Genomic DNA, 57,671 nt, shown 5'->3' with positions numbered 1-57,671 from the left:
CCGCCAGCCCCGGGCTCCACGTCTCGCCGGTGGCCGTCACCGCGGCGCCCGCCTGGGTGACCCGCGCCGACCAGGCCTGGGTCACCTGCTGGCCCGCGGTGTACGACCACTGCAGGCTCCACGTGGGGACGGCGGCGGTGCCGGTGTTGGTCAGCGCGACCGTCCCGGTGAAGCCGGTGCTCCAGTCGTTGGTGGAGTAGCTCACCCGGCACGAGCCGCCGGTGGAGGTGTCGCCGGCCGCGGTCGTCACCGCCAGCGCCGCCGAGCGGGCCGAGCGGTTGCCCGCCGCGTCGCGGGCGGCGACGCTGAACTCGTAGCGGGTGGCCGGGCTCAGGCCGGTCACGGCGTAGGAGGCGGCGGTGGGGGAGCCGATCAGCGTGCCGTCCCGGTAGACGTCGTAGCCGGCCAGGCCGCTGCCGCCGGTGTCGGTCGCGGCGGACCACGACAGCGTCAGGCCGGTGGCGGTCACCGCGGCGGCGACCGGGGCGCCGGGCACGCTGGGCGCGGTGGTGTCGGCCGGGGTGCCGGCATAGGTCAGGCCGAAGCCGTACGGGAACAGCGGCGTCTTGCCGTCCCCGTCGTTGATCGGCTGCTGGCCGGCCGACTGCATCCAGGTGACCGGCAGCTTGCCGGTCGGCGCGTAGTCACCGAACAGCACGTCGGCCACGCCGGCGCCCTCGCTGCCGGGCAGCCACGCGGCGACCAGGGCGTTCCAGTTCGGCAGCTCGGCCGCGACGTCGAGCGGCCGGCCGGAGACCAGCACCACGATCACCGGCACGCCCGAGGCGCGCAGCCGCGACAGCGTGGCCAGGTCGGTGGCGTCCAGGCTCATCGACCCGGGCCGGTCCCCCTCGCCCTCGGCGTACGGGGTCTCGCCCACGACCGCGATCGCCGCCCGGTACGAGCTGTCGATGCCGGTCCCGTCGCGCTGGTAGGTCACCGTGGCGTTGCTGCCCACGGCGGTGCGGATGCCCTGCAGGATCGAGGTGCCGGGGACGGTGTTGCCGCTGGCGCCCTGCCAGGTGAGGGTCCAGCCGCCGCTCTGGTTGCCCAGGTCGTCGGCGCTCTTGCCGGCCACGAACAGTTTGCCGCCGGACTTCGCCAGCGGCAGCACGCCACCGGCGTTCTTGAGCAGCACCTGCGACTTGCGGACGGCCTCGCGGGCCAGCGCCCGGTGCGCCGCGCTGCCGATGGTGGACGCGTACGTGCGGTCGGCGTACGGGTGCTCGAAGAGGCCCAGCTCGAACTTCTTGGTCAGGATGCGCCGGTTGGCGTCGTCGATGCGGGCCATCGGGATCTGCCCGGCCTGCACCGCGGCCCGCAGGTAGCCCAGGAACAGCTGCCAGTCGACCGGCACCATGAGCATGTCCAGCCCGGCGTTGACCGCGGTGACCACCTCGGCCTGGGTGAAGCCGGGCTGGCCGTCGAGCTGGTCGATCGCCGCCCAGTCCGAGACGGTGAACCCGGTGAAGCCGAGCTCGCCCTTGAGCAGGTCGGTGATCAGGTACTTGGAGCCGTGCAGCTTGGCGCCGTTCCAGCTGCTGAACGAGATCATCACCGAGCCGACGCCCCGCCGGACCGCGGCGGTGAACGGCGGCAGGTGCACGGCCCGCAGCTCGGCCTCGCTGAGCTGGGTGTTGCCCTGGTCGGTGCCGCCGGTGGTGCCGCCGTCGCCGAGATAGTGCTTGGCCGTGGCCAGCACCGAGGCGGGGCCGTTGAGCGCCGTGCCCTGCAGTCCGTCGACCACGGTGGTCATCGCGGTGGCGATCTCCGGCTGCTCGCCGAACGACTCGTAGGTGCGCCCCCAGCGGTCGTTGCGGGCCACGCACAGGCACGGCGCGAAGGTCCAGTCCTGGCCGGCCCCGGTGACCTCCTCGGCGGTGGCCCGGCCGATCCGCTGGGCCAGGGCCGGGTCGCGGGTCGCGCCCAGCCCGATGTTGTGCGGGAAGATCGTCGACCCGGCCACGTTGTTGTTGCCGTGCACCGCGTCGATCCCGTAGATCATCGGGATGCCCAGCGGGGTGGCCAGCGCACCGCGCTGGTAGTTGTCGACCATGTCGGCCCAGGCGGCCGGGGTGTTCTGGGCGGGGCCGGAGCCGCCGCCGGACAGCACGGAACCCACCCGGTACTGGGTGAGCTGGGCCGGGCTGATGACGCCGCGCTCGGCCTGGGTCATCTGGCCGATCTTGTCGTCGAGGGTCATCCGGGCGAGCAGGTCGGTGACCCGCTGGGCCACCGGCAGCGCCGGGTCCTGGTACGGCAGGGCGGCCGCGGAGGCCGGCGGTGGGCCGAAGGCCGCGAGAACGGTCACGGTGGCCGCGGCACACACGGCCGCGCGCAGGGCAGTTCGCATGGGGTCCTGTTTCCTGGTGGTGGGGAGGTGGGCCAGGGCCATGGCCGGTGGGGTGGTCCCGGCCATGGCCCTGGGCTCAGGCGGTGGTGCAGGCCGCGCCGTTGACGGCGAAGGTGGTGGGCCGCGGGTTGGCGCCGGTGTGGGTGCCGTTCATCCCGAAGGTCACCGACGCGCCGGGTGCGACCGCCGCGTTCCAGCCGGCGTTGGTGACGGTCACCTGGGTTCCGGTCTGGGTGGCCGTGGCCGACCAGGCCTGGGTGATCCGCTGTCCGGCGGTGTAGGCGTAGGTCAGCGACCAGCCGTTCCAGGCGGTCGGGCCGGTGTTGGTGACGGTGACGTCGGCCGTGAAGCCCGAGCTCCAGTCGCTGGTGCGGTAGCTGACCCGGCAGGGCCCGGCCGGCCCGGAGCTGGGCGTGACGGACGGGCTCGCCGACGGCGTCACCGACGGGCTCGCCGACGGCGTGACGGACGGCGTCACCGAGGGCGTGACCGAGGGGGTGACCGACGGCGACGGCCCGGCGCCGGGCTCGTTGCCCCACACCCGCGTCGCGCCCTCGTACAGCGGCACGCCCGGGTTCGGTCCGGCCGCCGCCCGGTACGACGGGTCGTCGGCCGGATCCCAGGTGCCGCCCTCGACCACGCCGATCTTGAGCTGCACCTCCATCCGGTGCGCGGACTGCCCGGCCGGCGCGATGGTGTAGCCGGCGCAGTCCACCTCGACGTACCAGACGTCGCCGGCGTACTGCCGGGCCGCCGTCGGGCCGGGGCACCCCTGGGTGTACGGCGTGCTCACGGTCAGCGCCGCGTCGCCGTCACGGGTGAAGTAGTAGCGGAACTTGGCCGCGGTCAGCGCCCGGGCCGGGAACGCCGACTTGTTGTAGATGATGACCTTGACCCCGGTCGAGCGGGTCTCGTTCTGCATGACCGTGGTCTCCACCGACAGCTCCGCCAGGTCCGGCGACTCGGGCTGCGGGAAGTTCGCCGCGGGCGCGCCGCCGTACTCGCCGTACAGCCGGGCCACGGCCGAGGTGAAGCCGGCGTTGTAGTCGGTGGCGACCTCGTTCATCACGTAGTCGGCGCGGCTGTCGGTGTACGCGTCGTCCGGCGCGGACGGGCCGCCGACCAGCGCGCCGTACAGCACGTGCCGGGTCTGCTCGGGCACCTGCTGGCTGTCCCACCAGGAGCCGTGGGCCGTCCGGTGGTGCGGGTTCTTCGGCGCGTTGCTGCCGAACCCGATCACGTAGCTGGACTTGCGCGGGTTGGCGCCCAGCGCGTAGTCGATCTGCTTGACGGCGAAGTCGTGGTAGCGCGCCTTGCGGACCGCGTCGGCGAGATGGTCGCTGTGCACCAGGGCGACGAAGGCGGTGTTGGCCGCGTAGCGCAGCGCGCCCCAGGTGTCCACGACCGCCATCCCGCCGGGGGAGGTACGGACCTTCTCGCCGTTGACCCCGACGGTGAACCAGTCGAGCCAGCGGTTGGCGTCGTCGATGTACTTCTGCTTGCCGGTCAGCTGGGCCAGCAGCACGTAGCTGCCGTACTGCTTGTTGTCCCAGGAGATCGTCCACTTGTACATCTTGGTGCTGGTCTGGTTCTCGTTGCCCTGCGCGTCGTACCCCGCCTCGGCCTTGGCCAGGTAGGCCGCGTCCCCGGTGGCCCGGTGCAGCCAGATGGCGCCCCACACCAGCTCGTCGGCGTAGCCGCTCCAGGAGCGGTAGAACGACGTCGCGTCGGTGATGCACTCGTGGTAGCTCTTCCGGACCGTGTCGGCGAACGTGTAGAGCTGCTTGGCGTGGGTGAGCAGCGTGTCGGCGTACCCGGGGTCGGTGGGCCGGAAGACCATCGAGCTGGCGGCCATCGCGGCCGCGGTCTCCGCGGCCAGCTCGGTGCCGCCGCAGCTGGCGTCGATCTTGTACGCCGGCCGCGCCATCGGCAGCACCTCGGCCGGTCCCCACCACTTGTGGTCGGCGTCGCCGTTGCCGACCTGCCCGTAGAGCACGTTCGGCGCCGGGTGGGCCTTGATGAAGTAGTCGTTGGGCACCCGCAGGTTGTTCAGCAGGTGGGTGAGCTGCCCGGAGGCGGCGTAGGCGGCGCGGTTCTCCACGGCCCCCCAGGCCAGCATGGTGGTGGTGAAGGCCATCGGCAGGCCGAACTTGACGTGGTCGCCGGCGTCGAACCAGCCGCCGGTCAGGTCGAGGCCGACGTCCGCGCCGTCGCGCAGCGCGGAGTCACCGCGCCAGGAGACCCGGTTCCAGGCCGGCTTGGGCCCGGAGACCTGGGCTTCGTAGAAGAACAGCGACTTCTGCAGGGCCTCGCCGTAGCTGTAGGTGGGCGCCGCGGCGGCTCCGGAGGGCGCGGCCAGCGCGATCCCCAGCGAGCCGAGCAGCAGGACGACGAAGGACATCACGAGATATCGGCGTGAACGGGACAACGGTGGGCTCCTGTCCGCTTATGGGAGCGCTCCCATATCGCTGTCCCTCGATTTAACCGCCTGATGACGAACCTGTGAAGTCCTGATTTCCGGGTGGCTCCGTCCCGCCCCCGCGCGCCCCGGCCCCGGCGCCGCCAGCGGTCTTGAGGTAAGCGCTTGCCTGGATCGACGGATGTTGATTGGATGGCGGGCATGACGCTTGATCGCAGGACGCTGTTGCGGGCCGCCCTCGGCGGCGCGGTGGCCGGAGGGCTGGGTTTCGCGGGCGCCGGCGCGGCGGACGCCGGCCACCGGCCACCCCGCCGCACGGTCTTCGTGGCCGGCGACTCGACCGCGGCCACCTACGCGGTCGCGGACGCGCCCCGGGCCGGCTGGGGGCAGGCGCTCCCGGTCTTCCTCCGGCCCGGGATCCGCGTGGTCAACGAGGCGCTCTCCGGGGCCAGCTCGAAGAGCTTCGCCGACCTGGGCCGCCTCGACCGCATCCTGGCCGCGATCCGCCCCGGCGACGTCCTGCTGATCTCCTTCGGGCACAACGACGAGAAGGTCGAGGACCCGGCCCGCGGCACCGACCCCTGGGGCGCCTTCCAGGACTACCTGCGCCGGTACGTCGACGGCGCCCGGTCCCGGCAGGCCCGGCCCGTGCTGGTGACCCCGGTCGAGCGGCGCCGCTTCACCGCCGACGGCGTGCCGTACCAGTCGCACGGCGAGTATCCGGCGGCCATGCGCGCGCTGGCCGCCGGCACCGGGACGCCGCTCATCGACCTCACCGCCTCGTCGTTCGCGCGCTGGGGCGCGCTGGGGCCGGAGGCGACCAAGAGCCACTTCCTCTGGCTGGACGCCGGCGTGTCCCCGAACTACCCGGCCGGGGTCGCCGACAACACCCACTTCCAGGCGCACGGCGCGATCGAGGTGGCCCGGCTGGTGGTGGCGGAGGGCCGGATGCTGCCCGGCCGCGACTGCCGGGCGCTGCGCGAAACCACCATCCCGGACGACGTGCTCGTCTGGCCCGCGACCCGGCCCGCCGAGAGCTGACCGGCCGCACCGGTTGCAGCCCGCGGAAGTCCTTGATGTGATGCGTCGGTAGCAAGTGACATCGATGCGTCACCGAGAGGACATCTCGTGAAGATCGATCGTGGACACTGGTGGCGCCTGCCGGCCGTGGGACTGCTCGTCGCCGCCTCGCTGGCCGGCTGCGGGGACGACGGCGGCGACAGCTCCGGCGGGGGCACCCTCACCGTGTGGAGCCTGGAGAACCAGACCGACCGGGTGCAGGCCACCCAGGCCATCGCCGACAAGTTCACCGCGGCCAGCGGGGTCAAGGTCAAGATCGTGGCCACCGACGAGAACCAGTTCAGCAGCCTGATCACCTCGGCGGCGGCCGCGGGCAGCCTGCCCGACGTGGTCGGCGCGCTGCCGCTGGGCGCGGTGGCCCAGATGTCCACCAACGACCTGCTCGACACCGGGGCGAGCAAGGCCGTCGTGGACTCACTCGGCGCCGGCACCTTCTCGCCGCGCGCCCTGGAGCTGACCAACCAGGACGGCAAGCAGCTCGCCGTGCCCTCCGACGGCTGGGCCCAGCTGCTCTTCTACCGCAAGGACCTGTTCGACAAGGCCGGGCTGGCCGCGCCGGACACCTACGACAAGATCCGCCAGGCGGCCCAGCAGCTGAACACCAGGGACGTCGCCGGGATCAGCCTGGCCACCGTCCCCAACGACGCCTTCACCGAGCAGACCTTCGAGAACCTGGCCCTCGGCAACGGCTGCGAGCTGGTCAACGCCGACAAGACCGTGACCCTGGACTCGCCGCAGTGCGTGCAGACCTTCCAGCTGTACGGCGACCTGATCAAGAACTTCTCGGTGCCCGGCGCCCAGGACGTGGACACCACCCGGGCCACCTACTTCTCCGGCAAGGCCGCGATGGTGGTCTGGTCCTCGTTCCTGCTCGACGAGATGGCCGGGCTGCGCAAGGACGCGCTGCCCACCTGCGCGCAGTGCAAGTCGGATCCGGCGTACCTGGCCAAGAACAGCGGCATCGTCACGGCCGTCGCCGGTCCCGGCGGCCGGCCGGCGCAGTTCGGCGAGATCACCAGCTGGACCATCACCAAGGACGGCAAGAACACCGAGAACGCCAAGAAGTTCGTCTCCTACATGATGAACGAGGGCTATCCCGGCTGGCTCGGCATCGCGCCCGAGGGCAAGTTCCCGGTCCGCAAGGGCACCCAGCAGGAGGCGACCAAGTTCACCGACGCCTGGAACAAGCTCCCGGCCGGGGTGGACACCAAGAAGCCGCTCGGCGACGTCTACCCGCCGGAGGTCATCAGCGCGCTGCAGAAGAGCCCCGACACGTTCCAGCGCTGGGGGTTCCCGCAGAAGCAGGGGGCGCTGGTCGGCGCGACGCTGGGCGAGCTGCCCGTGCCGAAGGCGGTCAACGCCCTCACCGGCGGCGAGCTGGACGCCGCGGGCGCCGCCAAGCGCGCCGCCGACGACGTGAAGAACATCCAGAAGTCGCTCGAGTGATGGTCGCCACCCAGCCGCCCAGCACCGCCTCCCCGGCGGCGGAGGCCCCGCGGGGCAAGCGGCCGCTGACCCGGCGGCAGCAGGAGAACCGGGCCGGCCTGGCCTACCTGTCGCCGACCCTGGTGGTGGTGCTGGTCGTCGTGGTGCTGCCCATCCTGTGGACGGTCATGCTGGCCTTCCAGCGGATCCGGCTGATCAACCTGCGCCGGGCCGGCTTCTTCGGCGAGTACACGCTGGCCAACCTGAAGCTGGTGCTGAGCTCGCCCGGCTTCTGGTCGTCGCTGTGGACCACCCTGGCGTACACCATCGGGGCGACGTTCTTCTCGATCCTGTTCGGCCTGGTCGCGGCGCTCGCCCTGCGCGGCGCGTTCCGCGGCCGCACGCTGGTGCGCGCCTCGGTGCTACTGCCGTACGTGGCCCCGGTGGTGGCGGTGACCTTCGTCTGGGAGATCATGCTCAGCCCGCAGTTCGGCATCGCCAACAACTGGGGCACGCGCTTCCTCGGCTGGGACCGCCCGATCGCCTTCCTGAGCCAGCGCGAGTACGACGCGTCCCTGTTCGGCTGGCACTTCGACGTGCCGCTGGCCCTGCTGACGGTGATCGCCTTCGAGGCGTGGCGGTACTTCCCCTTCGCGTTCCTGTTCCTGCTGGCCCGGCTCCAGGCCGTGCCGCGCGACCTGGAGGAGGCGGCGCTGGTCGACGGGGCCGCGCCGACGCAGATCTTCCGCCACATCCTGCTGCCGCAGCTGGGCCCGGTCATCGCGCTGCTGACCGTGCTGCGCTTCATCATGACCTTCAACAAGTTCGACGACGTCTACCTGCTGACCGGCGGCGGCGCCGGCACGGAGGTGGTCAGCGTGCGCGTCTACCAGTTCCTGACCGCCCGCTTCGACATCGGCGCCGCCTCGGCGCAGGCCCTGGTGCTGGCGTTCGGGCTGGTCATCCTGCTCGTCGTGTACCTGCGGTTCATGGCGCCCCGGGTGGAAGGCGAGGAGGACTGATGGACCGTGCGGCCGTCGAGACCCGGGTGTTCGGCGTTCTGCGCTGGGTGGTCATCGCCGGGCTGGTCGGGGTGACGCTGTTCCCGTTCCTGTACATGCTGCTGCTGTCGCTGCGCCCGATCGAGGAGGTGCTGCAGAACCCGGGCCAGCTGTGGGTCGGCCCGGCGGAGTGGACCGTCTCGACGTACCGGGAGGTGCTGACCCCGGCCGGCTCCGGGGGGCAGGGCTTCCTGCGGTTCCTGGGGAACTCGGCGATGGTCTCGATCGCCGCGACCGCGCTGACCCTGCTGGTGTCGATCCCGGGCGCGTACGCGGTCAGCCGCCTGCGCTTCGTCGGCCGGCGCCAGGTGCACTTCCTGTTCCTGGCGGTCTACCTGTTCCCGTCGATCCTGCTGGCCATCCCGCTGTTCGTGCTGTTCACCCGGCTGGGCCTGCGCGGTTCGCTGGCCGGGCTGACCATCGTCTACATCGCGCAGACCGTGCCCGTGTCGATCTACATGCTGCGCAACTACCTGTCGACGATCCCGGTGAGCCTGGAGGAGGCGGCCGCGGTCGACGGCTACTCCCGGCTGCAGACGATCCGCAAGGTGATCCTGCCGCTGGCCGCGCCGGCCGTGATGGCCAACGCCCTGTACGTGTTCATGATCGCCTGGAACGAGTTCCTGTTCGCCCTGTTGTTCCTGGTCGAGGACCGCAACGACTGGACGGTGTCGCTGGGCCTGGCGCAGCTCTCCGGCGGCATCGAGGTCAGCAAGACGGTGCTGATGGCCGGCTCGGTGGTGCTGACCCTGCCCATCGTGGTGCTCTTCTTCGCCGCCGAGCGCCTGCTGACCGAGGGCCTGACCGCGGGGGCCGACAAGGGCTGAGCGGGCGTTTCGACATGCGGGCGGGTGGCGATGATCCCTAGGGTGGTGCCATGCCAGCATCGTTGAGCTCCACGAAGACCCGGTCCGCGCTGAGCACCTCGGCGCGGATCTCCCTGCAGTTGCTGGTGATCCTGGTGATGGCCGGGGTGGCCCTGTGGTTGCTGGGCAAGATGTGGTCGGTGATCTGGCCGCTGGTGGTGGCCCTGTTGCTGACCACCCTGACCTGGCCGCTGGCCCGCTTCCTGCGCCGGCACGGGTGGCGGCCGGCGCTGGCCGCGACCACTGTCACGCTGGTGTCCCTGCTGGTCGCGGCCGGCATCATCGTGCTGATCGCGGTGCCGGTGGCGGCGCAGGCCGGCGACCTGGCCGACGGTGTCGTCGACGGCATCTCCAAGGTGCGCGAGTGGGCCGCCGGCCCACCCCTGAACATCGGCGACGCCCAGGTCAACTCGGCCTTCGACGCCGGCGTGCAGCGCATCCAGAACAGCGTCGGCAGCATCCTCACCGCGACGGTGACCGGCGTCGGCACCGTGGTCAACGGCATCGTCACCACCCTGCTGGCGATCTTCCTGATGTTCTTCTTCCTCAAGGACGGGCCGCGGTTCCTGCCGTGGCTGACCCGCCAGCTGCCGGGCCGGCTCGCCGTCGACGTGCCCACGGTGGCCGCGCGCAGCTGGGACACCCTCGGCGCGTTCGTGCGCTCGCAGGCGTTCGTCGGCCTGCTGGACGCCGTCTTCATCGGCGTCGGCCTGTGGATCGTGGGGGTGCCGCTGGTGCTGCCGCTGGCCGTGCTGACCTTCGTGACCGCGTTCGTGCCGATCGTCGGCGCGCTGTTCGCCGGTTTCGTGGCGGTGCTGATCGCGCTGGTCTTCAACGGGCCGGTGGACGCGCTGATCGTGCTGGGCATCATCGTCGCGGTGCAGCAGCTCGAGGGCAACGTGTTCCAGCCCATGGTGCAGAGCCGGGGTCTGGGCCTGCACGCGGCGGTGGTGCTGCTGGCCGTCACGCTGGGCGGCAGCCTGGCCGGGATCGTCGGCAGCCTGTTGGCCGTGCCGGTCGCCGCGCTGATCGCGGTGTGCTGGAGCTACCTGCGCGAGCAGCTCAGCGAGCCGGACCCGGCGCCGGCGCCCGACCCGGACCCGCTGCCGGAGCCCGAGCCGGGAGCCGCCCCGGTGGCGCCGTGACCGCGGTCACATAAGACCTCCGCTGGCAACTTCCCGCCCGCGGGGGACCACCCGCTGTCTGTTGACCAAGATCGGGAGGCAGACGGATGGAACACGAGACAGCGGCCCGCCCACGCGGCCGGCGGCGCACCGCGGTGATCGGCGGGTTCGCGGCGGTGGTGGTCGCGGCGGTGGGTGTCACCGCGACCGCTTTCGCCGGCGCCACGTCGCTGACCGACGACTTCTCCGACGGCGACACGGCGGGCTGGTCGAAGTCGGGCGGCGCCTGGTCGGTGGCCGGCGGGGTGCTGCGCCAGGGCAACCCTGGCAGCGAGCTGGCCCGGATGTTCGCCGGCGACACCGGCTGGACCGACTACACGGTGCGGGCCCGGGTGCGGGCCGACGACCTGACCGCGAGCGGCGCTGCCGCCGGCCTGGCCGCCCGGGCCACCGGTTCGAGCCGGTTCCAGCGGCTCGTGCTGGTCCCCGGCGCGGCCCGGCTCGAAGAGGTCCGCGGCTCGGCCGTGACCACCCTGAGCACGCTGCCGCTGGCCGCCGCCGCGACCGGCTGGCACCAGGTGCGGCTGGACGTGACCGGCGCCCGCGTGCGCGGCTCGGTCGACGGCGTCGTGGTGGGCGACGTCGGCGGGCGCTCGCTCGGCGCCGGCCGGATCGGCCTGCTCACGACCCACGCGGCCGCCTCCTTCGACGACGTGTCGGTGAGCGCGTCCGCCGGCCTCCCGGCCCCGGCTCCCACCACGACCCCGCCGCCGGCGACCGCCACCGTGGCGCCGCCCACCACGGCGCCGGCGACCGCGCCGCCCTCGAAGCCGGCCACCACCCCGACCACCGCCCCGACCACCACCCCGACCACCGCCCCGGCCTCCGCGACCCCGGCCGCGACCTCGTGGCCGACGCCGGTACGGACCGAGACGCTGACCGCCACCCGCAAGGTGACCGGCTCGTTCGACGGCGGCAACGTGCGCTTCGTCGGCGGCGCCGCCCTGGGCGACGGCGGCCAGGACGAGGGTCAGGACCCGATGTTCCAGCTGGCCGACGGCGCCACCCTGGCCAACGTCATCATCGGCACGCCGGCCGCGGACGGGGTGCACTGCCTCGGCAGCTGCACGCTGCGCAACGTGTGGTGGCAGGACGTGGGCGAGGACGCCGCCACCTTCAAGGGCACCGCGGCGAGCCAGACCATGACCGTGGACGGCGGCGGCGCGATGCACGCCTCGGACAAGACCTTCCAGCACAACGGCCCCGGCACCATGGTGATCAAGAACTTCCAGGCGGCCGACATCGGCAAGCTGTACCGCTCGTGCGGCAACTGCGGCAAGCAGTTCGCCCGCCACGTGCAGGTGTCCGACGTGACCGTCACGGCGCCGCTCAAGACGCTCGTCGGCATCAACCCGAACCTCGGCGACACCGCGCGGATCAGCGACGTCACCGTGGTCGGCGGCACCGCCAAGACGGTCATCTGCGCCAGCTTCAAGGGCGTGACCAGCGGCGAGCCCACCGAGGTGAGCAAGGTCCCGGACGGGGTGAGCTGCGTGGCCACCGGCATCGTGCTCCGCTGAGCCGCGCCGCTCAGGCGAAGTCCCCGCGCAGCTCCACCCCGGCGGCCGCGGCGGCGGTCGTGGCGGTCACCCGGTAGGTGTCGTCACCCGCGTCGCGGCCGCCCTCGTTGTCGTAGCCGTACCGCACGGTGAAGACGTACGTGCCCGCGGCGAGCGGGGCGCCGCCGGCCAGCGTGAAGCGGTAGACCAGCGCCTCCCGCTCCCGGACCACCCCGGCGTCGATCGTCGCCGCGGGGACGTCGTGGGTGGCGCCCCGGTCGGTGAGCCCGGCGGTCGGCGCCACCCGGACCGTCACCTCCAGCGCGGACAGCGGCTCGCGCACCTTCACGGTGATCTCGCTGCGGCCCTCGGTGTCGTCGGTGTTCGGGTTGATCGATCCGTCCGCCCAGACCGGCTCCGGCTGCGGCCGCCCGGTCCGCGGCGCGCCGGTGCCGGGCAGCGGCGCCGCGGACCGCGTCCGGCCACCCGGCGGCCGGACCGGCGCGGTGGCCCGCGGCGGGTTCGCCTCCGTCGCGGAGCCGGTGGTGAGGCCCGTGGTGGGTTTCGCCGAGGGCTTCGGCCAGGGGGTGGCCGAGGCGGCGCCGGCGGGCGGGACGCCGGGCCCGGGGCCGTCGGCGAGCGCCCAGCGGGCCACCCCGCCCACCCCGAGGATGGTGGCCACGGCCAGCGCCGACCCGGCCAGGCGCAGCGCCTGACCGGCGGGCGGCCGCTCGGCGACCGGCGAACCGGGGCGCTGCCCGGCGATCCGGTGCAGCATGCCGGCGCGGTCGGGCCGGTGCTCGGCGGCCAGGTCGCCCAGCCGGCTCCGCAGCTCGTGCGCGGACAGCTCCGGGTAGCTCCTCATCGCGTCGCCTCCCGGCCGCCGAGCCGCGTGACCTGCGGCGAGCCGCCGACCAGCTCCGACAGCTGCCGTACGCCGCGCGCGGTCCGGCTCCGCACGGTGGCGGGGGAGATGCCCAGCGCCCGGGCCGCCTCGGCGTCGCTGAGGCCGAACGCGTACCGGAGCACCACGCAGGCCCGGCGCCGGTGCGGCAGCCGGCGCAGCGCGCCGCGCAGGTCCGTCGCGCCCGGCTCGTCCCCGCGTCCGCCCCACCACCGTCGATCGCGGTGGCGGGCCAGCGCGGCCACCGTGCCGCGGGCGTGAGCCGCCGGGTCGTCGCCGCCCAGCCGGGGCCACTCGCGGCGCAGCCGGGCGAGCGCGTCGGCGGCCAGCTCGTCGGCGGCTGCCGCGTCACCGGTCAGCAGGTACGCCAACCGGGACAGCTCGGCGTGCCGCTGCTCGAAGAAGGCGTCGAAGGCCGGGCCGTCACCGGACATCGCCACCGCCTCCCTCGGTCCCCGCGCCACCGCGGGATCCGATGACCGTAGAGGCCGGGGCGGCGGGCGGGCAATGCGATCGGGGTCTCGAAGAATTTCCCGGCCGGCGGGCAACGTTTCCGGCGGCCCGGGCCACCTAGGAAGGTCACCGGCGTCCCGAGTCAGGCGGTTGCATGATCTCCGAACCCTCGTCCCCGGCCGTTGCCCCGCACCGACCGCCCGTGCGCCGCGGCCGCCGCCGGGCGCTGGCCGGCGGCCTCGTCGCGCTGGCGGTCGTGGCCGGCGCCGGGCTGCTCGGCGGGCAGCCGTTCGCCTCGGCCGCCGCCGACGTGACCTTCGACAGCGGCGCCGGGATGAGCTTCACGGTCAGCGCCACGAACGGCAACCTCACCTCGCTGCGGCACAACGGCACCGAGCTGGCCGCGCCGGGGCAGGCCGCCGGGCAGTTCCAGTCGGGCTGGTCGTCCGCGGCCGTGACGTCCCGGACCTTCGGCGACCAGGCCCTGCTGGTCACCGTGGCCAACACCGGCATCGGCGTGACCCAGTACTACTTCGCGCGCAAGGGCGACAACACGCTCTACCTGGCCACCGCGATCACCCGGGCGCTGAACCCCGGCGAGGCCCGGTTCATCAGCCGGCTCGACGCCAAGCTGCTGACCAGCTCGCCCGCGGCCGCCCGGACGGCCGGCGCCACCGCCACCGTCGAGGGCTCCGACGTCTTCCGGTTCGCCGACGGCCGGACCGCGTCCAAGTTCTACAGCTCCCAGCGGACGATCGCGCAGCGGCCCTTCGGCGCCGCCGGCAACGGCCACGGCGTCTACCTGGTGCCGGGCACGCACGAGATGAGCTCGGGCGGCCCGTTCTTCCGCGACATCGAGGTCAACGACACCGGTACGGCCGTCAACCTCACCCACTACATGTTCAGCGGCCATCAGCAGACCGAGGCGCTGCGGCTGGGCCTGCACGGCCCGTACGCGATGGCGCTGACCGACGGCGCCGCGCCCGCCCCGCACAGCCTGGACTTCCTCTCCGCCTACATCCCCGGCCTGCTCTCCAACGCCCAGCGCGGCGGGGTGACCGGCACGGCGGGCGGGAACTGGCGCGGCCTGAGCGGCACGGTGGTGCTGTCCGGCCCGAACGGCCAGTACTGGGGCCCGTCCAAGGCCGGCAGCTTCGTCATCGGGCACATCCGCCCCGGGCCGTACACCGCGACCCTGTACGCCGGCGAGCTAGCGGTGGGGGCGACCAGGACGCTCACCGTGACCGCCGGGGCGACCACCACCCTGGCCCTGTCCGGCGACGTCCCCGCCCCCGGCCGCCTGCTCCAGCTGGGCACGATCGACGGCACCCCGGCCGGCTTCCGCAACGCCGACAAGATCGAGACGATGCACCCGTCGGACACCCGGATGGCCGCCTGGACCACCGGCCCGGTCGCCGCCTCGGCCGGCGCCGCCGCGTTCCCGATGGCCCAGTTCAAGTCGGTCAACTCCCCGCTGGGGCTCACGTTCGGGCTGACCGCCGTGCCGGCCGGCGGGGTCCGGCTGCGCGTCGCCACCACCGCGGGCTTCGCCGGCGGCCGTCCCGCGGTGTCGATCGGCGGCTACACCTCCCCGGCGTCCGCGTCGCCGGCCCCGGTCGACCTGAACTCCCGCGGCGTCACCCGCGGCACGTGGCGCGGGGTGAACACCACCTACACGTTCGCGATCCCGGCCGGCGCGCTGCGGACCGGCACCAACACGCTGTCGCTGTCGGTGCTCAGCGGCAGCAGCGGCGACGGCTTCCTCAGCCCCGATTTCATCTACGACGCCCTGTCCCTGGATCCGGCCTGAGCGACGCCGGCGGGGGTGGCGGCGCAGTCCCCAGCAGGCGGCGCAGGCCCGGCACCCGGCGCGACAGGTGCGCGGCGCCGAACGAGAGCAGGACGGCCGGCACCGCCACGATCCCGAACTTGACGAACGGCGAAGCGTCCGGCCCGGTCATCGCGGCCTGCAGCGGCACCAGGATGTACAGGTGCAGGACGTACGCCGCGTAGCTGGCCGCCGCCGCCGCGGACACCACCCGCAGCGGCCGGCGGGCCAGCTCGCGGACGGCCACCGGCAGGCCGACCGCGAGGCCGGCGCAGATGAACCCCTCGAGCGTGCAGCGCACCAGTGACTGCCAGCCCGGGCCGCCGTTCGCCAGCTCGTTGAAGTGCCAGCCGGGCGGCGCCATCGTCTGGACCGCGACCATGCCGGCCGCGGCGGCGAGGCCCACGGCCAGCCAGACCAGGCCCACGCGGCGGGGCAGCGCGCGCAGCCAGCCGCCCCGGCCGGCCATCGCGCCCAGGACGAACAGGGTCACGTACTGCGGCAGGCGGGCCGGCTCGGCGGGGATCACCCCCAGCGGCACCCATTCGTCGACGGCGTACCGGAGGCGGATCGCCCAGGTGACCGCGATCAGGCCCACGGCGAAGACCAGGATCGCGCGGTGCCCGGGCGCGGGCCAGGTCCGGGGCGTCCGGCCGGTGTACCGCCGCCAGACGACGTAGACCGCCGAGTAGAGCAGCAGGTGCGCCACGAACCACAGGTGCAGGTAGAGCGGCATCCACGCGTCGGCGTACAGGGCGGCGGCGAAGTCGCGCGGGGAGCGCGGCCGCTCGGTGGCCAGGGCGATGGGCAGGTTGGCGGCCAGGCCGAAGACCAGCAGCGGCAGGCCGAGGCGGCTCGCACGCTCGCGCAGGAACCGTCGCGGGCCCTTGCGGTCGTGGGACTGCGGGACGAAGTGGCCGGCGATCAGGAACAGCAGGCCCAGCCCGACCGCGGCGTTGACCGTGTAGAAGGGACGGAACCAGTCGCTGTGCGCGGCGTCGCGCACCGGCCACTCGCCGCCGGGCCCGTACGGCTGGGCCGCGTGGTGGACGATCACCATGGCGACGACGGCGACCCGGATCACGTCGAGCGACACCAGCCGCACGGCGGGCGGAGGACAGCCGGGTGTCGGCGTCGCGGGCACTGCCACCGTCCCCTCCCTCCTGGGGCGACAGCGCCATCCCGTCACACCGGGCCGCCGTACGCCAGGGGCCAACGGCCCGAAAAGCTTCCGGTAGCGTGCCGCCATGACAGGAGGCTCCCGGCGGGCGGTCGCCGTTCTCTGTGGCATCCAGTTCGTCGACGTGCTCGGCGTGACCAGCGGGATCACGGCGCTGCCGGCCATGCTGGCCGGGGTGTCGGCCCCCGCCGAGGCGACGCCGGTGCTGGCGACGGCCTACGCCATGCTCTTCGGCGGCCTGCTCGTGGTCGGCGCCCGGCTCGGCGACCGGTACGGCCACCGCCGCGTGCTGCTGGCCGGTTGCGTGGCGTTCGCGCTGGTCAGTCTCGTCGGCGCGAGCGCGCGGGAGATCGTCCAGCTCGTCGCGGCCCGCGGGTTGCAGGGTGCGGCCGCCGCGATCAGCGTCCCGTCCGCCCTGCGCCTGCTGCTGGACGCGGCTCCCGAGCCGGACGAGCGGCGCGGCGCCCTGGCGGCGTGGAGCGCGAGCGGGGCGGCCGCGGGCGCGCTGGGCCTGCTGGTCGGCGGCGTGCTGACCGGGATCCTGGGCTGGCGCGCGGTCTTCTGGGTGAACCTTCCGGTGGGCCTGGTCCTGGTCGTGGCCGTCCTGGTGGTCGTCGCGCCGGCGGCGCGGGCCCCGGAGCGGGTACGCCTCGACCTGCCCGGCGCGGCCCTGCTGACCGGCGCGGTGATGACCCTCATCGTGGGCGCGTCGCTGCTGGAGAGCCCGGCCGGCCGTACGACGGGCGGGCTGCTGGTCGCGGCGGGCCTGGCGGCCGGGGCGGGTTTCGTGGCCCGGCAGCGCCGGGCGCGCGCGCCGCTGGTGCCGCGGGCGGCGTTGGCGTCGGCCAACCTGCGGACCGGAACCGCGGTCTCGTTCGTCAACACCGCCGCCACCAGCTCCGCCGGGGTGCTCGCGACCCTGGCGCTGCAGCGCGACCTGGGCGTCTCGGCGGTCGGGGCGGGTTTCGCCCTGGTGCCGTTCAGCCTGGGCGTCGTCGCCGGCTCGGCGCTGACCAGACCGCTCGGGGCCCGGCTGAGCGTCCGGTGGTTGGCGGCCGCCGGCCTGGGCGGGATCGCGGCCGGCAACCTGCTGCTGGTGGCGACCTACGGCGGGGTCGCCGGGATCGTGGCCGGGGTGGCGGTGGCCGGGATCGGGCTCGGGACGGCGTCCGTGGCCGCCACGGCGATCGGCACCGACGTGCCGGAGGAGCTCGGCGGGACGGCGAGCGGGGTCCTCAACACCGGCGCCCAGCTGGGGACCGCGCTCGGGGTGGCCGGATTGCTGCTGCTCGCGGCGACGGTCGGCGGCTCCCGGGCGGGGACGGCGACGGCGTGGGCGGTGGCGGCGGGCCTGGCCGGTGGCACCGCGCTGGTGCTGGTGCCGAGGCGGGCGGGTACGGGCCGGGGCACAGCGGATCGTGATGAGGACGCGGCAGACAGATCACCGCGGGGCGCCGACAACCGCTGACCTCCCGCGGCCCGCACACCGTATCGAACCAGGTTCCTAGGATGCGTGAGGGGGTGTGTCGTGCGCGGCTTGGGCCGGACCGGCCGCCGGGCTGCAGCGGACGGTCCGGCCCAGGAGGGAACGTTCCCTACCGCAGCGGAACGTCCAGATAGGAGCCCCCGCCGATCGTGACCGAGCCGTTCGGCGCGTTCTCGTCGTAGTACAGGGGATCGACCGTGTCGACCACCAGCGTCAGGGAGTGCCCGGCCGGCACGTCGAAGGCCGTCGCCGGCAGCGCCAGGTCCACCGCGCGGTCGCCGCCGGCCGCATCGAGCCAGGTGACGGGCGCGTGGGTGATCAGGCCGGCGTTGCCCAGCGCGTCCAGGTCGTACAGGTAGGCCACGACGGTGCCGCGGGCCGCCGTGCCGCTCAGTTCCAGGTGCAGCTTCGGGATCCCGCGGATGTGCTGGACCGTGGCCGGCCGTTCGGCGGCCCAGACGCCCGCGCGGGCGCGGCTGACCGTGGGCAGCCAGATCGTCGGTTGCCGGCCGGTGAACGCGGACAGCCCGTTGGTGATGAGCACCGCGCCGCCGTCGGCCGTCGTGTTGAGGTCGGTGGGCAGGGTCTTGGTCCAGCCGGCGCCGGGCGCGCCGCCGAGCAGGCCGGTCCCGTCGAGCAGGCGGATCCGGCCGAGGCCGTACCGGCGGGTGGTCGCGGCCAGCGCGGTCCAGGCCGGGTAGCCCTCGGCGGCGGCGTTGTACGGCTTGATCTGCACCGCCGGCTCCGCGCCGATGCCGGTGTCGATGCCGGCCAGGTACTGGTCGAACCAGCGGAAGACGCTGGTCCACACCGCGTTGTCCAGGCCGAGGATGCCGGTGAGCTCGGCGATCGCGTGGTCACCGGGGCGGAACTCCAGGCGCTTGGGCCCGGTCAGCCGGCCGAAGAAGTCGACGAGCTGGTTCGGCGGGAAGAACGAGTCGCCCCAGGCGTTGGCCATCAGCACGGCCGGCCGGTTGGCGTTGATCGCGTCCACGTAGGTCGCCGCGGAGCGGGCCCGGGACCAGGCCAGCACCTCCTCGACGTTGCGGTTGGCGGCGAAGTCACCGAGCTTGCCGGTCAGCTCGGGGCCGGGGTGGCCCAGCAGGTCGGCGGCCAGCTTGAGCAGTCCGGGGGCCTGCTGGTGGCGGGTCCGGTCGCCGTAGAGCGAGTAGCTGAGGTCGGTCCAGCCGCTCATCACGGCGACGGCCCGGATGCGCGGGTCGAAGGCGGAGCCGAGCAGGCTGAGCCCGGCGCCGTACGAGATCCCGGCCGCGCCGATGCGGGCCGGGTCCGCGGCGGTGTGGGCGATCGTCCAGTCGATGACCGTGCTCAGGTCGGCCATGTCGGCCGGGCCGGCGGTGTCGATCTCGCCGCCGGACAGCCACCACCCGCGCGGCGTGTACGACACCACGACGTACCCGCGGGCGGCCAGCAGCTTCGCCTGGGCCAGGTACTCCAGGTCGTTGAGGCCCCAGCTGGACGGCAGCACGACGGCCGGGTAGCGGCCGGCCCCGGCGGGGGCGACGACGTTGGCCTTGAGGACCGGCCCGCCGGTCGCGATGTCGGCGAAGCGGGGCCCGGTCGTGGCGAGCGCGTCCGCGGCGGTGGCCCGGGCCGGGACGGTGGTCACGGCGGTGGTCCGGGACGGCGCGGTGGTGGTCGCGGCGGCCGGGGCGGCGTTGCCGGTCAGCAGGGCGCCGGTCAGGAGCGCCGACAGGGAGATGAGCAGGGGGAGACGACGAGGCGCCATGCGCGCTCCTTGGGGACAGGAGGGTGTCGTGGGGTCGCGGCGGCGCACATGACGACGGGCTCTGCGCGCACCGGTGGCGAGCTGCGGCGGGGCAGCGGTGGTTCGGTGGCGGCAGCGTAGGAAGCGGTACCGAGAAATTGAAGGTGGTGACATTCTCGTTACCGGTAGGTAACATACGACGCCAGTCCGAGGAGCGTGACCGGTGCTGTACGGTGCCCTGCCCGCGCGTCGCCGCGACGCCCAGCGCAATCGCGCGGCCATCGTGCGGGCCGCGAGCGAGGTCATGACCAGCGCGGGCTCGGTGATCCCGATGCCGGAGATCGCCCGGCGGGCCGGGGTCGGCCAGGCGACCCTCTACCGGCACTTCCCGGACCGCCCGGCGCTGGCCGCCGCGGTCATCGACCACCACCTGCAGCGGCTCGAGACCTTCGCCGGCAGCGAGGCGTGCCTGCCGTCGCTGTTCCGCGACCTGCTCCGCGAGGTGCTGCACACCCAGGTGACGATGCGCCCGCTGGTGCTGCTGGCCCGGCGCTTCGACCCCGGCGCCCGCGACAAGTACCAGAAGCGTCTGCTGGCGGCCTTCCGCGAACCGTTGCGGCGGGCGCAGAGCCACGGGTACGTGCGCCGCGACGTGGCCCCGGCCGACCTGTTGCTGCTGTTCGCGATGGTGCACGGCGTCACCGAGAGCGCCGAGGAGGTGGCCGGCGCCCGGGCCGCCGCCGATCGGTGCATCGACCTGCTGCTCGACGGCGTCTTCAACCGCGCGACGTAGCTCCGGCGCCCGGGCCGGCCCGCCCCGGAACACAGTGGACGGTCGTGGCGGCGCGGCGGGCGGCATCGTCGGTCTCGGCCAGCAGCTGGTCGATCGCCGCCAGCACGCCGCTGGCCCGGGCGTCGAGCAGGCCCTGCGCCCGGAGGGACTCGATCAGGCACTCCTGGGCCCGCAGCAGCTCGCCCACGGCCTGGCACACCGCGCCGAGCCCGCCGGAGGTGGCGCCGCCGGGGCCGTCCCGCGCTGCCCGCGTGCCGCCGTCGTCCACCCCCGCAATCTACAAGCAGATGCCCTGGTGGCAGGCCCAGGACGCGGATTCGGGGGCGGATCTGCGGCGGGTGCGCGGCGTGGGTCAGGAGGGCACGGTCGAGGAGCGGATCACCAGCTGGGTGGGGTGCCGGTGCAGGCCGGGCCGGGGCTCGCCGTCGATGGCCCGCAGCAGCAGCCCGGCGGCGGCCCGGCCCAGCCCGGTCAGGTCCATCTCGACGCTGGTCAGCGTGGGCCGGCTGGCCAGCGTCATGACGTCCCAGTTGTCGAAGCCGGTCAGGGCCACCTCGGCGGGGACGGGCCGGCCGGCCTCGCGCAGGGCGTCGCCCACGCCCCGGGCGATCTGGTCGTTGCCGCCGATCACCGCATCGAAGGCGGCGCCCTGGGCCAGCAGGATGCCGGCGGCCTGCCGTCCCCAGGCCTCGCTCCACTCGCCGTACAGCGGGGCGGTCACCAGCTCGGCGCCGGCCTCGGCGATGCGGGCGACGGTCGCGTCCGCGCGGACCCGGGCCGACTGGTGGTGCTCCGGGCCGGTGACGTGCGCGAAGCGCCGCCGCCCGACGGTCAGCAGGTGGTCCACGGCCTGGCGGGCCCCGCCGGCCTCGTCCGGCACGATCGAGCAGTCGCCCTCCTCCGCCGAGGCGAGGAACGCGTAGACGACCGGCACGCCGAGGCCCGTGCCGATCGAGGCCCGGGTGCCGGCCCGCCGGCCGGTCACGATGATGCCGTCGACCCGGCGGCCGAGCAGGACGCGCAGGTGGTGCTGCTCGCGGATCGGGTCGTCGCGGGCGTCGCACAGCAGCACCGAGATCTGGCCGCCGCCCAGGGTGTCCTCGGCCCCGATCAGCAGCGGGATGCTGAACCGGCCGATGGTGTCCGTGGTGATCATGCCGACCGTGTACGTGCGCCCGGCGTGCAGGTCCCGGGCCGCCTGGCTGGGCCGGAAGTCCAGCCGGGCGGCGGCCGCGCGCACCCGCTCGACGGTGTCCGCGCGCAGCGAGCCGCGCCCGTTGAGCGCCTTGGAGGCGGTGCCCACCGAGACGCCGGCCAGCGCGGCCACGTCGCGGATGGTGACGGGACGCTGCCGGGGCATCCTGAGAACCTACCGTGCGCCGGCGCCGGGCTCACCGTGGTGGCCCGGCGCCGGCCCCCGCCGCTCAGCTCAGCTGCACGTAGTCCAGCTCGGCGAAGCCGGTGCCGCCGGCGAACTGCGGCGCCCCCTTCGCCAGGCGGATGACGTTGTAGCCCGCCCGCAGGTTGACGGTCGTGGTCACCGTCGCGCCGAAGCTGCCCCACGCCGAAGTCGGCGGGTAGCTGACGGTGCTCCACGCGCTGCCGTTGTAGGCCAGCCCGTGGGTCGCGGTCGCGCCGGTGGCGTTGGCGTACCCGATGGTCATCGGGTACGAGCGGGCCGTCGGCACGTTGACCAGGAAGTCGACGAACGACTGGGCGCGCGAGTTGGCCGTGCCGTCGATCCGGCCGACGTAGCCGCCGTTGGAGGCCGAGCCCGAGGAGAACCGGCCGGCGTTGACCACCGTGGCGTTCTCCGCCTCGTAGCGCTGCTGCCACGTGGCGGCCCCGGACGCCGGGGTGATGAGCAGCTGGTACGCCGCCAGCGCGTCCATCCCGTTCACCGGCACGCTGATGCTGCCGTTGCTGACGGTGTAGGTCGCCGCGGAGACGGTGACCGGCGCGCTCTGGTTGGTGGTGCGCCCGCCGGTGCCGGTCCGTGACAGGGTCACCCGTACCTGCGCGCCGAGTGCGCCGAGCCCGGTGACCCGGACGGTGTTGTTGCCGCTGTCGCCGCCGAGGACGACGTTGACGAACCGGCGCGTGCTGTCGTACGAGGCGACGCCCTCCAGCCAGGAGCCGGGCACGGTCTGCACGATGGTCCCGGCCATGTCGCCGTACCACTTGTAGGCCCAGTACGACGCGGTCGGCGCGTTGTTGTGCAGCAGCCCGTTGAGCGTGCCGGCCTCGTACCAGTAGGCGCGCTCGGCGTCGCGGATGCCGTGCCGCTCGAACACCGCCATGTAGTGCACCGCCACGCTGGGGATGTCGACCTGGCTCGGCGACGCGTACTCGTTGATCGAGATGGGCCGCGGCGCGATGCCCAGCGACTGTTCCACCGCGCGGTAGTCGGCCACGTGCGCCCCGACGTTGAGGTAGTCGTCGTTGCCCAGCTCGTGCCAGACGATCACGTCGGGCAGCGTGCCGGTGTCCCGGGCGTTGGTGAGGAACTCGACCATCCAGTTGTGGTTGTAGTACGAGTGGCTGGGCCCGACGATCGGGGTGACGGTGTCCAGCGAGCGGATCAGCCGGTGGGTGCGGGTCCAGGCCGCGGTGAACGGCCCGGCGGCGGCGGTGTTCCAGGTCCAGTCCGGCTCGTTCCACAGCTCCCAGCCGTCGATGTTGGTGGCGGCGGTGGCGCCGACCCGGGCCTGCACCATGGTGCGCACCTTGGCCTCCCAGTCGGCCCAGCTCACCCACCGGTACGGGAAGTTCGGGTAGATGTCGGGCATGCGGAAGAACTGCTGGGCGCCGGCGCTGGTGACCTTGCCGGCCACCTGCAGCCCGTCGCAGCACGGCCGGGTGGCCCCGTTGCCGAGCTGCTGGCCACCGGGCGGGGGCTGGGTCAGGTGGTTGAGCCGCAGCGGGTACATCTGCTCCAGCGGCGGGGTGGCGCCGGTGTCGACGGCGTAGAGGCCGCCGGACGCCACGTGGGTGACGGGCCGGACGGGGGTGCCGACGTTGACGGTGAGGGTGTTGCCGGCGGCGTGGGCCGGGCTCGCGAGCGCGCCGGCGGTGACGAGCGTGAGGACGGTCAGGATCGCCGCTGTTCTTCGGTGTCGCACGATGTGCACCTCGATCGGGGGAGGGAGCGGGGGATCACACCTTCCGTGGCGCCGTCGGGATCCAGACCCGCATGGGTCCGGCGGCCCGGTTGGCCCACAGGAAGTAGGGGATGGCCGGGACCGGGCCGGCGGGGGTGGCCGGCGACCCGTCCTGCGGCCCGGTGCGGTAGAGCGGTCCGGGGCCGGCGGGCCGGGTCACCACCGGGGCCAGCAGCAGCACCGGCGCGATCGCGTCCTCGCGGTGGGCCACCTCGACCGGCGCGTCCGGGTCCAGGGCGAGGTCCTCGAACTCCACGCCGGGCCGGGACACGTCGGCGTGCTCCAGGCAGTAGACCAGCGGGCCCCGGGTGAGCGCCGCGGTGCCGCGTACCGCGTCGATGCGGGGGTGGGGGAAGACCAGCCGGGGCGGCATCGCCAGGGTGAGCACCACCTGGTCGCCGCCGCGCCAGGCGCGGGTCAGGCGCAGGTAGCCGTCCTCGGCGGTCGCCGGTTGCGGCTCGCCGTTGACGGTGAGCCGGGCCTCGGCGCACCAGGACGGCACCCGCAGCGCGAGCGTCCACTGCGCCGGGTGGTCCTCCCGGACCGTGATCGTGATCTCCTCGTCCCACGGGTACCGGGTGGCCACGGTGACCGGGCCGAACGTGCCGGTGGCGTAGAGGTGCAGCTGGAGGCCGGTCTCGTCGCCGGTGGCCAGGTACGCGTGCAGCGACGCCAGCAGCCGGGCCAGGTTCGGCGGGCAGCACGCGCAGGAGTACCAGCCCAGCCGCTGCGAGGGCGCGTCCTCGTGCGAGCCGTCGTGGCCGGTGCGCAGTTGCAGCGGGTTGGAGTAGAAGAACGTGGTGCCCTCCAGCCCGGTGCTGCCGGCGATGCCGTTGAGGAGCAGGCGTTCCATCTCGTCGGCGTACCGGGCGCGGCCGGTGGCCAGCAGCAGCCGCCAGGCCCACTGGAAGCTGCCGATGGCGGCGCAGGTCTCGGCGTAGGCGCGGTCCGGTGGCAGCTCGTACGGGTCGCCGAAGGACTCGTCGCGGTGCCGGGAGCCCTGGCCGCCGGTGAGGTGGGTCTTGCCGGCCAGCGCCGAGTCCCACAGCCGTTCGGCGGCCGCCAGCAGCTCGGTGTCGTGGGTCTCGACCGCCACGTCGACCACCCCGGCCAGCAGGTAGACCTGGCGCACCACGTGGCCGGTGACCTCGCCGGCCGTGCGGACCGGCTCGTGGTCCTGGTAGTAGCGCGGTCCGAGCTTGTCCGGCGCGATCAGGCCGTGCCCGCGCAGCTCGACGAAGCGGGCCGCCAGCTGGAGGTACGGCGCGTGGCCGGTGAGCCGGTACAGCTCCACCAGCGCCGTCTCGATCTCCGGGTGCCCGCAGACGGCCGCGGTGCCGTCCGGGCCGTACCGGTGCACCAGCAGGTCCGCGAAGCGCCGCGCGACCGCGACCAGCTGCGGCCCGACGTCCGGGTCGCCGCCCGGCGCGCGGGCGGCCGCGACCGCCGCCTGGATCAAGTGCCCGGCGCAGTAGAGCTCGTGGCTGAAGTGCAGTTCGGTCCACTGCCGGTCGCGGTGCTCGCCCTGGTAATACGAGTCGAGGTAGCCGTCCGGGTCCTGGACCTTCTCCAGCAGCGCGGCCGTGTCGGCCAGAAAGCCGGACAGCCGCGGGCTCAGCGTCCCGGCCCGGCCGAGCTCCCAGGCCGCCGCCTCCAGCGTCTTGTGCACGTCGGAGTCGGCGAACCACATGCCGGTGAAGGCGCCGGGCGCGTCGCCGGCCAGCCGGCGCAGGTTGGCCAGGTTGCCGGCCGTGTCCAGGCGGTCCACGCAGTGCGGCAGCGTGGCCGCGGCGTTGCGGGCCTGCCAGCCGCCGAGCAGCCCGGTGGGCTCGAGCCGCACGGCGTCCGCGGGCAGCGGGCGCAGGGCGGCGAGGGCCCGCGCGGTGGGCGCGACGGGGCCGGCGGTACGCGGTGTTTCGCTCACGGAGCTCCTCAGTCCTTGACGGCGCCGGCGGTGACGCCGGCGGCCACGTAACGCTGCGCCAGGATGAGCAGCAGCGTCGCGGGGATGGAGGCGATCACGGCGGTGGCCATGATGGCGTTCCACTGCTGGTTGTTGTTGCCGATGTAGCGGTAGATGCCGAGCGTGATGGGCTGGTGGTCGCCGCCGCCGTCGAGCGTGGTGGCGAAGACGAAGTCCGACCAGGCCCAGAGGAACGCGAACAGCGAGACGGTGACCACGGCGTTGCGGCTCACCGGCAGCACGACCGACCAGAACGTGCGCAGCGGCCCGGCGCCGTCCACGGTGGCCGCGGCGGTCAGCTCGTCGGGGATGCCGGACATGAACGCGGTGAAGATCAGCACCCCGAACGGCACCGCGATGGTCGAGTCGGCCAGGATCAGCCCGGCCGTGCTGTTGAGCACCCCGGCCTTGAGGTAGATGGCGTAGAAGCCCATCGCCATGATGATCCCGGGGATCATCTGGGCGATCAGCAGCACGAAGCTGAGCGCGCCGCCGCCGCGCGGGCGCAGCTTGGCCAGCGAGTAGCCGGCCGGCGCGGAGAGCACGACGGTGAGCAGGACGGTGCCGAGCCCCACCAGCAGGCTGGTGCCCAGGTACGGCAGCTGCTGGTCGAGCACCGCCCGGTAGCCCTCGAGCGTGGGGTCGAACGGGAAGACGTGCGGCGGGCTGGCCCGCATGTCGGTGTCCCGGGTGAACGACACGTTGATCATCCAGTAGACCGGGAACAGCATGATCGCGGTCAGCCCGAGCCCGGCCGCCGTCTTCAGCCGGCGGCTCACGTCGCCTGCCGGTGCTGGATCCGGATGTAGACCAGCCCGCACACCAGGGCCATGACGATCAGCAGGTTGCCGACCGCGGCCCCGGGGCCGAACTCCGGCAGCAGGCTGCCGAAGCTGAGCCGGTACGACCAGGTGGCCAGCGTGGTGGAGGAGTCCGTGGGGCCGCCCCGGGTCATGATCCAGATGATGTCGAAGACCTTGAGCGTGTAGACCAGCCCGAGCAGCAGGGTGATCGCCGAGACCGGCCGCAGCAGCGGGAACGTGACCCGCCAGAACGTCGACCAGCCGGTCGAGCCGTCCAGCGCCGCCGCCTCGTAGATCTCGCCCGGTATCGCCTGCAGGCCGCTGTAGAGCACCACCAGGTTGAAGGGCACGCCGATCCAGATGTTCGCGATGATCACCGAGACCAGCGACCACTGCGGCGAGGTCAGCCAGTTGACCGGGTCGACGCCGACGACGCCCAGGGCGGCGTTGACGATGCCGGAGTCGCTGTTGAGCATCCACGACCAGGTCGACGCCGAGACGATCAACGGCAGCAGCCACGGTACGAGGAACAGCGCCCGCAGGGTCGCCGACAGCCGGAAGCTCTGGGCGAAGAACACCGCCAGGGCCAGGCCGAGGGCGAACTGGAACACCAGCGAGACGCCGGTGAACACCACGGTGTGCAGCAACGCGGGGCCGAAGCTGGGGTCGCCGAACACCGTGCGGTAGTTGTCCGCCCCGCTGAACGGGGCGTCACCCTGCACGAACGAGCGCACCGTGTAGTGGCGCAGGCTCAGGTCGAGGTTGCGGTAGAGCGGGTAGGCGTAGAAGGCGAGCAGGTACGCGACGACCGGCGCGAGGAAGGCCCAGGCCGCCACCTGCCGTGTCCGCCGCGCGCGCCGGGCCGGGGCGGTCCCGGCCCGTACCGGGACGGTGGCTGCCGCCCCGGTACGGATCGTCGTGTCGTGGGCCATGGCTAGCGCGTCGCCGCCGCGGCCGTGGTCTGGGCGGCCTTGAGCGCGTCGGGCGGCGACTGGGAGCCGCTCAGCGCCGCCTGGAACGCCGTCCACAGCGGCTGGGAGATCTTCGGGTACCGGGTGCCGAGGTCGTCGCTGGTGCGGCCCTTCGCGGCCTTGACCGCCTCGACCCACACCGCGAGTTCCGGCGTGGCCGCCACCTGCTTGCGCTGCACGGCCGCGGTGGCCGCGACGTAGGACAGCGTGGTGTCGGTCGTCAGCGCGTTGTCGGCGCTGGTCAGGCAGGTGATCAGCCGCTGCGAGACGGCGTAGCGGGCCTTGTCGGAACGTACCGGCGCGGTGACGAACTCCCCGCCGGTGGGCGCGGGCGCGGTGCCGCCGGCGCGGGACGGTATCGCGATGATGCCGTAGTCGAAGCCGGTCTTCTTGGCGTTGGCCAGCTGCCAGGTGCCGTTCTCGCCGAACGCGTAGTCGCCGGTGGCGAACTCCTGCCAGCTCGTGGTCTGGGTGTTGTTGAGCACCGAGTTGGGGGCGTACCCCTGCTTGAGCCAGTCCGTCCACAGGGTCAGCGCGGAGACCGCCTCCGGCGAGTCGAGCCGGGTGAGCTGCGCCCCGGAGCCCCAGAACCAGGGCAGGAACTGGAAGCTGCCCTCCTCCGTGCCGATCGCGGAGAAGGTGATGCCCTTCCCGCCGGACTGCTTCACCTTGGCCAGCGCCGCGGTCAGCGCGGCCCAGTCCTTGAGGCCGGCCGGGTCGACGCCGGCCTTGGTCAGCACCGCCTTGTTGTAGTAGAGCGCCAGGGTGTTGGCGCCGATCGGGACGCCGTAGGTCTTCCCGCCGAGCTGCCCGGCGGCGAGCAGGTTGGGCTCGATCCCGGCGGTGTCGAGCTTGGTCTCCTCGGTGGTGGTCAGCGCGCCGGCCTCGGCCAGCGTGGAGACCACGGGGTTGTCCACGATGAGCACGTCGGGGGAGTTGTCCTGCTGGGCGGCGAGCAGCGCCTTGTTGGTCAGGTCGGTGGTGTCGTAGCCGGTGCGCTTGACCGTGACGCCGGCCTCGGCGCCGCACGTGTTCAGCAGCTTCACCCACGCCGAGCCGTCGTCGAACTGCGGGTACGGGTCCCAGATCGTGTACGGGCCGCTCGCCGCGTCCGCGGAGCCGGAACCGGGGTCCGAGGACGAGCAGGCGACGGTGAGGCAGGCGGTCAGGGTGAGCGCGGCGGCGGCGCCCAGCCGTCGGCGGGCGCTTCGGGAGAGTCTCATCGGTGCCCCTCGGGCGATCATCACGGAAAAAAGGAAAACGATTGCCTAGAAGCTAGGGATCGTCTTGCGTACATGTCAAGGGCTGATTACGGTGGTGTGAAAGCGACCTGGAGGAAACACTGACCACCACCGGACGGGCCGTCACCATCGCCGAGGTCGCCGCGCTGGCCGGGGTCTCCGTCGGCACCGCCTCCAAGGCCCTCAACGACCGCGGCAGCCTGCGCCCGGAGACCCGGCTGCGGGTGCGCGAGGCCGCCGACCGGCTCGGCTTCGTCGCCAACGCCGCGGCGCGCAGCCTGCACTCCGGGCGCACGTACACGGTCGGCATGATCACCACCGACAGCATCGGCCGGTTCAGCATCCCGCTGCTGATCGGCGCCGAGGGCGCGCTGGGCGCCGGGCAGGTCTCGGTGTTCCTCTGCGACGCCCGCGACGACCCGATCCGCGAGCAGTACTACCTGCGCACCCTGCTGAGCCGCAACGTCGACGGCATCATCGTCACCGGCCGCCGCACCCAGGCCCGCGCCCCGATCGCCGCCGGCCTGCACGTGCCGGTGGTGTACGCGTTCATCAGCTCGGCCGACCCGCACGACTGCTCGGTGGTCCCCGACGAGGCCGACGGCGCCCGCCGCGCCGTGCGGCACCTGCTGGCCACCGGCCGCCGCCGCATCGCCCACGTGACCGGCCCCGAACACCACCACTCCGCGACGGTGCGCGCCGCGGCCACCGAGCAGACGCTGCGCGCCGAGGGACTCGACCTGGCGACGCCGGTGCTGTTCGGCCAGTGGAGCGAGGCCTGGGGCCGGCAGGCGGCGGGCGTGCTGCTGGCCGCCGGCGCCGACGTGGACGCGGTCTTCTGCGGCAGCGACCAGATCGCCCGCGGCGTCGCCGAGGGGCTGCGCGAGGCCGGCCGCGCCATCCCCGGCGACGTCGCCCTGGTCGGCTTCGACAACTGGGACATCATGGTCGAGGGCTGCCGGCCCGCGCTCACCAGCATCGACATGGACCTGGAGGGCATCGGCCGGTCGGCCGCCGAGCTGCTGCTCGCGGCGATCAACGGCGATCCGGTACGCGGGCGGCGGGCCCTGCCCTGCCGGCTGGTCCCCCGCGCCTCCACGGCCGCCGGGTGAGGGGAGCCGGGGACGCGGGCGCCCGGCTACGGCTTGCGGCCCACCGCGCCGTTGATGGCCACGTCGGCCGGCGCCGGGCGCTGCTCCGCCGGGCGGTCCGGCCGCCAGTCGCTGACCGCCACGATGCCCGGCGCCACCAGCTCCAGCCCGTCGAAGAACCGGCCGAACTGCGCGGCGCTGCGGGCCCGGGCGTCGGTGTGGCCCCGCGCCAGCAGATCCTCGTGCGCGGCGATCTGCTCCGGCGGGGCGTAGTCCAGGGTGAGGTTGCTGGCCACCAGACAGCTGCCGGCGGGCAGCGCGTCCAGCAGCTGCCGCACGACCGCCTCGGCCTGGGCGTCGTCGTGCAGGAAATGCAGGACCGCCACCAGCAGCAGCGCCACCGGCCGGTCCAGCTCCAGCACCGCGGCCAGCTCCGGGTGGCCCAGGATCGCCGCGGGGTCGCGCAGGTCGGCCTCCAGGTAGCCGGTGCGGCCCCGCGCGGTGCCGACGGTCAGGGCCCGGGCGTGGGTCATGACGATCGGGTCGTTGTCGACGTAGAGCACGCGGGACTCCGGCGCGACACGCTGGGCGATCTGATGGGTGTTGTCGGGCACCGGCAGGCCCGTGCCGATGTCCAGGAACTGCCGGATCCCGGCCCCGGCCAGATGACTCACCGTGCGGCGCAGGAAGTCCCGGTTCTCCCGCGCGGCGGTGCGGGCGGTGGGGAACCGGGCCGCCAGCAGGTCGCCGGACGCCCGGTCGGCGGCGAAGTGGTCCTTGCCGCCGAGCCAGTAGTTGTAGCGCCGGGCCGGGTGGGCGACCGTCGGGTCCACGTGATCCACGTCGCTGGATCCTAGACCCGTTGCCGTGCGGAAGGGGACCTGAAGGAAACCGTAAGCGCGGCCGGACAGGATCGGGATCGTCAGAACGGCACACGACACCAGGAGATCCCGATGCGCAAGCTGATCAACTCGACGTACGTGACCCTCGACGGCGTCATCGAGAACCCGGCGTGGACCGCGCCGTACTTCGACGACGAGGCCGCCGCCTTCGCCGGCGCGCAGACCGACGCGGCCGACGCCATCCTGATGGGCCGGGTCACCTACGACGGCATGTCGGCCGCCTGGCCGGCCATGGACGAGAGCGACCCGAGCACGGGCGCCGCCTACTTCAACCACGTCAAGAAGTACGTCGCCTCGACCACGCTGACCGACCCGACCTGGAACAACACCGAGGTGCTGCGCGGCGACCTGGTCGCGGCGGTCACCGCGCTCAAGGCCCGCGACGGCAAGGACATCCTGCAGTACGGCTACGGCTCGGTCACCGCCCAGCTGGTCGCCGCCGGGCTGGTCGACGAGGTGCGCTTCTGGATCCACCCGGTCCTGGTCGGCGGCCCCGGCCTGACCGCGCCGCTGCCGCCGGCCGGCCCGTCGTTCGAGCTGCTCGACACCAAGGTCATGAAGAGCGGCGTGATCATCGCGTCGTACCGGCCGCGGACGGCGGCCTGACCGGGCGGGCTCAGGCCAGGGCCCGGGCCTCGTCCGGGCCCAGCCGGCCGCCCTCGGCCAGCAGCTCGCCGAAGCGGTCGCGGCCCAGCGCGGCGACGGCGCGCGCGGTGACCCGGTCGGTCTCGTCGCGATCCGCCGGGGACCGCGGCGCGGCCAGCCGCTCCCGGGCCGCCGCGGCGGCGCCCAGCAGCCGGGCGGCGACCTCCGGCTCGGCGACCGCCGAGGCCATCCCCTCCAGCGCGTGGACCGCGTCCCGGGGCGAACCCATCGCCGTGGCCGCCGCGAACGCCTCCCGGTGCAACGCCAGCGCGGCCGCCGGGTCGCCGCGCTGCTCGGCCGCCAGCCCCAGCTCGACCAGGACCAGCGGCAGGTACAGGGCGGGCTGCGCCTCGCCGCGGCCCTGCTCGGCGAGCGCGGTGAGGCGGCTGACCGCCAGCTCCAGCTCGCCGGTGCGGCGGGCGGCCAGGCCCAGGCCCAGGCCGGCGAACACCATCGCGGCGGGCGAGTCGTGCTCCACCGCCAGGCGGTACGCGCGCCCGGCCAGCTCCCGGGCCGCCGCCCAGTCGCGGGTCTGCACCGCCAGCCAGGCCAGCCAGGACAGCTTGCCGCCGACCTCGGGCCACAGCGCCAGCTCCTCGGCCCAGCCCAGGGCCCGCCGGTGCAGCCGCGCCGCGCCCTCGTGGTCGCCGCGCATCTCGGCCAGGCCGCCCAGCCAGTCGTGGGCCTGCGAGCGGCCCCAGCGGTCCCCGAGCTCGGCGAACAGCGCGTCGCTGCGGGCGCCGGCCTGCTCCAGCCCGGCCAGGTCGCCGCGGGCGTGGGCCAGCTTGGCCCGGGTGCTCAGCACCGCGGCCTCGGTCCAGCGGTCCGCGCCCGGGTCGGGCAGCAGCTGCGCCGCCAGCGTCACGTCGCTGCGGTCCAGCACCGCGTGCGCGACGAACCACGCCGCCCGCGCGTCGGGGTGCCCGGCCAGCGCCGCCCGGATGTCGCCGGGCGCCACCGGGGCGCCCAGCAGCAGCGCGAACCCGGTCAGCCAGGGCGCCGCGCGGGCCCGCTGGGCCGGGTCGCCCGGGCCGGCCAGCGCCCGCCGCGCCTGGCTGAACCGGCCGCGCAGGAACCAGTACCAGGTCAGCGCGACGGCCAGGCGCAGGCCGCCGCCGTGCTCCAGGGCCGCCCGCAGGTTGGCCGCCTCGGCGTCCAGCCGCTCCAGCCACTCCCGTTGGCCGGGGCCGCGCAGGTGCGGGTCGGCCCGCTCGGCCAGCGCGGTGTACCACTCGGCGTGCCGGGCCCGTACCGGGCCGGGATCGGCCAGCCGGGCCAGGCCGAACTCGGCGATCGACTCGAGCAGCCGGTAGCGCGGCTCGGCGCCGCTGTCGTCGAGCACGACCAGCGACCGGTCCACCAGCCGGGCCAGCGTGTCCAGGTCCGCGCCGCAGACCTGCTCGGCCGCGGCCGGCGGGCAGCCGTCGCGGAACACCGCCAGCCGGCTGAGCGCCCGCTGGTCCGCGGCCTCCAGCAGGTCCCAGCTCCAGCCGATCACCGCGCCCAGCGTGCGCTGGCGTGCGGGCAGGTCGCGCTGCGCGGTGGTGAGCAGCGCGAACCGGTCGTCCAGCCGGTCCACCACCGCCTGCACGCCCAGCGAGCGCACCCGGGTGGCGGCCAGCTCCAGGGCCAGCGGCAGCCCGTCGAGCCGGCGGCAGAGCCGCGCGACCGCGGGCGCGGTGTGCTCGTCGAGCCGGAAACCGCGCTGCTGCGCGGCGGCCCGCGCGGTGAACAGCCGGGCCGCGGCGGACCGGCGCACCGCGTCCAGATCCCGCCCGTCCTCCGGCACGGCCAGCAGCGGCACGTCCCACACCAGCTCCCCGCTCAGCCCCAGCGGTTCCCGGCTGGTGGCCAGCACGGTGACCCCGGGCGCCTCCCGCAGCAGCCGGGCGACCAGCGCGGCGGCCGGCTCGATCACGTGCTCGCAGTTGTCCAGCACGAGCAGCAGCCGGCGCTCGCGGACCGCCGCCACCAACCGGTCGTCCGGGGCGGCGCTGCTGCCCGCCGTCTCGTGCACGCCCAGCGTGGCCAGCACCCGTTCGGCCACGCCCGGATCGCCGGCCGGCAGCGCGGCCAGCTCCACCAGGTGCGCGCCGTCCGGGTACGACTGCTCCCGGGCGACCTCGGTGGCCAGCCGGGTCTTGCCGACGCCGCCCGGACCGACCAGCGTGACCAGCCGCTGCGCCGGGAGGAGCCGGCGCAGCTCGGCCAGCGCCCCGGCCCGCCCGACCAGCTCGTCCAGCCGGGCCGGCAGGCTGTTGCGGATCAGGGCGGCCTTCGGCGGCGGGCTGAGCGCGGCGTCCTGCTCGAGGATGCGCCGGTGCAGGGCGGCCAGCTCCGGGCCGGGGTCCAGGCCCAGCTCGTCGGCGAGCCGTCCGCGCAGCTCGGCGTAGCTGTCCAGGGCCTCGGTGGGGCGGCCGGCCGCGTACAGGGCACGCAGGTGCAGCGCCCGCAGGCTCTCGCGCAGCGGATGCCGGGCGACCAGCTCGCCCAGCTCGGCGGCGACCAGGTCCTGTTCGCCGCGGGCCAGCCGGGCCGCGGCCAGCCGTTCGCGCACCGCGAGGCGCTGCTCGGCCAGCCGGGTGGCCTCGGCCCGGGCGAAGTCCTCGTCGGCCATGTCGGCGTACGCGTCGCCGCGCCACAGGGCCAGCGCCTCGGCCAGCCGTTCGGCGTCGGCGGCGCCGGCCAGCTCGGCGAAGCGGTCGGCGTCCACCGCCGGGGCGCGCAGCAGGTAGCCGGGGGCGCGGGACTCGACCAGGTCACGGGCGCCCGGCTCGGCGTCGTCGAGCGCCTTGCGCAGCTGGGAGACCCGTACCTGCAGGGCGGCGAGCGGGTTCGCCGGGGCGGCGTCGCCCCACAGGTCGTCGATCAGCCGGTCCGCCGACACCACCCGGCCGCGGTGCGCCAGCAGGTCGGCCAGCAGCACCCGGGACTTGGCGCCGGGCACGACGACCGGCTCGCCGGCGTCGGTGGTGACCAGGAGCGGCCCGAGGATGCCGAACTGCATGGCGCACACCCTAAGCGAACCGTAAGGGCGCCGGTGCAGCGTGGGGGCATGGAGATCTACCACGAGGACCACGGCACCGCGGGCGGACGCCCGGTGCTGCTCATCCACGGCGCGCTGTCCGGCATCGGCACCTCGTTCGGCGCGCTCCTGCCGCTGCTGGCCCGCACCCGCCGGGTCATCGCCGTCGAGCTGCAGGCCCACGGCCACACCCCGGACATCGACCGCCCGCTGACGGTGGAGCACTGCGCGGCGGACGTGCTCGAGCTGCTCGACCGGCTCGGCGTCGCCACCGCCGACGTGCTCGGCTGGAGCATGGGCGCGGCGGTCGCGCTGCGCCTGGGCACCGACCATCCCGGCCGGGTCGGCCGGCTGGTGCTGGCCTCGGTGAGCTTCCACCCCGGCGGGCTGCACCCGGGACTGCTCGACGGGATCCAGGACCTGCGGCCCGAGCACCTGCACGGCTCGGAGTTCCACGAGGAGTACCTGCGCACGGCGCCCGACCCGGCGGGGTTCCCCGCGCTGGTCGCCAAGGTCAAGGAGCTGGACGCGAACCTGCCGGTGTGGACCGCCGCGCAGATCCGGACACTGGCCGCGCCCACGCTGCTGGTGCTGGGCGACGCCGACATCGTCCGCCCGGAGCACGCGGTGGAGATGTTCCGGCTGCTGGGCGGCGGGGTGGCCGGCGACCTGACCGGGCTGCCGGCCGCCCGGCTGGCGATCCTGCCGGGCACCACCCACACGGCCGTGCCGCAGCGGGCCGCGTGGCTGGCGCCCATGGTCGACGAGTTCCTCGACCAGCCGGACCCGCGCTAACGGCGGAAGGGGCCGGTGACGCAGTAGGTGATGCCCCCGGACGCGGCGCCGGTCGTGCCGCGCTGCGAGGAGAAGTACAGCCGATCGCCGGCCGGGGTGAAGGCGGGCCCGGTGATCTCGGAGCCGCCCTGGCCGGTGACCCGCAGGAACGTCGACACCGTGTCGTCCGGGGTGATCACGCAGATGTCCATGGAGCCGCCGTCCTCGGCCACGTAGAGGTCGCCCGCGGTGCTGCCGGTGATGTTGTCGACCCCGGACAGCGGCGCGGCGCCCGGGCTGACCAGGTTGTCGTCGTACGCCAGCTCGTAGCTGCCGGCGGCCAGGTTCACCTGCCAGACCCGGTTGTCGCCCTTGGTGGTGAACCAGACGGTGTCGTCGGCGTAGTGGCAGCCCTCGCCGCCGTTGAACGCCTTCGACCCGGAGACCTGGTACCGCGTGGCGGTGGGGGAGCCGTCCGGGTCGGGCACGGTCGCCCAGGTGAAGGCGCCCGAGGTGGCGGTGCCCGCCCGGAACACCTGCAGCGTGCCGGCGGACAGGTCACCCCAGGTCGACGGGACGAACCGGTAGAACCGGCCGTCGGTCTCGTCCTCGGTCAGGTAGACGACCCGGCGTACCGGATCGGCCGCCGCCGCCTCGTGCTTGAACCGGCCCAGGGCCGGGCGGGCGACGGCCGTGCCGCCCAGCGGGTAGGTCTCGAACACCCGGCCGCGGCTGATCTCCTCGCAGGACAACCAGGTGTTCCAGGGGGTCTTGCCGCCGGCGCAGTTCTGGCTGGTGCCGGACAGGATCCGCGACGCGCCCACGACGGCGCCGGCGGAGTTGAACAGGATCCGCGAGGCGCCGCCGCCGGACCCGGCCGCCACCTCGGAGTTGGACACGTAGATCCAGCCGGCGCCGTCGGGGATGACCGCGCCGCCGTCGGGGGCGTCGTGCCAGACGTACGAGGTGCCGCCGACCGTCTGCCGCGACCGGGCCACGATCGCGCTGGTGAAGCCCGCGGGCAGCTGGATGCCGCGGGCGTCGGCCGGCTGGAGCGGACCGTACGGGCCGGTGGCGTTCTGCGCCGGTGCCCCGTACGCGGCCGACCAGGCCGTGAAGGGCAGCGCCAGGGTGCCCGCCCCCACGACGGTCGCGCGCAGCATGGTTCGCCGATCCATGGAACCTCCTCGATAGGTTCCCGGTAGCCTGCGGTCCGTGCGTGACCGGTCACCGTGCGCGGGATGAACCGCCGGTGGACAACGGACCGCGATCGCGGCTCAGCTGAACCGCGCCACCGCCCGCAGCGGCGCGTGGCGCATCATGAAGCCGAGGGGCGCCCACGGCCAGGCCGGCACCTGGGCCTGCGCCCGCTCCCGCTCGATCGCCCGCACCATGGCCCGGACGCCCCGCTCGGTGGAGACCATCAGCGGCTTGGGCCTCGCCGCCGGGTTCGCCTCCGAGACGATGTAGCCGGGGAAGACCGTGGTGACCTTGACCGGGGTGCCCAGCAGGTCGGCGCGGACGCCCTCGGCCAGCGCGGCGACACCCGCCTTGGCGGCGGCGTAGGTCGTCATCCCGCGGGGCAGCCCGCGCATCGCGCTCATCGAGGAGATCATCACCAGGTGGCCGTGCCGCTGGTCCCGGAAGATCTGCACCGCCGCCTCGCACTGCGCCAGCGCGGCCACGAAGTTGGTCCGGGCGCTGTGCAGATTGGTGTCGAACCCGCCCGTGCCGATCGGCCGGCCCTTGCCGCCGCCGGCGTTGACCACGACCCGGTCCAGCCGGCCGAGGTCGGCCCGGAACGCCTCGAACACCTCGAACACCCGGGGATGGTCGGTCACGTCGAGCTCCCGCACCGCGACGGTGATGCCGGGGTGGGCGGCGAGCAGCTCGTCGCGCAGCGCCTGCAACCGGTCGAGGCGGCGCGCGCACAGCGCCAGGTTGCGTCCGCGGGCGGCGAAGTCGCGGGCCATCTGCTCGCCCAGCCCGGCGCTCGCCCCGGTGATCAGGATGTTCTTCCGCACGCCCACGCGCCCGCCTCTCCTCGCCGCCGACCAGTCTCCAGCCCGGCCGGCGGCGCCGGAGCGGCGGGGGTGACAAAGTCGGCGGCCGCCCTGTCACCGCGGTGACAAGCGCGCGGTCAGGGCGCGGTGGCGGGCCGCCGGGTGTCCCGGCCGCGGGCCGCCTTGCCGGCGTACATCGCCGCGTCGGCCAGCCCGATCAGGACGTTGCGGTCGGCGGTGCGGCCGGGCCGGGCCTGCGCCGTGCCGGTGGTCACGCCCACCGACACCACCCCGGCCGGCAGGGTGAACGGCGCGCGGACGGCCTCGGTGATCCGCTCGGTGAGCACAGCCGCCTCCGGGCCCAGGCCGCCCCGGCAGAGGATGAGGAACTCGTCGCCGCCGAGCCGCCCGACCAGGTCCTCGCGGCGGACGACGCGGGTCAGCCGGGCCGCCACCTCCCGCAGCACCGCGTCGCCGGCCGGGTGCCCGTACCGGTCGTTGACCGGCTTGAAGCCGTCGAGGTCGCAGAGCAGGATCGTCACCTCGTCCAGGGCGCCCCGGTCCACGTCGGCGAGCGCGCGGTCGATCTCGGCGGCGATGTGCCGGCGGTTGTACAGCCCGGTCAGCTCGTCGTGGGTGGCGTGGTAGGCCAGCGTCTGCTCGGCGCGGTCGCGCTGGCCCGACAGGTGCCGGATGCGCAGCAGCACCAGCGGCACGACCAGCAGCGTCCCGACCGGCAGCAGCAGGCTCGCCGACTCGGTGCCGCGCAGCACCTGCACGGCCGCGATCAGCGGGTTGGCGCTCAGCGCGGCCGCGAGCCAGCCGAGCCGCTGGTGACCGGCGGCGGGGCCGGCGCCCAGGGGCACGGTGATCGCGGGCGCGTCCGGCAGCAGCGGCGCGGCCGCGAGCGTCACGTACGCCGTCATCATCACCGCGGTGCTCACGACCGTGCCGGCGCCCGCGGTGAGCGTGCCGGTGGCCGTGGCGGCCAGCGTGAGGACCCCGGTGAGCAGCAGATAGCCGAGCGTGCCGCGGCCCGGCCGGCCCATCATGCCGAGCCGGATCACGCAGCCGATGACGGCGGCCAGCACCAGCAGGTCGGCCAGCAGCAGGGTCTGGCCCGCGGGCGGGGCGTCCGCCGGCAGGTGCGGCTGGATCACCCATTCCCAGATCGGGCCGGCGGCGCAGAGCCCGAACAGGGCCGCGTCGATGATGCCGCCGGGGTCCGCGCTGGCCCGCCGGCGCACGGCCAGGGCCAGGCCCAGCAGGAAGAACGTGTGCGCGGTGGACTGCACGAGATCGAGGGACGAGCCCTGCGCGCGGCCCAGGTGCGCCGCGTTCATCCAGCCGGGCCAGATCAGCTGGCCGGCGACCAGCAGCACCAGGCCGCCGACGGCGAGCAGCCAGGGCCGGCGGTCCGGCAGGTGCCCGCTCGCCAGCGCCGCCAGGAACGTGACGATGGGCAGGATCGAGACGAGGGTGTAGACCAGCGGGCGTCCGGCCGGGCCGGCCAGCACGTACGCGACGCCGGCGCAGACCACCACGGCGGCCGTCCCGGAGTGCACGGGCCATGCCGGTGCTGTGGCTCGTGGCCAGCGCATCGGCAAGTCTCCTCCTCGGCGTGTTCCCCAGCCTCTTCGGTTCGGCGCCCCCGGACCTGAGCAGATCATGTTTTCACGGCCCGGCGATACCCGCACCGGTCGCCCGGACCGGAAAGCCCGGTCCGGGCGCCGGTCAGTCGGCTGGCGGACAACGCCCGCCCGCGGCATGCGCCAGGCTGCAGGGATGGCTGATCCACTGCTGGACCGGGACGCGGCGGCCGCGGCGCTCGCCCGGGTCACCGCCGCCGCCGGCCCCTACCTCGACTCCCTGGCCGAGCGGGCCGTGCACGACCCGGCCGCCGGCGGCCTGCTCGCCGGCCTGGGCGGTCCGCTGCCGGAGCACGGCGCCGGCACCGCGGCGGCCGTCGACCGGCTGCTCGAGATCGGCACGGCGACCGCCACGGCCTCGTCCGGGCCGCGCTTCTTCCACTTCGTCACCGGCGGCAGCACGCCGGCGGCGCTGGCCGCCGACTGGACGGCCGGGCTGCTCGACCAGAACGCTTTCGCCCGGGTGTCGTCGGCCTTCGCGCACGAGGCCGAGACGGTCGTGCTGGACTGGCTGCGGGACCTGGTCGGGCTGCCCCCGGGCTGGGGCGGGGCCCTGGTCGGCAGCGCCACCTTCGCCAACTTCACCGCGCTGGGCTGCGCCACCCAGTGGTGGGGCGAGCACCGCGGGGCCGACACCGTCCGCGACGGGCTCGCCGGGCTGCCCCGGATGCCGGTGTTCTCCGGCGGCTACGTGCACGCCTCCGCCCGCAAGGCGCTGCAGATGCTGGGCCACGGGCGCGACGCAGTCGAGGTCTGCGCCCGCGACGCGGTCGGCCGGGTCGACCTGGAGGGGATGGAACGGCGGCTGGCCGCGCTCGGCGGCGCGCCCGCGGTGATCATCGCCAACGCGGGGGAGGTCAACGCCGGCGACTTCGACCCGGTGGAGTCGCTGGCCGAGCTGGCCGCCCGGTACGGCGCCTGGCTGCACGTCGACGGCGCGTTCGGGCTGTTCGCCGCGCTGTCCCCGCGCACCGAGCACCTCGTGCGCGGGATCGACCGGGCGCACTCCGTCGCCGCGGACGCGCACAAGTGGCTCAACGTGCCCTACGAGAGCGGCTTCGCCCTGATCCGCGAGCCCGGGCGGCTCGGCACCGCGTTCGGCATGCCCGGCGCCGCCTACCTGCCCGGACCGCAGGACCCGGGCGGCGGCTACGGCCTGTACGGGCCCGAGTCGTCGCGGCGGGCGCGCTCGCTGCCGATCTGGGCGACGCTGAGCGCGTACGGGCGCCACGGCTACCGCGCCATGGTGGAACGGCACCTGGACCTGGCCGGGCATCTGGCCTGGCGGGTCGACGAGGCGCCCGAGCTGGAGCGCCTGGCCGACGTGCCGCTGTGCATCGTCTGCTTCCGGGTCACCGCGCCCGGCCTCCCGGCGGCGGAGCTCGACCGGTGGAACCGGGCCGTCGGCGAGGCGCTGCTGGCCGACGGCCGGGTCTTCTGCGGCACCACCGTCTACGGCGGCCGGGTGGCGCTGCGGCCGGCCATCGTGAACTGGCGCACCACCGAGGCCGACATCGACCTGTTCGTCGACGTGGTCCGGGAGCTGGCCGAACGCACCCGGGGACACCACGGCTAACCGGCCCGCACCTGCTGAGCGAAGCCCTGGACGACCTGGTGCACCGCCTGGTCGTAGTCCTCCTGGGGGATCAGCTCCCGGTCGCGCAGGGACTTCAGCGTGACGAGGGCCTCCTCGACGGTCATCGGAGCGGCCGACGCCTCGTCGACCGCCGCCGCTCCGTCCTGCGCTGCCGGGGTGGGACCGGCGGGGGAGGGTGGCTGCTGGGCTTGGGCGTCCTGCGGGCCTGCCTGGGCTGGGCCTGCCTGGGCTGGGCTTGCCTGGGCCGGGGTTGCCTGGGCCGGGGTTGCCTGGGCCGGGGCGGCCTGGGCCGGGGGTGCCGGGGCGGCGTCGCCGTCGAGGACCCAGCCGACGCCCAGGGCGCCGCCCGCCCAGATCGCGGAGGCGACGAGATTGAGCAGGACCGACGCCACCACCCTCTGCCCCTGGAACGACAACGACATCAGCGGCATGACCGCGGCGGCGAGATCCCGTCGCAACCGGCTCGTCCAGGGATCGCGGCCGGGACCCGCCCCACCGGCCACCGTCGGCAGGCGAGCCTCCCGCAGTTCCTCCCGCAGGCGCCACAACTCGGCGCGCAGTCCGCCGGTCACGACCGCGGCGGGGGCCCACGAGACGACGGAACCGGCCGCCGCGTGCACGTGACGGACGATGCGCGTCGCCATGGGGCCCGGGGCCATGCCGATGACCACGAGCATCTGCGTGACGCCGTCGACGAGATCGTGGACGCCGTGCGGCAGGCCCCGGAACGCCTCGCCGGGATCCTGCTGGTCGCCGAGCCGGGTCCAGAAGGCCTCGTCGCCGAGGACGGCGTCGAGCGCGATGCAGGTGCGGTCGCGCGCCCATTCCAGGGTCACCCGCTCGGACGAGGGGTCGGTGTCGGCCAGGGCCAGGGCGATGGCCCGGAGCGCGCCGTGCAGCTCCTCGGACATCGGGTCGTCGGTCCCGGTGCCCGCGGGACCGCCGGCCAGCGGGGGGCGGGCCCGCGCCGTACCCGGTAGCGCGCGACCTGCGCTCTGCGCCATGCGACCAGTATTGTCCAAGATCAATGGTAGGGGGTGGGAAGGGGCGGAACTCGTCTGTCGGGTTCCGGCGGGTGGTGCGGTGCCGATCTGCCCTGGGCTCGGTGTGCGCACCGACCGGGCCGGCGCGGCGCGCTCCTTGTCGACCTTCACGCTGCTCGACCTCTGTCCGTGAGGTTCTTTCCTCCCTGACCGTTTGACCGTCAGGCTGCTCGGCTCCTCACCGCCAGCCCTCTCCGCCTTCGACCCGCCAGCCTTCTGGACGCCCGCGTCGGGGAGCCGGCTCGCCGGCTGGGAATTGCCCGCGCGCCCTTGGCCTCGCTGCTGCTCGGTGTGCTCGGCGGTCCGTTCGCGGGGTGGGTCTCGCCGATCCGGCGGTGGGGCAGGTGCTCCACCGGCCCGCTCCGAATCCGCTGCGGCCGGGCCGGCGTTCCCCCTCAGCGCCTGATCATGGTCCGCCCGCCGCGCGGCGTCGCATGTCCGGCACGGCGGCGTCAGCCATCTGACCGGCTCCGCACGTTCCCGATCGACTACTCCGGAGCACCGCCTCTCCCGCACCTGGGGGAGGGGCGTGAGATGCCGATGCGCGCCGACGTCGTCCTCAACGGGACGTTCCGATGATCCCGGTGCCGGCCCGGGCGACCAGCACCCCACGTGCGGCCGTGGTGCGCTCCCGGGAGGCGACGCTCGGTGCTGCTTCGCGGGCCGGGAGGGCGACGGGTCAGAGGGGCGACCGGATCGCGGTCCAGCCGGTGACGTCGCACTGACCGTGCTCGTTGTTGCCGGCGGCGACGACCGTGCCGTCCGCGCGCAGGCCGAGGGTGTGGGTGGAGCCGGCCGCCACCGCGACGATCTCGCGCCAGTCGGTGACGTCGCACTGGCCGTGGTCCCCGTTGCCCGCGGCCACGACCCGGCCGGCCGCGGTGACCCCGACGGTGTGGTAGCTGCCGGCGGCCACCGCCACGACGTCGCTCCAGGCGCCGACGTCGCAGGCGCCCGTCGACGGGTCCCCGACCGCGAGGACCCGTCCGTCGGTGGTGAGGCCGACCGTGTGGAGGTAGCCGGCGGCGACGGCGGCGATGTCCCGCCACGGCCCGACCGCGCACTGCCCGCGCCGATCGTTGCCCGCGGCGACGACGGTCCCGTCGGCTCCGAGGCCCACCGAGTGCCAGTCGCCGCAGGCCAGCCCGACGATCTCACGCCACCGGCCCACGTCGCATGCGCCCTCGCGGACGCGTCCCGCGGCCCGCACTGTGCCGTCAGCGACGAGCCCCAATGTGCGCCGCCAGCCCGCGGCGACCTGGGTCACGTCGCGCCACGACGTGACGTCACACTGCCCGTCACCGTTCCAGCCCGTCGCCGTCACGGTGCCGTCCGCGCGCAGGCCGACGCTGTGGGACCGTCCGGTGTTGGGCGCCGTGTGCACATTGCCGGCCGCCACCGCGACCATCCGGGCCCAGTCCTCGACCCGGCACTCATCGGAGGTCCCCTGGCCGGCCGCGACCACGGCGCCGTCGGCGCGCAGCCCCAGCGAGTGCCGGCGGCCGGCGGCGATGACGGTACTTCTCATGGGAACAGCATGACCGATGGCGTGGGCGAGCGAGCCGGAGAGCCGCCATCCGCGACCGGGCGCCTCCGGTCCACTGTCGACCGCGGTCGACCGGTACCCTTCGCCGGACCCCATGATCCGGAAGGTGTCTCCCGTCGTGCGTGCGCTCTTCGTGGTGGCCGTCGCCGTGCTGGCCGGCTTCGCCCTCAGCCCCCTGCTGCGCGCGGACGCCGCCTGCCCGCCCCGCCCCGGGGCCTCGGCCGCCGCGTCGGCGCTGGACGGCTGGAGCGACGAGCAGATCGCCAACGCCCGCCTCATCGTCGCCATCGGCAACGACCGGCGGGTGCCGGTCCGGGGCCAGGTGATCGCGGTGGCCACCGCCCTGCAGGAGTCCCGGCTGCGCAACCTGCGCGGGGGTGACCGGGACTCGATCGGCCTGTTCCAGCAGCGCCCCAGCCAGGGCTGGGGCACACCCGGCCAGCTGGCCGATCCGGCCTACCAGACCCACAAGTTCTACGACAAGCTGCTCGCCGTCGACGGCTGGCAGCGGATGCGGCTCACCGACGCCGCCCAGACCGTCCAGGTGTCAGCCTTCCCGGAGGCCTACGCGAAGCACGCCCGGGCCGCCACCCGCCTCGTCGACGCGCTGAGCCCGGCGGTCGCCTGCAGGTGAGCCCGCGCATCACGGCGGACCTGAGGGCCTCCGGCAACCCGGCGGGACGTCGCCGTCCCCCGGACCCGAAGGCCCTCACCCCCTGCTAGATCCCCCCGCGGCCACCGTCCGTCGGCAGCACGGCTAACGCGCGGCCGCGGCGCTGTCGCGGGCGATGCGGACCAGTTCGATCAGACCGTCCGCGTACTCCTGGGACTCGGCGTGCGCCTCCGCGAAGGGCGGCTGGAAGCCCACCCCCTCCCACTGGCCGGTCTCCTCGTTCCAGAGGTCGTTGCCTACCTCGAAGTCCCAGGCGGCGATGCCCAGCTCGTAGTACAGCTGGTCGGCGGAGTTGCCGGCCGCCGAGTACAGCACGTCGGCGACCGGACCCGTGTACGCCGGCCAGGTCACCGTGCCCCGCGAGGCGGAGATGGCGCCCACGATGCGGCGGGCGCTGTCCTGGAAGTACTTCGCCTCGTCGATGGACGGCCGGGGCAGCGTGACCCGGCCCGCCGCCTTGTACGCGCCCGGCGACCACATGAAGTAGCCGCCGTAGCTGTGCACGTTCAGCGCGTACTTGATGTTGGTGTGCGCCTTGGCCAGCGCGATCACGTTGCGGCTCTCCGCCTCCGACAGCTCCCCGGTGCCGGCGTACGTGCCGGACAGGCAGTTGGGGCTGCCGCCGACGTAGCCGTCGAAGTAGGAGCCGACGGTGTAGTTGCGGTTGACGTCGACGCCCCAGGAGTTGCGCAGGCGGGGGTCGCGGTTGGCGCCGGTGCAGTGGTTGACCAGGTTCTTGCGCTGGAAGTTGAAGTCGTTGAACGAGTAGTTCGCGCCGTCCGGGTTGGCCGTCGGGATCACGAACACGTCGACCGAGTCCAGCAGCTCCCGGGTCGCCGGGTCGGTCGCGTAGTTGGCCAGCAGGCGCTCGGCGAACTCCAGCGTGACCAGCGGCGTGGCCCATTCGCGGGCGTGTTCCTGGCTGTAGGCGAGCACGCCCACCTTGGACCCGTCGCGCACCGCGCCGATCCGCAGGGCCTGCACCGTCCACGGCCGGCGCGGCACCTCGGTGCCGGCCAGGCCGTCGTCGAGGCGGGCCGGGCCGGCGACCGGCATCGGCACGCCCGCGGACCCCTCCTCGACGAACGCGTTGAAGCGCTGCGGATACCGGGCCGTGATGAAGGCGGCCACGTCGTCGGTCGTGCTGATCACCTTGCCGCCGGCGTCGGTGGCCAGCGAGACGGTCAGGACCCGGTCCCGGTACGTCGCACCGAGCGGCCTGTTCGCTTGTCCCGGGTCGACCGTGCGCACCTGGACGCCGTTCATGCCCTGGTCGCCGAACCTGACCGACTCCACCACGACGGCCGCCGCGGCCGGGTCGCCGAGGTACGCGGCCGCGGTGCGGCGGTACCCCTGGGTGCGGTTGGGCAGGTCGATCACGTCGACCAGGCCGGCGTACTGCCGGCTCAGCCGCTTGATCCGGGCCTTGATGTCGGTCGGGGTCAGGTACGCGTCGATGAAGTCGCGCTGGTAGCCGCCGGGCAGCGCCGGCGGGGTCGCGCCGGGCCAGACCGCCGGCGTGATCGTCCGCGACCGCCCGCCGAGGCTGGACGTCGCGCTCACCGTCACCGGCCGCGCGGGCAGCCGCTGCGGCACCTGGACGTGGTACTGGTACTCGCCCGAGTCCTCGAACCGGTAGAGCGAGTAGCTGCCGGTGGTGCCGTCGGCCGTCGTCCAGGTCACGGTGATCTCGACGTCCGGGTCGTCCGTGGCCGTGGTGGCCACCTGCGTCTGCAGGAACGTCCGGCCGCCGGAGGTCCACCAGTAGGCCTGCAGGAACTGCAGCGTGTCCTCGCCGGCGAGCCGGCTGCGGGCCTGGCCCTCGGCGAGCCGCCGCGCGCCGTCGTCCTGCGTCTGGATCACCTGGACGGCCACCGCGCCGCGCTTGGTGAGCGCGCCCAGCTCGGCCGCGTCGACCACGACATCGGCCATGACCTGCCCGTCCGTGGTACGCGGCCGGGTGGCGACGTCGGCGCCGGAGGCGACCAGGCGCTGGAACGCGGCCTCGTCCGGCAGCCGGAAGCGGATCAGGGCGTGTTCGCCGGCGGCCAGGGCGATCGCCGGCGCGGCGCCGGGTCCGCCGGGCGGGGCGGCGGCGCTCGCGCCGGGGTGGGTGAGCAGTCCGGCGGTCAGCACGGCTGTGGCGGCGGTGACCGCCCAGCGGCGTCTGGATGACATCGAGCCTCCTGCGACATCGAAGGATGGTGACGTCCACACCAGTCCATCCATCGATCCCTGTCAACCGCCCCCGGCCCGGTCGCGGAAGTGGGCCCGCGCGCTGACGGGCCGGGCGCCGTCCACGTCGGTGAAGCCGTACTCGGCCGCGAGCTCGGCCGCCACCAGGCAGCGGCCGGTGTGCCGGGCCACCCCGGGGCCGCCGGCCAGCGCCACCACCGCGCGCCCGACGAACTCGGGCGACTCCGATCGGGACAGGTCCAGGAACTCCGCGGCCCTGAGCACCCCCTCGGTGCGGACCAGGCCGGGGTAGAGCCCCACGGCGGTGACCCGCCGCGGCCGCAGCTGCTCGGCCATCACGGCGATCATCCGGTCGTCGGCCGCCTTGGCGACGCTGTACGCCACCTGGTCCTCGCCGCTGAGGTAGCTGCCCGGGAAGAAGGAGACCGTGACGACCAGGGCGCCCGGGCGCAGCAGGGGGACGGCGAGCACCGTGGCGGCGTAGTGCGCCCGCACGCCACCGGCGAACATGTCGTCCCACACCGACAGCGGCTGCCCCCAGGTGTGGTCGCACACCATCGCGACGCCGGCGCCGCCGGCGGCGGTCACCTCCCGCGCGGTCTGCTCGACGCTGCCGCCGACCCGCGGATAGGTGACCGCGGCGTCGGTCGACCGGCCGGTGACGTACACCGTGTAACCGGCCGCGCCGAGGGCGAGGGCGACGCCCTTGCCGACCCCGCGGCTGGCGCCGGTGACCATCGCGATGCGCTGCTGAGTCAGGCCGCGATCCTGCCCCCGGGGTACGACAGGAATCGCCCCGCCGGGAGCCCGGGACGGCTCAGGCGTCCCGCAGCGCGCGGGACGGGTCGGCCTGCTCCGGCTCGGTGGTCTCCGCCCCGGTGCTGCCCGGCTCCGGCTCCGGCGTTCCCGGCCGCACCGCCGCCCGCGGCAGTCGCGGTTCCAGCCGCAGCACCCCCGCCGCGGCCCCGCCGACCGCCGTCGCCAGCACCAGCCACATCCCGGTCGGCGACGCCGTCAGCAGCCCGGTCAGCACGGCCGGGGCGAGCGCGGTCGGCACCGCCCAGGACAGCTGGTAGACCGCCAGGTGCCGGCCCCGGGTCTCGGCCGGCGCCGCGCTGGCCACCATCGCCGAGGCGGTCGCGCCGTGCATCAGCTCGCCGACCGTGAAGGCCGCGGTCGCCACGAACACCCCGATGACCAGCGCGGTGCCGGTCGAGACGACGCCCAGGACGGCGTACGCCACGAACGACGTCGCGAACACCGTCGCGCCCAGCGCGACCGACCGGGTCCGCCGGTAGCGGGTCAGCAGCCGCGTCACCGGGATCTGCAACACGGCGATGCCCACGGTGTTGACCGCGTAGAGCACGCCCACCAGGGAGCTCGGCTGATCCAGTTCCTGGGTGACGTATACGGGCAGGCTCACCGACAGCACCATGTAGCCGAACGCCACCGGCACGTTGAGCAGGGTCAGGGCCAGGAACGGACGGTTGCGTGCCACCAGCCGGTAGCCGCGGGCGGTGCGGGTGACCGCCGTGGCGCGCGGGCGGGTGGGTATCGAGCGGATCAGCAGGGCCGCGACGGCGAACGCCACCGCGCTGCCCAGCACGATCCCGTGGTAGGCCCGGTCGCTGCCCAGGGCCAGCGCGGCCCCGGCGAGCAGGCCGCCCGCGCCGAGCCCCGCGTTGCGCAGGCTGCGCTGGGCGGCGATCAGCCTGTCCCGGGCCGCGCCCTCGGCGATCTCCGCGATGAACGACTGGATGGACGGCGAGAAGGACACGTCGCCGATCGCCATCACCAGCACGGCCAGGAACAACGGCACCGGGTCGTGCACCAGCGGATAGCTGGCGAACGCGGTCGCGCGGACCAGGTAGCCGCCGACCACGACGGCCCGGGCGCCGTACCGGTCCACCAGGACGCCGGTGATCGGGTTGCTCACCAGGCCCAGGACCGCCGCGGCGCTGATGATCGCGCCGACCCGGGTGATGCTCAGGCCGGTGTTGTGGTGGAAGTACAGCAGCGACAGCGGCAGGTACATGCCGCTGCCGGTGGCGTCGACCACCATGCCCAGCATGTACCGCGCCTGCGTCGACCGCTTCATGCGGGCTCCTCGATGACGGTCTGCGCCGTGAAGCGGTCGCCGAGCGCGCGCAGCCGGCGGAGGCACCCCTCGCGGGTGGGCGCGGTGCCAACGGCGGCGAGGAGGAAGTCCGAGGAGCCGGCGGCCGGGGGGATCACCTGGCCCGGCTCGGCGTACCGCCAGAACCGGTGCACCCACGGCTCCGGCGGTGGCGACGGCACGGACCTGACCCTACCGGGGCGTTTCATCATCAGCACCTGGCCCGCCATCGTCCGGGGTGCCGGCGGGGCGCCGGCCCCGAGCCCGGGCAGGGGCAGGCCGAGCTGGGCGCGGGTCGCGTACTCGCCGAGGTTCATGGCGAACAGCGCCTCGAACACCTCGCGGATCTTCGCCCCGGCCGGGCGGCTCGCCATCTCGCAGAGCACCAGCCGGTCGTCCGGGGTGTGGAAGATCTCGGCGTGGAACCCGTGATCGGTGAGCCGGCTGCCGGCGTCGGTCAGCGCGGCCCGGGTCCGCTCCGCGAAGTCGAGCAGCCGTGCGGTGAGCGGGTCGCCCGGCTCGAAGGTCAGGTCGATGCGGGCCCCGGGATCCGAGCCGAACGAGGCCAGGTCGTACTGGTACTGCGCCGGCCAGGCCAGCACCGTGCGGCCGCCGACGACCAGCCCGTCCACGTGGCACATCCGGCCCGGCACGAACCGCTCGAGCAGCAGGTCGTCGCGCTCGCCGCCGGCGTAGGCGGCGGCCAGCGCCCGCGTCGTGGCCGGCTCGTCGCGCAGGATGTGCAGCCCGATGGCGTTGTAGCCGGCGCGGTCCTTGAGGACGACCGGCAGCCCCTGGGCGGCGATGAACTCCCGCGCCTGCCCGGCGTCGCGGGCCAGGACGTACGGCGCCACGTCGAGGCCGGCCCGGCGGACGCGTTGTTTCATCAGGGCCTTGTCGCGGAACGGCAGGACGTCGGCGGTCCAGGGGCCGTCGAGTCCCAGGTGCTCGCGGATCTGGGCGGCGGCGTCCACGTCGGCCTCGTGGTGCGCGATCACGTGCGTGACACCGAACTCGCCGCACAGGTCCAGGCCCCGCTTGACGACCACGTCGGTGTCGAAGCGGTCCAGCACCTCCAGCCGCGAGAAGTTCCGGTCGTCCACGGGGACCGGCTCGCCGCCCGGCGCGAAGCGGCTGCGGTCGGCCAGCACGACGATGTCGCCCGGATAGTCGTGCAGCCAGCGGTCGTAGGGGAACGGCTCCAGCGGGTTGCGGTGCAGGATCAGGACGCTCACGGCGCCTCCACCAGGCTCGGGCCGAGCTCGGCGAGCCGGGCGGTGCTGACCCGGCCGTACTCGTCCTCGACCGTGATGCGCAGGGCCGTGGTGGTCACCTGCTCGGCGAGCTCGATGGCGGCCGAGGCGTCCGCGGCCGTGACCGCGACCAGCCCGAGCCGGTCCCAGTTGTCCCGCAGCGGGCGCACCGGGTCACCCGGCTTGGCGGTGATCTTGACGGCGAGGACGCCGGGCAGGGCGCGGGCCTGCTCCACGCCCTCGACCGCCGTCACCCGGCCGTGGGCGCCGACGAGGAAGCGCGAGCTGGCCCCGGCGTGCGGCGCCGGCCGGTCCGGCAGCTCCTCCACCAGCCGGAACGGCCAGCCCACGGCCAGCCGCCCCAGGTCCACCCCGTACGCGGCGAGCACCAGCTCGGGAATGGCGTCCCCACCCCAGCGCGTGTGACCCTCGATGACCCGGACGGCGTGCTCGCCCGCGCGTACCTCGGTGTGGCAGACACCGTCGGTGACGCCCATGTGGTCCAGGAACCGCGCGACTGCCGCCCGGACGCGCTCGGCCACCTCCTCGCCCACCCGGGCCGGTACGGCGTGACCCAGCTCGGCGAAGTGCCCCTCGGCGGTGAACTTCTCGGTGATCGCCACGATCACGTGCCGCCCGGCGAAGCTGAACGACTCCACACTGAACTCCGCGCCCTCGACGTACTGCTCCATCAGGAAGTCCTGGAGCACGTACATGGTGGAGATGCGGTCGGTGCGGGTGCCCCGCAGGGCCGACACCTGCTGCCAGATCCGTTCGGCGTCGGCCGGGCCGTCCACCTTGAACACGCCGATGCTCGCGGTGGCGTCGGTGGGTTTGACGATGAACGGATAGCCGTGCTCGTCGCCGAACGCCTCCAGATCGCCGCGGTGCAGCAGCAGCCGGGCCTGCACGGCCTCCGGGTCGAGCCGGGCCAGGTGACGCCGCATCGCCCACTTGTCGCGGATCCGCCGGGTGGCCTCGTGGCCGGTGCCGCCCAGGCCGTAGTGGTCGTTGACCCGGGCCGCGGGCTCCAGACCCGGCTCGGTCAGCGACACGGCGGCGGCGAAGCCGTGCTCGTCGTGCAGCCGGCGCACGACCGGCTCGGTGGCCGCCCAGTCGGTGAAGTCCACCGCCACCAGGACGTCGGCCAGGGACTCCTGCTCCGCGGTCACCTTGTCCGGATGCTGCAGCAGCAGCACCTCGAGGCCGAGCTCCTTGGCGGTCCGGACGGTCTCCGGCAGCCCGCCGACGATGAGCACGGTACGGTCGGGATTCATCGTCGGGGGTCCTCGTCGGTCTCGGCGGCTTCATGGGCCCAGACGCTCAGGTACCGCTCGCCGGTGTCGGGCAGCACGACCACGATGACGCGGTCGGCGTTCTCCGGCCGGGCGGCGACCCGCAGGGCCGCGTGCGCGGCGGCGCCGGACGAGATCCCGGCCAGCACCCCGGCGCGGCGGGCCAGCCAGCGCGCGGTGGCGGCCGCCTCGTCGTCGGTGACCGTGAGCACCTCGTCGATCAGCGCGACGTCGGTGGTGTCGGCGATGAATCCGCCGTTGAGGCCGGGGATGCAGTGCGTGCCGGGCTCGCCGCCGGAGAGCAGCGCCGAGGTGGCCGGCTCCACCGCGACCGCCCGCAGGTCCGGGTTGTGGCGCTTGAGGTACGCCGCGGACCCGGACAGCGTGCCACCGGTGCCGATGCCGCAGACCAGGATGTCGACCCGCCCGGCGGTGTCGGCCCAGATCTCCGGACCGGTGGTCTCCCGGTGCGCGCGGACGTTGTCGGCGTTGGTGTGCTGCTGCGGGTACCAGGCGCCGGGGATAGCCGCCGTGAGCGCCGCGGCCCGGTCGATGGCGCCCTGGTAGCGCAGCTCGTGCGGGGTGAGTTCCACCTCGGCGCCGAGCGCGCGCAGCAGCCCGATCCGCTCGGCGGTGGCGCTGTCGGGCAAGACGATGACGCACCGGTAGCCCCGGGCCGCGGCGAGGGCGGCCAGGGCGATCCCGGTGTTGCCCGAGGTGGCCTCGACCACGGTGCCGCCGGGGGCGAGCTGCCCGGACCGCTCCGCGGCGCGCAGCATCCACAGCGCCGCGCGGTCCTTGATGCTGCCCAGCGGGTTGGCCGATTCCAGTTTGGCCAGCACCTGCGCCCCGGGGGCGGCGTCCCGCCGGGGCAGCCGCAGCAGGGGCGTGCGCCCGATCAGGTCCTCGATGCTGTCGGCGATCCGCGGAGTGGACGGCGGCGCCTGCGGCGGATTGTCGAGCACGGTGTTCACCTCATCTGTGCGGCGCCGAGCGATCGGCGCGGGAACGCTCACCACGAACCTGCGGACGCGGTGTGACGCAGAAGGTCGATCGGCTGCGGCGCCGTCCGGGCCGGCGGCGCCAGCGGTACGGCGGCCGCAGCGGTCGCGCGGCCCCGGGCCGGCACGTCCTGCAGGACCAGGGCGTGAGCGCCGATGAACGACCGCTCGCCGACGGTGACGGCGCCCAGCACGCTGCTTCCCGCACCCAGCACCGTGCCGGCGCCGATCACGGGATGCCGCCGGGCGCCCGGCTCGCGCGCGTTGTCCCGCCACCACCCCACCGCGCCCAGCGTGACCTGATGGAACAGGGTGACGTCGTCACCCACGACGGCGGTCTCCCCGATCACCACCGCGGCCCCGTGGTCGATGAACACCCGCCGGCCCAGCCGTGCGCCCGGGTGGATCTCCACCCCGGTCAGGGCGCGGGCCGCGGTCATGATCAGGCGGGCCACCACGCGGTGCCCGGTGCGGTACCAGAAGTGGGCCGCGCGGTGCAGCCAGATAGCGGTCAGACCCGGGTGCAGCAGCGCCTCGACCCGGGTGTGCACGGAGGGGTCGCGAGCCAGGACCGCCCGCAGATCCTCGGCGAGGATCTGCGGCAGTCGCGGCTGACCACGGGGAGCGCGCACGGATACCGGACCTTTCTGCTGGGTGACGCGGGGTTGCCCGAAGCGCCGGCGGCGCGGCGGCCGGCCCCCGAATCCGGGCCGGGCAGTGTCGGCTCTCGATCTGTTCGCCGGGCCGGCACCGAACGTGACGGCCCCATTCTTAGGCCGGCGGCGACTGACCGCAAGTGCCGATATCCGACCGTCCGAGTTGACCGATTGACAGGGCCACCCCCTTGATTGATTGGCTTGGCGAGATCGGCACACCCCGGCCTTCCGGTCAATGTCGGGAGCCCTTTCGATGGGCTCACCGCGTCCGTCGCGGTGCGCCGGTGAAGCGCGCCCCACCCGGGCGCCGGCCGGTCGCCCGGTCCCGACCACCGTCGAGCGTGCTGGAGCAATATCGTGCTGAGCAGGGAAAACAGCAGGGCCGAGGTCAGCCGTGGGCACGCGGCGACGATCCTCGGCATGCTGCGTGACAACGCCCGGGAGCACCCGGACCGGCCCGCCCTGGTGGCCGGCGGGCACCGCGTGCGATACGCCGATTTCTTTGACCGGGCGCGTTCCGGAGGCGCATATCTGGGCCGCGACGGAGAACTCGCCGACCGGCCGGTGGGATTGTCTGCGGAATCGTCGGCGGAACTGATCCTGGGCGCCTGGTCAATTCTCTTCGCGGGCGCCGCCTATCTGCCGTTGTCGCCGGAGTATCCGGAGCAGCGGCTGCGGTACATGATCGAAGAGGCGGGCCTGCGGCTGGTGCTGGCCCAGGACCATCTCGCCGCCGCGCTGGCCCGGCTGGTGCCCCCGGGCGTGCGCGTCGTGACCATGTCGGAGCTCGCGGCGGCGCCGGCCGCCCCGCCGGCCGAGGCGCAGCCGCCCGACCCCCGTCACCTCGCCTACGTGATCTACACGTCCGGCAGCACCGGCGCCCCCAAGGGCGTGATGGTCGAGCACGGCGCCATCGCCCACCAGATGCGCTGGCTGCGCGATGCGCACCGGATCGGGCCGGAGACGGTCCTGCTGCAGAAGACGCCCGCCGGCTTCGACGCGGCGCAGTGGGAGATCCTCGCCCCGGCCTGCGGCGCGACCGTCGTGGCGGGCCGGCCGGGCCTGCACCGGGACCCCGACCGGATCATCGCGGCGCTGCGGCGCCATGAGGTGACGACGCTGCAGTGCGTGCCGACGCTGCTGCACGCCCTGGTCGACACCGAGGAGCTGCCCGGGTGCCCCAGCCTGCGGCAGATCTTCAGCGGCGGCGAGGCGCTGTCGCGCAACCTCGCCCTGCAACTACACGCGGCCGTGCCTGAGGTCGAGCTGGTGAACCTGTACGGGCCCACCGAGTGCACGATCAACACCTCGTCGTACCGGGTCCGGCCGGCCGCCGTGGCGCAGGGCCCGCGCGCCGTCTCCATCGGACGGCCGGTCCCCGGCCTGCGCTACCACATCCTCGACGAGCACCGCCGGGCCGTCTCGGCCGGCGAGGTCGGCGAGCTCTACATCAGCGGCCCGCAGGTGGCCCGCGGCTACCTCGGCCGGCCGGACCTGACCGACGCGGCCTTCCTGACGGACCCGGCCGCGGAGCCGGGGCACACCCGGCTGTACCGCACCGGCGACCTCGCCTACTGGGACGCCGGCCGCCGCGCCCACTTCGTCGGGCGGGCGGACAACCAGGTCAAGCTGCGCGGCTTCCGGATCGAGCTGGACGAGATCCGGCTGGCGATCGAGAGCCACGACTGGGTCGCCGCCGCCGCGGTGGTCGTGCGCCCGGACCCGAAGACCGGCTTCGACTCCATGATCGCGTTCGCCGAGCTCGACGAGAAGGAAGCCGTGCTGATGGATCAGGGCATCCACGGCGCGCACCACAAGTCCAAGGAGAGCCGGGTGCAGATCCGGGCCCAGCTGGCCAACCTCGGCTGCCGCCCGGACGACGAGCTGGCCGGCCAGCCGGTCGTGGCCCTGCCCGGCGAGATCGCGACGGCCGAGCAGCGCGACCTGGTGTTCGCCCGCAAGACCTACCGGTTCTACGACGGCGAGCCGATCGGCCGCCACGACCTGGAACGCCTGCTTGGCGCGGACGAACCACCCGGCGCCGCCCCGAGCACGACGCCCGGCCGGCTCGACCTGCCGACCCTCGGCGAGATCCTGCGCTACCTGGGCCAGTACCACAGCCCCGAACGCCTGCTGCCCAAGTACGGCTACGCGTCGCCCGGCTCGCTGTACGGCGTGCAGGTCGTGCTGGAGCTCGACGGCGTGCCGGCGGTGGCGCCGGGCCTGTACTACTACCACCCGGTGCGGCACCAGCTCGTCCGCGTCGGCGACACCACCGGCGGCGGCCCGATGGCCCGGGTGCACCTGCTCGGGCGTACGCCGGCGATCAGCGCGGTCTACCGCAGCAACGTCGAGGAGGTGCTGGAGTTCGAGGCCGGTCACCTGGTCGGCCTGCTCGAACACGTCCTGCCCCGCTACGGGCTGGACATCAGCGCGCACAGTCACCGGCCGCAGCTGCGGGACAGGCTGGGTGCCACGCCGGACGACCACTACATCGGCACCTGGGAGCTGACGCCGTACGGCTCCCGGCCGCGCGCCACGGGCGTCGAGGTCTACGTGCAGACCCACCGCGGCCGGGTCGCGGGGCTGCCGGACGGGCTGTACGCGTACGCCGGCGGCCGGTTCGCCCGGATCGGCGACGACGTGATCCGCCGCCGGGACGTCATCGCCATCAACCAGCAGGTCTACGACCGGGCCAGCTTCGGCATCGCGCTGACCCGCCCGGCCGGGCCGCGCTGGCGGCACTACTGCGACCTGGGCCGGGCCCTGCAACGCCTGCAGCTCACGGGGACCCGCCTCGGCCTCGGCTTCATGGCGTCCGGCTACAGCTCGCGCTCCGGGCATCCGCTGCCCGCCGCGCGCCGGCTCGACGCCGTGCTGGCTGCCGCCGGCCGGGCCACCGGTCCGTCCTACTTCTGCGTCGGCGGCCCGGTGAGCGCCGAACAGCTGCGCGGCCGCGACATGCGCGAGGACCTCGTGCACATGCGCGGGCCCGCCGAGATCATCCGGGACGACCTGGTCGGCCTGCTGCCGGAGTACATGCTGCCCAACAAGGTGGTGGTGCTCGACAAGATGCCGCTGTCGGTGAACGGGAAGATCGACCTGCGGGCGCTGGCGGCCCTGGCCGAGACGGGCGTCGACGCCGCCGAGCGCCCGTTCGTCGCCCCGCGGACGCCGATCGAGAAGCGCATCGCGGCGGTCTGGGGCCGCCGCCTGCACCGGGACGCGGTCTCGGTGCAGGACGACTTCTTCGAGTCCGGCGGCAACTCTTTGATCGCGGTGGGGCTGGTCACCGAGCTGAACAAGGAGTTCGGGACCAGCCTGCCGGTGCAGACGGTGTTCGAGGCGCCGACCGTCGAGCAGCTCGCCCGGCGGCTCGGCGCGCCCGCCCGGCGCGGCGCCGCGCGGCTGGTGCGGCTGCGCGCGGACGGCGCCGGCCCGCCGATCTTCTGCTGGCCCGGCCTGGGCGGCTACCCGATGAGCCTGCGCGCGCTGGCCGCCCGGATCACCACGGACCGCGGCTTCTACGGCGTGCAGGCGCACGGCGTGAACGCCGGGGAGGCGCCGCACGAGCGCGTCGCCGACATGGCCGCCGCCGACCTGGAGCAGATCCGCCGGCGGCAACCGGCCGGGCCGTACACGTTGTGGGGTTACTCCTTCGGCGCCCGGGTGGCCTTCGAGGCGGCGCACCAGCTGGAGCGGGCCGGCGAGCAGGTGGAGCACCTGGTCCTCATCGCCCCCGGCTCACCACGGGTGCGGGCCGGGGGCGGGGTGTCCCGGCCGTCCTTCGCCGACGAGACGTTCGTCCGGGTGCTCTACTCGGTCTTCGCCGGGGAGCTGTACGGCCCGGCGGCCGACGCGTGCGTGCGCGCCAGCCGGGACGAGCGGACCTTCGCGGCGTACATCACCGCGTCCTTCCCGGGCCTGGACGCCGCGACGGTGAGCCGGATCACCGCGGTGGCGGCGGGGCGGTACCGGCACACGTACACCTTCGCCGAGCTGACCGGCCGGTGCGTGGCCGCCCCGGTGACCGTGTGCCGGGTCCACGGCGACGACTACTCGTTCATCGACGCCGGTGCCGGCTACTCGCGCCGGCCGCCGACGGTGGTGACCCTCGACGCGGACCACTACAGCGTGCTCCGCGAGCCCGACGTCGGGCTGCTGGCCGAGGCCATCGCCGTCCACCCGCACGTGCCGAGCTGACTAGAGGAGGAAGTCGTGCCCCACATCAACATCAAGCACTTCCCGGTGCCGCTGGACGACGAGCGGCGCGCGACGCTGGTCGCCGCCCTGACGTCGGCGGTGGGCGAGGCGCTGGGCTGCGCCGAGAACGTCGTCTCGATCGCCCTGGAGCCGGTGGACCCGGCGGAGTGGCAGGAGCGCGTCTACCAGCCCGAAATCGTGGAGCGGGCGGCCCTGCTGTGCAAGCGCCCGGACTACTGACCGGCACCCCGGCGGCCGGGGGATCCGTGGCCGGGCGGGTGGTCGGCGGGTCGGCGGTCTGCGGTTTGGCCGGTGGGCGGGTGTTTGGCGGGTTGACGGCCTGCGGCTCGGCGGGTCGGCGGGTGGTCGGCGGTTTTACGGCCTGCGGTTCGGCATGTCGGCGGTTGATCGGCGAGTCGGCGGGCCGGCGGTCGGTCGGCGGGTCAGCGGGCCGGCGGTTGATCGGTGGGCCAGCGGGACGGTGGGAGGTCGGTGCGCCGGCCGGGCCGGGTGCTCCGGCGGGCCGCCCGCGGCGGGGTCGATGACGACGCGACGGGAGCAGGCCGAGGCCTTCCGCCGCCTTCACCGCCCGGGTGACCCGCTGCTGCTGGTCGACGTGTGGGACGTGGCCAGCGCCCGCATCGTGGAGAGCCTCGGCGCGGCGGCGGTCGCCACGACCGGCGCCGGCATTTCCTGGAGCCTGGGCGCCCGCGACGGCGAGCGCCTGGAACGGCGCGACCTGGTCGAGGCGGTGCGCCGGATCGCGGCGGCGGTGCGGGTGCCGGTCGATGCCGACATCGAGACCGGGTACGGGACGGTGCCGGGTCAGGTCGCCGACACCGTACGCGCCGTCGTGGACGCCGGCGCGGTGGGCGTCACCATCGAGGACGGCGATGACGACGGGCCGGGGCGGCTGCGCCCGGTGGGACAGCAGTGCGCCCGCCTCGCCGCCGCCCGCCGCGCCGCCGACGACTGCGGGGTGCCGGTGCTCATCAACGCGCGGGTGGACACCTACCTGCGCACGGTGGGCGATCCGGCCACCCGGCTGGCCGACACGGTGAACCGGGCCACGGCCTACCTCGGCGCCGGCGCCGACAGCATCTTCCCGGCCGGGGCCGGCGTGGACGCCGTCGTGTCGCTGGTGCGGGCCGTCGCCGCCCCGGTGAACGTCCTGGCCGAGCCGGGCGGCATCCCGGTGGCCGGGTGGGCCGCCCACGGCGTGGCCCGGATCAGCATCGGGCCGGCGCTGGCCCAGCTGGCCTACGCGACGGTGCACCGGGCAGCCCGTGCGCTGCTGCTCACCGGGCAGACCGGGCCGCTGAACCCGTCCCTGGGCCGCGAGGAGCTCGACCGGCTCGCCGGGCCCCACGCCGCCGCGCCCACCGCGGACCGGCCGCTTGCCGACGGGCCTACCGTCGCCGAGCACCTGGCCGGCGACGGGGTGTACCGCAGCCAGTTCTGGGCGAACGCGGTCCGGGACGGCGGCCGGTGACGGCCCAGGTGCCATCGCCGGCGTCATGCTCCGATCGGCCGTGCGCGCCGACCCGGGCGCGTGCGCCGACCCGGGCGCCGCTCGGCCGGCATCGCGCTCGGCGGCCCATCCT

44 protein-coding genes (1 of these 44 running past the window's edge) are annotated in these 57,671 nt (G+C 74.4%); 17 read left to right on the top strand and 27 right to left on the bottom strand.

Annotation, left to right across the window (positions count from 1 at the left end; translation table 11 throughout):
• Both Ani05nite_RS13880 and Ani05nite_RS13875 read right to left on the bottom strand, forming a co-directional pair.
• Positions 1-2,353, bottom strand: partial view of a glycoside hydrolase family 3 N-terminal domain-containing protein gene (locus Ani05nite_RS13880; protein ID WP_203768483.1) — the 5' portion only. Its footprint begins 101 nt before the window's first position; the window shows 2,353 of its 2,454 coding nt (coding positions 1-2,353); its start codon is at positions 2,351-2,353; its stop codon lies beyond the left edge, outside the window.
• 76 nt (positions 2,354-2,429) lie between these two features.
• Positions 2,430-4,754, bottom strand: a complete 2,325-nt coding sequence (locus Ani05nite_RS13875; protein WP_203768481.1) for a glycoside hydrolase family 9 protein — start codon at positions 4,752-4,754, stop codon at positions 2,430-2,432.
• Positions 4,755-4,973: 219 nt separating this feature from the next.
• On the opposite strand from Ani05nite_RS13875, the gene Ani05nite_RS13870 reads away from it, so the two are divergent.
• The 6 genes from Ani05nite_RS13870 to Ani05nite_RS13845 all read left to right on the top strand — a co-directional run bounded on the left by Ani05nite_RS13870 (position 4,974) and on the right by Ani05nite_RS13845 (position 11,908).
• On the top strand, positions 4,974-5,813 hold the full coding sequence (locus Ani05nite_RS13870; RefSeq protein ID WP_203768479.1) for a rhamnogalacturonan acetylesterase: 840 nt from the start codon (positions 4,974-4,976) through the stop codon (positions 5,811-5,813).
• Between the two features lie 87 nt (positions 5,814-5,900).
• Positions 5,901-7,298 (top strand): ABC transporter substrate-binding protein, encoded by a 1,398-nt coding sequence (locus tag Ani05nite_RS13865; RefSeq protein WP_239129877.1) that lies wholly within the window; start codon positions 5,901-5,903, stop codon positions 7,296-7,298.
• Positions 7,298-8,299, top strand: a complete 1,002-nt coding sequence (locus tag Ani05nite_RS13860; RefSeq protein WP_203768477.1) for a carbohydrate ABC transporter permease — start codon at positions 7,298-7,300, stop codon at positions 8,297-8,299. Before Ani05nite_RS13865 ends, Ani05nite_RS13860 begins: the two co-directional genes overlap by 1 nt.
• Positions 8,299-9,165 carry a carbohydrate ABC transporter permease gene (locus tag Ani05nite_RS13855; RefSeq protein ID WP_203768475.1) on the top strand — a complete coding sequence of 289 codons (867 nt, stop codon included), beginning with the start codon at positions 8,299-8,301 and terminating at the stop codon, positions 9,163-9,165. The genes Ani05nite_RS13860 and Ani05nite_RS13855 overlap by 1 nt, the downstream gene beginning before the upstream one ends.
• Positions 9,166-9,215: 50 nt before the next feature.
• Positions 9,216-10,349 carry an AI-2E family transporter gene (locus tag Ani05nite_RS13850; RefSeq protein WP_203768473.1) on the top strand — a complete coding sequence of 378 codons (1,134 nt, stop codon included), beginning with the start codon at positions 9,216-9,218 and terminating at the stop codon, positions 10,347-10,349.
• Positions 10,350-10,435: 86 nt separating this feature from the next.
• Complete coding sequence (locus tag Ani05nite_RS13845) at positions 10,436-11,908, top strand: pectate lyase (RefSeq protein WP_203768471.1); 1,473 nt, start codon at positions 10,436-10,438, stop codon at positions 11,906-11,908.
• Between the two features lie 10 nt (positions 11,909-11,918).
• On the opposite strand, the gene Ani05nite_RS13840 is transcribed toward Ani05nite_RS13845, so the two are convergent.
• On the bottom strand, positions 11,919-12,752 hold the full coding sequence (locus Ani05nite_RS13840; RefSeq protein ID WP_203768469.1) for a serine/threonine-protein kinase: 834 nt from the start codon (positions 12,750-12,752) through the stop codon (positions 11,919-11,921).
• Positions 12,749-13,225, bottom strand: coding sequence for a sigma factor-like helix-turn-helix DNA-binding protein (locus Ani05nite_RS13835; RefSeq protein WP_203768467.1), 477 nt, complete (start codon positions 13,223-13,225; stop codon positions 12,749-12,751). Before Ani05nite_RS13835 ends, Ani05nite_RS13840 begins: the two co-directional genes overlap by 4 nt.
• 173 nt (positions 13,226-13,398) lie before the next feature.
• On the opposite strand from Ani05nite_RS13835, the gene Ani05nite_RS13830 reads away from it, so the two are divergent.
• On the top strand, positions 13,399-15,054 hold the full coding sequence (locus Ani05nite_RS13830) for a rhamnogalacturonan lyase B N-terminal domain-containing protein (RefSeq protein WP_203768465.1): 1,656 nt from the start codon (positions 13,399-13,401) through the stop codon (positions 15,052-15,054).
• Here Ani05nite_RS13830 and Ani05nite_RS13825 read toward each other — a convergent pair.
• Positions 15,020-16,222, bottom strand: coding sequence for an acyltransferase family protein (locus Ani05nite_RS13825; RefSeq protein WP_203768463.1), 1,203 nt, complete (start codon positions 16,220-16,222; stop codon positions 15,020-15,022). The genes Ani05nite_RS13830 and Ani05nite_RS13825 overlap by 35 nt on opposite strands.
• 97 nt (positions 16,223-16,319) lie before the next feature.
• Between Ani05nite_RS13825 and Ani05nite_RS13820 the strand changes: the two genes are divergently transcribed.
• Positions 16,320-17,720: an MFS transporter gene (locus Ani05nite_RS13820; protein ID WP_203768461.1), complete on the top strand. Its 1,401-nt coding sequence runs from the start codon at positions 16,320-16,322 to the stop codon at positions 17,718-17,720.
• 127 nt (positions 17,721-17,847) lie between these two features.
• Here the strand turns inward: Ani05nite_RS13820 and Ani05nite_RS13815 are convergent, their stop codons facing one another.
• Entirely contained in the window at positions 17,848-19,488 is a 1,641-nt protein-coding gene (locus Ani05nite_RS13815) for a CocE/NonD family hydrolase (RefSeq protein WP_203768459.1), read from the bottom strand.
• A gap of 202 nt (positions 19,489-19,690) precedes the next feature.
• On the opposite strand from Ani05nite_RS13815, the gene Ani05nite_RS13810 reads away from it, so the two are divergent.
• Entirely contained in the window at positions 19,691-20,260 is a 570-nt protein-coding gene (locus Ani05nite_RS13810; protein WP_203768457.1) for a TetR/AcrR family transcriptional regulator, read from the top strand.
• Here the strand turns inward: Ani05nite_RS13810 and Ani05nite_RS13805 are convergent.
• From Ani05nite_RS13805 to Ani05nite_RS13775, 7 genes are all read right to left on the bottom strand, one after another.
• A complete protein-coding gene (locus tag Ani05nite_RS13805) occupies positions 20,244-20,528 on the bottom strand; it encodes a hypothetical protein (RefSeq protein ID WP_203768455.1) in 285 nt (94 codons plus the stop codon). The genes Ani05nite_RS13810 and Ani05nite_RS13805 overlap by 17 nt on opposite strands.
• An 84-nt stretch (positions 20,529-20,612) precedes the next feature.
• Entirely contained in the window at positions 20,613-21,620 is a 1,008-nt protein-coding gene (locus Ani05nite_RS13800; RefSeq protein ID WP_203768453.1) for a LacI family DNA-binding transcriptional regulator, read from the bottom strand.
• Between the two features lie 64 nt (positions 21,621-21,684).
• A complete protein-coding gene (locus Ani05nite_RS13795; RefSeq protein WP_203768451.1) occupies positions 21,685-23,382 on the bottom strand; it encodes a carbohydrate-binding protein in 1,698 nt (565 codons plus the stop codon).
• A 34-nt stretch (positions 23,383-23,416) separates the two neighbouring features.
• Complete coding sequence (locus tag Ani05nite_RS13790) at positions 23,417-25,345, bottom strand: glycoside hydrolase family 127 protein (RefSeq protein WP_203768449.1); 1,929 nt, start codon at positions 25,343-25,345, stop codon at positions 23,417-23,419.
• Between the two features lie 8 nt (positions 25,346-25,353).
• A complete protein-coding gene (locus tag Ani05nite_RS13785; protein ID WP_239129875.1) occupies positions 25,354-26,163 on the bottom strand; it encodes a carbohydrate ABC transporter permease in 810 nt (269 codons plus the stop codon).
• The gene (locus tag Ani05nite_RS13780; RefSeq protein ID WP_203768447.1) at positions 26,160-27,119 is read right to left on the bottom strand and encodes a carbohydrate ABC transporter permease; all 960 of its coding nucleotides are present in this window, start codon (positions 27,117-27,119) and stop codon (positions 26,160-26,162) included. The genes Ani05nite_RS13785 and Ani05nite_RS13780 overlap by 4 nt, the downstream gene beginning before the upstream one ends.
• A gap of 2 nt (positions 27,120-27,121) precedes the next feature.
• Positions 27,122-28,381: a sugar ABC transporter substrate-binding protein gene (locus Ani05nite_RS13775; RefSeq protein WP_203768446.1), complete on the bottom strand. Its 1,260-nt coding sequence runs from the start codon at positions 28,379-28,381 to the stop codon at positions 27,122-27,124.
• A 107-nt stretch (positions 28,382-28,488) separates the two neighbouring features.
• Here Ani05nite_RS13775 and Ani05nite_RS13770 point away from each other — a divergent pair, with 107 nt between their 5' ends.
• On the top strand, positions 28,489-29,511 hold the full coding sequence (locus tag Ani05nite_RS13770) for a LacI family DNA-binding transcriptional regulator (protein WP_307836701.1): 1,023 nt from the start codon (positions 28,489-28,491) through the stop codon (positions 29,509-29,511).
• 26 nt (positions 29,512-29,537) lie between these two features.
• On the opposite strand, the gene Ani05nite_RS13765 is transcribed toward Ani05nite_RS13770, so the two are convergent.
• Entirely contained in the window at positions 29,538-30,332 is a 795-nt protein-coding gene (locus Ani05nite_RS13765) for an SAM-dependent methyltransferase (protein WP_377882413.1), read from the bottom strand.
• 111 nt (positions 30,333-30,443) lie between these two features.
• Between Ani05nite_RS13765 and Ani05nite_RS13760 the strand changes: the two genes are divergently transcribed.
• Positions 30,444-30,998 (top strand): dihydrofolate reductase family protein, encoded by a 555-nt coding sequence (locus Ani05nite_RS13760; protein WP_203768445.1) that lies wholly within the window; start codon positions 30,444-30,446, stop codon positions 30,996-30,998.
• Between the two features lie 10 nt (positions 30,999-31,008).
• Here Ani05nite_RS13760 and Ani05nite_RS13755 read toward each other — a convergent pair whose 3' ends face one another.
• A complete protein-coding gene (locus Ani05nite_RS13755; protein WP_203768444.1) occupies positions 31,009-34,044 on the bottom strand; it encodes an AfsR/SARP family transcriptional regulator in 3,036 nt (1,011 codons plus the stop codon).
• Between the two features lie 48 nt (positions 34,045-34,092).
• Here Ani05nite_RS13755 and Ani05nite_RS13750 point away from each other — a divergent pair, with 48 nt between their 5' ends.
• On the top strand, positions 34,093-34,857 hold the full coding sequence (locus Ani05nite_RS13750) for an alpha/beta fold hydrolase (protein WP_203768443.1): 765 nt from the start codon (positions 34,093-34,095) through the stop codon (positions 34,855-34,857).
• On the opposite strand, the gene Ani05nite_RS13745 is transcribed toward Ani05nite_RS13750, so the two are convergent.
• The 3 genes from Ani05nite_RS13745 to Ani05nite_RS13735 all read right to left on the bottom strand — a co-directional run bounded on the left by Ani05nite_RS13745 (position 34,854) and on the right by Ani05nite_RS13735 (position 38,440).
• Complete coding sequence (locus Ani05nite_RS13745; protein WP_203768442.1) at positions 34,854-36,014, bottom strand: alkaline phosphatase PhoX; 1,161 nt, start codon at positions 36,012-36,014, stop codon at positions 34,854-34,856. The genes Ani05nite_RS13750 and Ani05nite_RS13745 overlap by 4 nt on opposite strands.
• Positions 36,015-36,113: 99 nt before the next feature.
• Positions 36,114-36,866 (bottom strand): SDR family oxidoreductase, encoded by a 753-nt coding sequence (locus Ani05nite_RS13740; RefSeq protein ID WP_203768441.1) that lies wholly within the window; start codon positions 36,864-36,866, stop codon positions 36,114-36,116.
• Between the two features lie 110 nt (positions 36,867-36,976).
• A complete protein-coding gene (locus Ani05nite_RS13735) occupies positions 36,977-38,440 on the bottom strand; it encodes a GGDEF domain-containing protein (protein WP_203768440.1) in 1,464 nt (487 codons plus the stop codon).
• A 184-nt stretch (positions 38,441-38,624) separates the two neighbouring features.
• Here Ani05nite_RS13735 and Ani05nite_RS13730 point away from each other — a divergent pair, with 184 nt between their 5' ends.
• Positions 38,625-40,064, top strand: a complete 1,440-nt coding sequence (locus tag Ani05nite_RS13730) for a pyridoxal phosphate-dependent decarboxylase family protein (protein ID WP_203768439.1) — start codon at positions 38,625-38,627, stop codon at positions 40,062-40,064.
• On the opposite strand, the gene Ani05nite_RS13725 is transcribed toward Ani05nite_RS13730, so the two are convergent.
• Together Ani05nite_RS13725 and Ani05nite_RS13720 are read right to left on the bottom strand one after the other, a co-directional pair.
• A complete protein-coding gene (locus Ani05nite_RS13725) occupies positions 40,061-41,089 on the bottom strand; it encodes a hypothetical protein (RefSeq protein WP_203768438.1) in 1,029 nt (342 codons plus the stop codon). The genes Ani05nite_RS13730 and Ani05nite_RS13725 overlap by 4 nt on opposite strands.
• Before the next feature lie 718 nt (positions 41,090-41,807).
• Positions 41,808-42,656 carry an RCC1 domain-containing protein gene (locus tag Ani05nite_RS13720; RefSeq protein ID WP_203768437.1) on the bottom strand — a complete coding sequence of 283 codons (849 nt, stop codon included), beginning with the start codon at positions 42,654-42,656 and terminating at the stop codon, positions 41,808-41,810.
• A gap of 136 nt (positions 42,657-42,792) precedes the next feature.
• On the opposite strand from Ani05nite_RS13720, the gene Ani05nite_RS13715 reads away from it, so the two are divergent.
• Positions 42,793-43,308, top strand: a complete 516-nt coding sequence (locus tag Ani05nite_RS13715; protein WP_203768436.1) for a peptidase M23 — start codon at positions 42,793-42,795, stop codon at positions 43,306-43,308.
• 123 nt (positions 43,309-43,431) lie between these two features.
• On the opposite strand, the gene Ani05nite_RS13710 is transcribed toward Ani05nite_RS13715, so the two are convergent.
• From Ani05nite_RS13710 to epsC, 7 genes are all read right to left on the bottom strand, one after another.
• Positions 43,432-45,525: a M14 family zinc carboxypeptidase gene (locus tag Ani05nite_RS13710; RefSeq protein ID WP_203768435.1), complete on the bottom strand. Its 2,094-nt coding sequence runs from the start codon at positions 45,523-45,525 to the stop codon at positions 43,432-43,434.
• 60 nt (positions 45,526-45,585) lie between these two features.
• Positions 45,586-46,281 carry an SDR family NAD(P)-dependent oxidoreductase gene (locus tag Ani05nite_RS13705; protein WP_203768434.1) on the bottom strand — a complete coding sequence of 232 codons (696 nt, stop codon included), beginning with the start codon at positions 46,279-46,281 and terminating at the stop codon, positions 45,586-45,588.
• 79 nt (positions 46,282-46,360) lie between these two features.
• Positions 46,361-47,641: an MFS transporter gene (locus tag Ani05nite_RS13700; RefSeq protein ID WP_203768433.1), complete on the bottom strand. Its 1,281-nt coding sequence runs from the start codon at positions 47,639-47,641 to the stop codon at positions 46,361-46,363.
• Complete coding sequence (locus tag Ani05nite_RS13695) at positions 47,638-48,894, bottom strand: ATP-grasp domain-containing protein (RefSeq protein ID WP_203768432.1); 1,257 nt, start codon at positions 48,892-48,894, stop codon at positions 47,638-47,640. Before Ani05nite_RS13695 ends, Ani05nite_RS13700 begins: the two co-directional genes overlap by 4 nt.
• Entirely contained in the window at positions 48,891-50,189 is a 1,299-nt protein-coding gene (locus Ani05nite_RS13690; RefSeq protein ID WP_203768430.1) for an ATP-grasp domain-containing protein, read from the bottom strand. Before Ani05nite_RS13690 ends, Ani05nite_RS13695 begins: the two co-directional genes overlap by 4 nt.
• Positions 50,186-51,172 (bottom strand): cysteine synthase A, encoded by a 987-nt coding sequence (gene cysK, locus Ani05nite_RS13685; protein ID WP_239129874.1) that lies wholly within the window; start codon positions 51,170-51,172, stop codon positions 50,186-50,188. The genes Ani05nite_RS13690 and cysK overlap by 4 nt, the downstream gene beginning before the upstream one ends.
• A gap of 47 nt (positions 51,173-51,219) precedes the next feature.
• Complete coding sequence (gene epsC, locus Ani05nite_RS13680; RefSeq protein ID WP_203768428.1) at positions 51,220-51,840, bottom strand: serine O-acetyltransferase EpsC; 621 nt, start codon at positions 51,838-51,840, stop codon at positions 51,220-51,222.
• 381 nt (positions 51,841-52,221) lie between these two features.
• Between epsC and Ani05nite_RS13675 the strand changes: the two genes are divergently transcribed.
• The 3 genes from Ani05nite_RS13675 (at position 52,222) to Ani05nite_RS13665 (ending at position 57,559) form a co-directional block, all read left to right on the top strand.
• On the top strand, positions 52,222-56,067 hold the full coding sequence (locus Ani05nite_RS13675; protein WP_203768426.1) for an amino acid adenylation domain-containing protein: 3,846 nt from the start codon (positions 52,222-52,224) through the stop codon (positions 56,065-56,067).
• Positions 56,068-56,082: 15 nt separating this feature from the next.
• Positions 56,083-56,307, top strand: coding sequence for a tautomerase family protein (locus Ani05nite_RS13670; protein ID WP_203768424.1), 225 nt, complete (start codon positions 56,083-56,085; stop codon positions 56,305-56,307).
• A gap of 301 nt (positions 56,308-56,608) precedes the next feature.
• A complete protein-coding gene (locus Ani05nite_RS13665; RefSeq protein ID WP_203768423.1) occupies positions 56,609-57,559 on the top strand; it encodes an isocitrate lyase/PEP mutase family protein in 951 nt (316 codons plus the stop codon).
• Positions 57,560-57,671 lie beyond the last annotated feature (112 nt).

This window comes from Actinoplanes nipponensis, from assembly GCF_016862275.1.
Classification (GTDB): domain Bacteria; phylum Actinomycetota; class Actinomycetes; order Mycobacteriales; family Micromonosporaceae; genus Actinoplanes; species Actinoplanes nipponensis.
Note: the sequence above shows the minus strand (reverse complement) of the source record. Positions and strands in the feature narration are given on the sequence as shown.

What these genes read in the sequence shown, in the direction of transcription:
- Ani05nite_RS13730 (WP_203768439.1), top strand. Translation starts at nt 38,625, where the DNA reads ATGGCTGATCCACTGCTGGACCGGGACGCGGCGGCCGCGGCGCTCGCC.
- Ani05nite_RS13735 (WP_203768440.1), bottom strand. Translation starts at nt 38,440, where the DNA reads ATGCGCTGGCCACGAGCCACAGCACCGGCATGGCCCGTGCACTCCGGG.
- Ani05nite_RS13755 (WP_203768444.1), bottom strand. Translation starts at nt 34,044, where the DNA reads ATGCAGTTCGGCATCCTCGGGCCGCTCCTGGTCACCACCGACGCCGGC.
- Ani05nite_RS13860 (WP_203768477.1), top strand. Translation starts at nt 7,298, where the DNA reads ATGGTCGCCACCCAGCCGCCCAGCACCGCCTCCCCGGCGGCGGAGGCC.
- Ani05nite_RS13690 (WP_203768430.1), bottom strand. Translation starts at nt 50,189, where the DNA reads ATGAATCCCGACCGTACCGTGCTCATCGTCGGCGGGCTGCCGGAGACC.
- Ani05nite_RS13725 (WP_203768438.1), bottom strand. Translation starts at nt 41,089, where the DNA reads ATGGCGCAGAGCGCAGGTCGCGCGCTACCGGGTACGGCGCGGGCCCGC.
- Ani05nite_RS13700 (WP_203768433.1), bottom strand. Translation starts at nt 47,641, where the DNA reads ATGAAGCGGTCGACGCAGGCGCGGTACATGCTGGGCATGGTGGTCGAC.
- Ani05nite_RS13720 (WP_203768437.1), bottom strand. Translation starts at nt 42,656, where the DNA reads ATGAGAAGTACCGTCATCGCCGCCGGCCGCCGGCACTCGCTGGGGCTG.
- Ani05nite_RS13780 (WP_203768447.1), bottom strand. Translation starts at nt 27,119, where the DNA reads ATGGCCCACGACACGACGATCCGTACCGGGGCGGCAGCCACCGTCCCG.
- Ani05nite_RS13815 (WP_203768459.1), bottom strand. Translation starts at nt 19,488, where the DNA reads ATGGCGCCTCGTCGTCTCCCCCTGCTCATCTCCCTGTCGGCGCTCCTG.
- Ani05nite_RS13845 (WP_203768471.1), top strand. Translation starts at nt 10,436, where the DNA reads ATGGAACACGAGACAGCGGCCCGCCCACGCGGCCGGCGGCGCACCGCG.
- Ani05nite_RS13750 (WP_203768443.1), top strand. Translation starts at nt 34,093, where the DNA reads ATGGAGATCTACCACGAGGACCACGGCACCGCGGGCGGACGCCCGGTG.
- Ani05nite_RS13800 (WP_203768453.1), bottom strand. Translation starts at nt 21,620, where the DNA reads ATGCCCCGGCAGCGTCCCGTCACCATCCGCGACGTGGCCGCGCTGGCC.
- Ani05nite_RS13760 (WP_203768445.1), top strand. Translation starts at nt 30,444, where the DNA reads ATGCGCAAGCTGATCAACTCGACGTACGTGACCCTCGACGGCGTCATC.
- Ani05nite_RS13745 (WP_203768442.1), bottom strand. Translation starts at nt 36,014, where the DNA reads ATGGATCGGCGAACCATGCTGCGCGCGACCGTCGTGGGGGCGGGCACC.
- Ani05nite_RS13705 (WP_203768434.1), bottom strand. Translation starts at nt 46,281, where the DNA reads ATGGTCACCGGCGCCAGCCGCGGGGTCGGCAAGGGCGTCGCCCTCGCC.
- Ani05nite_RS13840 (WP_203768469.1), bottom strand. Translation starts at nt 12,752, where the DNA reads ATGAGGAGCTACCCGGAGCTGTCCGCGCACGAGCTGCGGAGCCGGCTG.
- Ani05nite_RS13820 (WP_203768461.1), top strand. Translation starts at nt 16,320, where the DNA reads ATGACAGGAGGCTCCCGGCGGGCGGTCGCCGTTCTCTGTGGCATCCAG.
- Ani05nite_RS13855 (WP_203768475.1), top strand. Translation starts at nt 8,299, where the DNA reads ATGGACCGTGCGGCCGTCGAGACCCGGGTGTTCGGCGTTCTGCGCTGG.
- Ani05nite_RS13870 (WP_203768479.1), top strand. Translation starts at nt 4,974, where the DNA reads ATGACGCTTGATCGCAGGACGCTGTTGCGGGCCGCCCTCGGCGGCGCG.
- Ani05nite_RS13775 (WP_203768446.1), bottom strand. Translation starts at nt 28,381, where the DNA reads ATGAGACTCTCCCGAAGCGCCCGCCGACGGCTGGGCGCCGCCGCCGCG.
- Ani05nite_RS13835 (WP_203768467.1), bottom strand. Translation starts at nt 13,225, where the DNA reads ATGTCCGGTGACGGCCCGGCCTTCGACGCCTTCTTCGAGCAGCGGCAC.
- Ani05nite_RS13850 (WP_203768473.1), top strand. Translation starts at nt 9,216, where the DNA reads ATGCCAGCATCGTTGAGCTCCACGAAGACCCGGTCCGCGCTGAGCACC.
- Ani05nite_RS13665 (WP_203768423.1), top strand. Translation starts at nt 56,609, where the DNA reads ATGACGACGCGACGGGAGCAGGCCGAGGCCTTCCGCCGCCTTCACCGC.
- Ani05nite_RS13710 (WP_203768435.1), bottom strand. Translation starts at nt 45,525, where the DNA reads ATGTCATCCAGACGCCGCTGGGCGGTCACCGCCGCCACAGCCGTGCTG.
- Ani05nite_RS13875 (WP_203768481.1), bottom strand. Translation starts at nt 4,754, where the DNA reads ATGTCCTTCGTCGTCCTGCTGCTCGGCTCGCTGGGGATCGCGCTGGCC.
- Ani05nite_RS13830 (WP_203768465.1), top strand. Translation starts at nt 13,399, where the DNA reads ATGATCTCCGAACCCTCGTCCCCGGCCGTTGCCCCGCACCGACCGCCC.